General features: G+C 69.1%; 37 protein-coding genes and 2 pseudogenes. 21 read left to right on the forward strand and 18 right to left on the reverse strand.

Annotated features, from left to right (window positions below):
* The first annotated feature begins 10 nt into the window (after positions 1–10).
* A complete protein-coding gene (locus tag RJ05_RS17650; protein WP_036538648.1) occupies positions 11–1,567 on the forward strand; it encodes a multicopper oxidase family protein in 1,557 nt (518 codons plus the stop codon).
* A 119-nt stretch (positions 1,568–1,686) separates the two neighbouring features.
* Here the strand turns inward: RJ05_RS17650 and RJ05_RS30055 are convergent, their stop codons facing one another.
* The gene (locus tag RJ05_RS30055) at positions 1,687–2,748 is read right to left on the reverse strand and encodes an AraC family transcriptional regulator ligand-binding domain-containing protein (RefSeq protein ID WP_081505459.1); all 1,062 of its coding nucleotides are present in this window, start codon (positions 2,746–2,748) and stop codon (positions 1,687–1,689) included.
* Between the two features lie 88 nt (positions 2,749–2,836).
* Between RJ05_RS30055 and RJ05_RS30970 the strand changes: the two genes are divergently transcribed.
* The gene (locus RJ05_RS30970; protein WP_130917371.1) at positions 2,837–3,217 is read left to right on the forward strand and encodes a hypothetical protein; all 381 of its coding nucleotides are present in this window, start codon (positions 2,837–2,839) and stop codon (positions 3,215–3,217) included.
* A 63-nt stretch (positions 3,218–3,280) separates the two neighbouring features.
* Here the strand turns inward: RJ05_RS30970 and lpqS are convergent, their stop codons facing one another.
* On the reverse strand, positions 3,281–3,646 hold the full coding sequence (gene lpqS / locus RJ05_RS33100) for a putative copper homeostasis (lipo)protein LpqS (protein WP_483244215.1): 366 nt from the start codon (positions 3,644–3,646) through the stop codon (positions 3,281–3,283).
* An 818-nt stretch (positions 3,647–4,464) separates the two neighbouring features.
* Between lpqS and RJ05_RS17665 the strand changes: the two genes are divergently transcribed.
* The 3 genes from RJ05_RS17665 to RJ05_RS17675 all read left to right on the forward strand — a co-directional run bounded on the left by RJ05_RS17665 (position 4,465) and on the right by RJ05_RS17675 (position 6,660).
* Positions 4,465–4,812 carry a hypothetical protein gene (locus RJ05_RS17665; protein WP_036538594.1) on the forward strand — a complete coding sequence of 116 codons (348 nt, stop codon included), beginning with the start codon at positions 4,465–4,467 and terminating at the stop codon, positions 4,810–4,812.
* An 85-nt stretch (positions 4,813–4,897) separates the two neighbouring features.
* Positions 4,898–5,482, forward strand: a complete 585-nt coding sequence (locus RJ05_RS17670) for a TetR/AcrR family transcriptional regulator (protein ID WP_036538596.1) — start codon at positions 4,898–4,900, stop codon at positions 5,480–5,482.
* Positions 5,479–6,660, forward strand: a complete 1,182-nt coding sequence (locus RJ05_RS17675) for an NADH:flavin oxidoreductase (RefSeq protein ID WP_036538651.1) — start codon at positions 5,479–5,481, stop codon at positions 6,658–6,660. Before RJ05_RS17670 ends, RJ05_RS17675 begins: the two co-directional genes overlap by 4 nt.
* A gap of 252 nt (positions 6,661–6,912) precedes the next feature.
* On the opposite strand, the gene RJ05_RS17680 is transcribed toward RJ05_RS17675, so the two are convergent.
* From RJ05_RS17680 to RJ05_RS17690, 3 genes are all read right to left on the reverse strand, one after another.
* Positions 6,913–7,839 (reverse strand): lysophospholipid acyltransferase family protein, encoded by a 927-nt coding sequence (locus RJ05_RS17680; protein ID WP_036538597.1) that lies wholly within the window; start codon positions 7,837–7,839, stop codon positions 6,913–6,915.
* Between the two features lie 6 nt (positions 7,840–7,845).
* On the reverse strand, positions 7,846–8,673 hold the full coding sequence (locus RJ05_RS17685; protein WP_036538599.1) for a GNAT family N-acetyltransferase: 828 nt from the start codon (positions 8,671–8,673) through the stop codon (positions 7,846–7,848).
* Positions 8,674–8,872: 199 nt separating this feature from the next.
* A complete protein-coding gene (locus RJ05_RS17690; RefSeq protein ID WP_036538600.1) occupies positions 8,873–10,177 on the reverse strand; it encodes an NAD(P)/FAD-dependent oxidoreductase in 1,305 nt (434 codons plus the stop codon).
* Positions 10,178–10,298: 121 nt separating this feature from the next.
* Between RJ05_RS17690 and RJ05_RS17695 the strand changes: the two are divergent.
* Positions 10,299–11,144, forward strand: a pseudogene (locus RJ05_RS17695) (LysR family transcriptional regulator); the annotation flags it as partial.
* Positions 11,135–11,179, forward strand: a pseudogene (locus RJ05_RS32900) (hypothetical protein); the annotation flags it as partial. The pseudogenes RJ05_RS17695 and RJ05_RS32900, both read left to right, overlap by 10 nt.
* Here the strand turns inward: RJ05_RS32900 and RJ05_RS17700 are convergent.
* The 3 genes from RJ05_RS17700 to RJ05_RS17710 form a co-directional block, all read right to left on the reverse strand.
* A complete protein-coding gene (locus tag RJ05_RS17700) occupies positions 11,165–12,106 on the reverse strand; it encodes an aminoglycoside phosphotransferase family protein (RefSeq protein WP_036538604.1) in 942 nt (313 codons plus the stop codon). The pseudogene RJ05_RS32900 and the gene RJ05_RS17700 sit on opposite strands and share 15 nt — an antisense overlap.
* 155 nt (positions 12,107–12,261) lie before the next feature.
* On the reverse strand, positions 12,262–13,218 hold the full coding sequence (locus RJ05_RS17705; protein WP_036538605.1) for an electron transfer flavoprotein subunit alpha/FixB family protein: 957 nt from the start codon (positions 13,216–13,218) through the stop codon (positions 12,262–12,264).
* A 108-nt stretch (positions 13,219–13,326) separates the two neighbouring features.
* Complete coding sequence (locus RJ05_RS17710; RefSeq protein ID WP_036538608.1) at positions 13,327–14,112, reverse strand: electron transfer flavoprotein subunit beta/FixA family protein; 786 nt, start codon at positions 14,110–14,112, stop codon at positions 13,327–13,329.
* A 244-nt stretch (positions 14,113–14,356) separates the two neighbouring features.
* Here RJ05_RS17710 and RJ05_RS17715 point away from each other — a divergent pair, with 244 nt between their 5' ends.
* From RJ05_RS17715 to RJ05_RS17725, 3 genes are read left to right on the forward strand one after another with little or no spacing between them, the layout of a single operon-like run.
* Positions 14,357–15,121 (forward strand): class I SAM-dependent methyltransferase, encoded by a 765-nt coding sequence (locus RJ05_RS17715; protein WP_051016670.1) that lies wholly within the window; start codon positions 14,357–14,359, stop codon positions 15,119–15,121.
* Complete coding sequence (locus tag RJ05_RS17720) at positions 15,118–16,656, forward strand: 1,4-alpha-glucan branching protein domain-containing protein (protein ID WP_036538612.1); 1,539 nt, start codon at positions 15,118–15,120, stop codon at positions 16,654–16,656. Before RJ05_RS17715 ends, RJ05_RS17720 begins: the two co-directional genes overlap by 4 nt.
* A complete protein-coding gene (locus tag RJ05_RS17725; protein WP_036538614.1) occupies positions 16,653–17,915 on the forward strand; it encodes a glycosyltransferase family 4 protein in 1,263 nt (420 codons plus the stop codon). Before RJ05_RS17720 ends, RJ05_RS17725 begins: the two co-directional genes overlap by 4 nt.
* A gap of 9 nt (positions 17,916–17,924) precedes the next feature.
* Here RJ05_RS17725 and RJ05_RS17730 read toward each other — a convergent pair whose 3' ends face one another.
* The gene (locus RJ05_RS17730) at positions 17,925–19,259 is read right to left on the reverse strand and encodes an outer membrane protein assembly factor BamB family protein (RefSeq protein ID WP_306306396.1); all 1,335 of its coding nucleotides are present in this window, start codon (positions 19,257–19,259) and stop codon (positions 17,925–17,927) included.
* A gap of 152 nt (positions 19,260–19,411) precedes the next feature.
* Here RJ05_RS17730 and RJ05_RS17735 point away from each other — a divergent pair, with 152 nt between their 5' ends.
* Positions 19,412–20,161 (forward strand): acyltransferase, encoded by a 750-nt coding sequence (locus tag RJ05_RS17735; protein ID WP_036538654.1) that lies wholly within the window; start codon positions 19,412–19,414, stop codon positions 20,159–20,161.
* A gap of 81 nt (positions 20,162–20,242) precedes the next feature.
* A complete protein-coding gene (locus tag RJ05_RS17740; RefSeq protein ID WP_036538618.1) occupies positions 20,243–20,791 on the forward strand; it encodes a DUF1697 domain-containing protein in 549 nt (182 codons plus the stop codon).
* A gap of 123 nt (positions 20,792–20,914) precedes the next feature.
* On the opposite strand, the gene RJ05_RS17745 is transcribed toward RJ05_RS17740, so the two are convergent.
* From RJ05_RS17745 to ctaD, 8 genes are all read right to left on the reverse strand, one after another.
* Entirely contained in the window at positions 20,915–22,165 is a 1,251-nt protein-coding gene (locus RJ05_RS17745; protein ID WP_036538620.1) for a class I SAM-dependent methyltransferase, read from the reverse strand.
* Positions 22,165–23,142, reverse strand: a complete 978-nt coding sequence (locus RJ05_RS17750; RefSeq protein ID WP_014352264.1) for a class I SAM-dependent methyltransferase — start codon at positions 23,140–23,142, stop codon at positions 22,165–22,167. Before RJ05_RS17750 ends, RJ05_RS17745 begins: the two co-directional genes overlap by 1 nt.
* Positions 23,143–23,213: 71 nt before the next feature.
* Complete coding sequence (locus RJ05_RS17755) at positions 23,214–23,990, reverse strand: enoyl-CoA hydratase-related protein (protein WP_036538622.1); 777 nt, start codon at positions 23,988–23,990, stop codon at positions 23,214–23,216.
* Between the two features lie 33 nt (positions 23,991–24,023).
* On the reverse strand, positions 24,024–24,833 hold the full coding sequence (locus RJ05_RS17760) for an NUDIX hydrolase (RefSeq protein ID WP_036538623.1): 810 nt from the start codon (positions 24,831–24,833) through the stop codon (positions 24,024–24,026).
* A 78-nt stretch (positions 24,834–24,911) separates the two neighbouring features.
* Positions 24,912–25,745 carry an ABC transporter ATP-binding protein gene (locus tag RJ05_RS17765; protein WP_014352267.1) on the reverse strand — a complete coding sequence of 278 codons (834 nt, stop codon included), beginning with the start codon at positions 25,743–25,745 and terminating at the stop codon, positions 24,912–24,914.
* Between the two features lie 66 nt (positions 25,746–25,811).
* The gene (locus tag RJ05_RS17770) at positions 25,812–26,621 is read right to left on the reverse strand and encodes a peptidyl-tRNA hydrolase (protein ID WP_036538625.1); all 810 of its coding nucleotides are present in this window, start codon (positions 26,619–26,621) and stop codon (positions 25,812–25,814) included.
* A gap of 9 nt (positions 26,622–26,630) precedes the next feature.
* Positions 26,631–27,848, reverse strand: a complete 1,218-nt coding sequence (serB, locus tag RJ05_RS17775) for a phosphoserine phosphatase SerB (protein WP_036538627.1) — start codon at positions 27,846–27,848, stop codon at positions 26,631–26,633.
* Between the two features lie 151 nt (positions 27,849–27,999).
* A complete protein-coding gene (gene ctaD / locus RJ05_RS17780) occupies positions 28,000–29,742 on the reverse strand; it encodes an aa3-type cytochrome oxidase subunit I (RefSeq protein WP_081505462.1) in 1,743 nt (580 codons plus the stop codon).
* 296 nt (positions 29,743–30,038) lie between these two features.
* Between ctaD and RJ05_RS17785 the strand changes: the two genes are divergently transcribed.
* From RJ05_RS17785 to RJ05_RS17825, 9 genes are all read left to right on the forward strand, one after another.
* Positions 30,039–30,842, forward strand: coding sequence for a VOC family protein (locus RJ05_RS17785; protein ID WP_036538629.1), 804 nt, complete (start codon positions 30,039–30,041; stop codon positions 30,840–30,842).
* A 54-nt stretch (positions 30,843–30,896) separates the two neighbouring features.
* Positions 30,897–31,958: an ABC transporter substrate-binding protein gene (locus RJ05_RS17790; RefSeq protein WP_036538631.1), complete on the forward strand. Its 1,062-nt coding sequence runs from the start codon at positions 30,897–30,899 to the stop codon at positions 31,956–31,958.
* Between the two features lie 147 nt (positions 31,959–32,105).
* Positions 32,106–32,564: an AMP-binding protein gene (locus RJ05_RS17795; RefSeq protein ID WP_036538633.1), complete on the forward strand. Its 459-nt coding sequence runs from the start codon at positions 32,106–32,108 to the stop codon at positions 32,562–32,564.
* A gap of 204 nt (positions 32,565–32,768) precedes the next feature.
* Positions 32,769–45,920: a non-ribosomal peptide synthetase gene (locus RJ05_RS17800; protein WP_036538635.1), complete on the forward strand. Its 13,152-nt coding sequence runs from the start codon at positions 32,769–32,771 to the stop codon at positions 45,918–45,920.
* Positions 45,917–46,918: an ATP-binding cassette domain-containing protein gene (locus RJ05_RS17805; RefSeq protein WP_036538638.1), complete on the forward strand. Its 1,002-nt coding sequence runs from the start codon at positions 45,917–45,919 to the stop codon at positions 46,916–46,918. Before RJ05_RS17800 ends, RJ05_RS17805 begins: the two co-directional genes overlap by 4 nt.
* Positions 46,915–47,733, forward strand: a complete 819-nt coding sequence (locus RJ05_RS17810) for an ABC transporter permease (protein WP_036538640.1) — start codon at positions 46,915–46,917, stop codon at positions 47,731–47,733. The genes RJ05_RS17805 and RJ05_RS17810 overlap by 4 nt, the downstream gene beginning before the upstream one ends.
* Complete coding sequence (locus RJ05_RS17815) at positions 47,730–48,551, forward strand: ABC transporter permease (RefSeq protein ID WP_036538642.1); 822 nt, start codon at positions 47,730–47,732, stop codon at positions 48,549–48,551. The genes RJ05_RS17810 and RJ05_RS17815 overlap by 4 nt, the downstream gene beginning before the upstream one ends.
* A 364-nt stretch (positions 48,552–48,915) precedes the next feature.
* Positions 48,916–49,878: a class 1b ribonucleoside-diphosphate reductase subunit beta gene (gene nrdF / locus RJ05_RS17820; RefSeq protein ID WP_014352279.1), complete on the forward strand. Its 963-nt coding sequence runs from the start codon at positions 48,916–48,918 to the stop codon at positions 49,876–49,878.
* Positions 49,879–49,998: 120 nt separating this feature from the next.
* Positions 49,999–50,916: a hypothetical protein gene (locus tag RJ05_RS17825; protein ID WP_138445671.1), complete on the forward strand. Its 918-nt coding sequence runs from the start codon at positions 49,999–50,001 to the stop codon at positions 50,914–50,916.
* Positions 50,917–50,924: 8 nt separating this feature from the next.
* On the opposite strand, the gene mgtE is transcribed toward RJ05_RS17825, so the two are convergent.
* Positions 50,925–52,027 (reverse strand): magnesium transporter (gene mgtE, locus RJ05_RS17830; protein ID WP_036538646.1); only part of this gene is annotated, 1,103 nt, incomplete at its 5' end.

The raw sequence follows: 52,027 nt of genomic DNA on the forward strand, positions 1-52,027 counted from the left end.
GGAGACCCAGATGTCCCGGTCCTGGCAGTCCCCACTTTCCCTGCCGATGAACAGGCGCGGTTTCCTGGCGGCCGGCGGGGCGACCGCTGCAGCCATCGTGTTGGGCGCGTGTTCGCGGGAGGAACCCGGTGCACGGACAGAAATCGGCCCAGGCTCCGATGCCGTCCGCGCGGCTGAAGACAGCCGCAGAGCCGCCGGCTCGGTGGTTCGTGCGGTGCGCTTGCGAGCCGAGCCGACAACAGTCGACCTCGGCGGTGTCACTGCGCGGACTTGGACCTACGGCGGACGGCTACCGGGCCAGGAGATCCGCCTGGCCCGGGGCGAGGTGTTGCGGGCAGAGATCGCGAACGCACTTCCGGCACCCACGACGATCCACTGGCACGGAGTAGCGCTGCGTAACGACATGGACGGCGTTCCGGACCTTACCCAGTCGCCCATCGCGTCCGGTACGACCTTCCAGTACGAGTTCACGGTCCCCGATGCAGGGACGTACTGGTTTCACCCGCATGTCGGTGTGCAGTTGGATCGGGGTCTTTACGCACCTCTGATCGTCGAGGACCCCGCCGACGGCAGCGACTACGATCTAGAAGCGGTCGTCGTGCTCGACGATTGGCTCGACGGCATCGATGGCCGTGATCCGGACCAACAGCTCAAACAGCTGCTCGACCAGGGAATGGCGGGCATGGATATGGGCGGCATGGGGCACGGTGAAATGGGTTCCGGTGCGTCTGCGCCGATGCAGATGCCAGCGGACCCGAATGCGCCGCTCGGCACAGACACAGGCGACGTCGAGTATCCGTACTTCCTGATCAACGGAAGGCTCGGTACCGACCCGGTCACTCTGACCGGTCGGCCAGGTCAGCGGATTCGACTGCGCATCATCAACGCGGCCTCCGACACCGCGTTCCGGGTCGCGGTCGGCGGACATCAACTGCGCGTCACCCATAGCGACGGATTTCCGGTCGAACCGGTCACGGGCGAATGCCTGCTCATCGGCATGGGTGAACGCTACGACGCCATCGTCGAGCTCGGTGATGGCGTCTTCCCGCTGGTCGCCGCAGCCGAAGGAAAAGCCGGCCAGGGTGTCGCGCTCATCCGTACCTCCGCGGGCGCACCACCGCCGGCCAACGCGCGCCCAGCCGAGCTCACCACCGCACCCATCACTGCCGGCCGCCTCACCGCCGACGAATCGGTGCGCCTGCCGAAGCGCACCCCGGACAGGACGCTCGACCTCACCCTCGGCGCGGACATGACCGAATACAAATGGACTATCAACGGGAAGGCTCACCCGCAGCACACACCGCTGGATGTCACCGAGGCACAGCGGGTCCGCCTGCGTTTCATCAACAAGACGATGATGTTCCATCCCATGCACCTGCATGGCCACACCTACCAAGTCGTCACACCCGCGGGAACCGGGCCCAGAAAAGACACCTCCGTCGTCCTGCCGATGCAGACCGTCGAAGTGGATCTCGACACCAACAATCCGGGCCAGTGGCTGGTTCACTGTCACAACGTCTATCACGGCGAGGCCGGGATGATGAGTGTGCTGTCCTACATCCGGTGACGTGGCCACGGCGCCCACCGTGGTGGTGGGCTATCCACTTCGCGGACCTTATGCGGATTCTCCCGCGTGGCACGGCGTTCCGGACTCTCAGGCGATCGTGATGGTGGACAGCTCTTCCATCAGAATCTGCAAGAGACGGCAGGACCAGCGAAAGAACTCGCCCACCGTAGCTGGGCCCGGCGCAAGCTGCGTTCATCACGGTATCCCAGACGAGCAGCGACAGCCCGCTGCGGCAGTGCCCGCTCCATCAGCCGAGCCTGTTCAGCACGCACGAGATCGACCTCGGCGCGCCAGCTTGTGCCTGCCTCGTCGAGACGACGTTGCAGCGTGCGTGGACTTATATGTAGTCGTGCGGCCACCTCTGTCAACCTCGGCGGACCCGCCGGCAAGCTCGCCGCGATCGTCGCCCTTAGTAGTGCCCGCCAGTCGCCGACCACCTGCGCGCCGCCAAGGAGCAGGTCGGCATGGCTACGCAGGATTTGCGGCAATCCCGGCCGCGGATGAGCCACTGGCGCCAAGGCGTCCGCGGCAAAAAACGTGATCGCGTTGTCGGGCTGCTCGTAATCGATCCTGGTTGTGCCGAGCAAGTCGGCAACTTCCCGATAGGCCGCGCCTCGGGGCGCTCGATGGGCGAAGCCGACTCGGACCGGAACGACTGTCCGCCCCGCCGCCTCGACGACACGCCGAGTCAACACACCAGCGGCGAATTCACCTACCGCTCCGGCCAGTTCGGGCTCCAGATCGCGAGACCGGTGCCGGACGACAACCAAATCTCCGTCCACGCGAACCTCGAGGCTTTCCCGGTCGGCATCGGCGAGAACTGCGAGATAGGTTGCGGCGTCGCGCAGTCCATCGAAGACCGTAAGGCCAGCGGTCAAGAGCTGATCCCACACGCCCAGCTCCCCAGGGACAGCACGGCTCGCCAGCTCGAGGCCCGCCCTCCCCCGCCCGCTGGCCTGGACCAGATATTCCCAGAGCAGCGTCGCGGATGCGGTTGCGACTCGGTTTCGGTCGTCACGGAGAGCCTCCGCGCTGGTCCCTGGGACGATGGCGCGACCGCTACCCGTGAGACCAGCGTCGCGAACCGCAGCGACCAGCAGCCTCATGATGGCGGTGGACACAGTTCCACTCGGCGGCTGCGGCGGCAGGCCTCTTGACGTGTTATGTCCGGTTTCTGGCATGTTCACGCGCCTCCGACGCGTACAGCGGCCTCTACGGTGAAATCCCAGCCCGATGAGGGTGCACGATTTTCACGGAGGACCTGCTGCAATGGAGATCAGCTATTCGACGTCAGTCGGCGAATACGCGATTGCGCTGAGCGTGGAAAGGGAACGTACAGGCTCAGTCCTGGAAGTCACGGTCACGCGAGCAAGTAGACCGGTCACCGACTTCGAGGGGCCGGTGCGGCTGTCGGTTCACCACGGAAATGTTGTAGTGCCCACAGAGCCATTGCTGATGACTGTGCGGCGGGATCTGCCACCACGCATACGCTTTCGCCTCAGCACTCGTTTTCCGGCCGGGTGTCGATTCCAGCTGACGTTCACACACGACGGGCGTACGTACATCGCCGAACTCACCGCGCCGGCCGGCCAGCGCCCACAACACCGCGGCTGGCGCAGCAGTTCGTGTTTCACGGTACCGGCGGGCTGAGACGTCGGCATACCGACTCCAGGTCACCGGCCTGGGCGCAGTTCCGTTCGGCGCGCCTGGCCGTCAGCGCCGATCGATACAGCAGTACAGAAGAATGTCTCGGCCGAAGCCGGACGGAGCTCGCGTGGGAGGGCCACGAACCGAACTCGCAGTGGAGGTGACCTCGATAGGATCGAGCGCACCGGCCAGGGCGATACCCACCACATGTGGTACGGGCACCAGCCGACGATCACCAGCGGTAGGCAGCACTGCGACCTGATCACACAGTGGGGATTCAGACGCGCAGTGAGGGTGCAGGGGGTCGATGGCCTGGACAGCCACGGCCTGCGCATGCTCGAGGCTGTTGTCGTGCGGATGGTGCGGCGGTGGTCCGACTTCGACGAAGGCGCCCGCAATAAGTAGAACGACAAGCACGGTCTGCGTCCACATCACAGAAATCCGACCGCCCAGTCTCACCGCGACAACATAGCAAGCCGAGCGGCCAGGTGCCCTAATGCCAGCTGAATGAGGCTTCGTCCGATTACATAGCTTGCGTTCGGCTTCGATCACCAAAAGGCCGCCGACGGACACCGAGGGGATGTCCGAGTACGAATGGCAGGTTGCCCATCAGCTGGGCTTCAACGGGACGAAACTGCGACACGCACGGTCAGGCAGCACGCTCGGTCGTCGAAGTCATGAGATCGGACACGAATCCACAATGGTTGAGGCGTAGCCTGTAGCCCCCCGAGGGTGCGTACCCCTTCCCAGTCCCGATTCCAGCGATGAACGACCGCCAAGTTGCTCAACTAGTCCGGCCCGCGTGGACAGCATGGCCCGGGGATCCCGCCTGGTTCGTCCTGTTGACCAGGGCCTGGTTTTACGATTTTTCTACGATTTTCACGCGGGACAGCATAGGAGGTTGCGGGAACACCGAAGCAGCATCGGGATCCAGATATAGCCGTCTACCTGCGCGAATAGGGAAATAACGGGAATCGGTGAGCAATGTTGGCGACCTGCGGAAACGCTGTGCCGACTTCATGACCAGTAAAGGATAGCCGTCGGCGGCATACGGTTATTCCCGGCCGCTCGTCGCTCTCCATGGGAGAGCCGGGCCACCCAGCCGGATCGGGATTGCATACCCATTGATCGTGCCGTTGTTTAGCGGTACATTACTCATCGATAGATGGTTGCGGCTCGGCCGATCGGGCCGGCGATCACCACCGCCGGGCCGTTCGCGCTCGGCGACCACATCGAATGAGGTATTTCCGATGAGCCGAAACAAGCACCTGCACAGCCGCACCCGGCGCACGCTCGCTCGCGTCGCGGTGGCCTCTGCCCTTGCCCTCGCGCCGGTCACCGCGCTCGCGGTGCCCGCCTTCGCGACGCCTGTCGCGCTGGAGTCGGCCGATGGTCTCGACGCCGTCGAACGGCCCGGTCATGGGCGTCATGGTCACGGACACGGCCATGGGCACGGGCGAGGCCACGGGCATGGCGGACACGGGAGCTGGAATCGCGACCACGACTGGAACCCGGGCCGGCACGGCAGGCACGACTGGGATCGCGGCCACCACGGGCGCGGATACTTCCCGCTGCCGTCCACCGGCAGCGCGTTCTGATCCAGCCTTTCGCCATCCGTCCCGCCGGAGCGCAACGTTCAATCACTGCTTGAATCACTGATTGAACCGTGCTCTACTCGGTGTCATGAGTCGAGTCGACACCGACACCCGAGAGCGATTGCTCTCGGCCGCCGAGCGCCTGCTGCTCGAGTCGGGCTATGAGCGGGTATCCATTCGTGCGGTGTGCGCCGCGGCCGAGGTGAATCCGGCCGCGGTGCACTACCACTTCGGATCGAAACAAGCGCTGGTAGCGGCGCTGTTGCAGAGCAGGCTCGGGCCGCTGTGGCAGACGTCGCTGGACGATCTGGCCGGGCGTGCAGCCACCGTGGCCGAATGCGTGGACGCGGTGATCGACCCGCTGGTGCGACTGGCCGATGATCCGATCGGCCGGCTGCACATCCGACTGCTGGCCCGGCTGGTGCTCGGTCGCCAGGACATCGGCTGGACCGCGCGCTGGTTCACTCTCGACCCCTTCGCCGACCTGCTGCGGCAGCAGTATCCGGCGCTGTCCACCCAGGAGGCCCGGGCGCGCTGGATGCTCGCCTTCGATCTTGTCCTCGGTCAGTTCGGTTCGCCGCTGGCCGAGGATCGTGATCTGTCCCCGCAGGCGGTCGCTACGCTGCGGGCGTTCGTGACCGCGGGCCTGTGCGCACCGGTGGTGCCACGATGACCACGGTGTTCTCCCCCGCCCGGCTCGGTCCGATCACCCTGCGCAACAGGGTGATCAAGGCGGCGACGTTCGAAGGCCGCACACCCGACGCGCTCGTCACCGATGATCTGATCGCATACCACCGCGCACCCGCCGCCGGCGGCGTCGGGATGACGACGGTCGCCTACTGTGCGGTCTCCCCCGAGGGCCGCACCGACCGGCACCAGATCTGGATGCGCCCGGAGGCTGTACCGGGCCTGCGCAGGCTCACCGAGGCCATCCACGCCGAAGGCGCCGCCGCGAGCGCGCAGATCGGGCATGCGGGGCCGGTGGCCAATGCCGCGTCCAATCGCTTGCCCGCGCTCGCGCCGGGGCGGATGTTCAGTCCGCTGGGCATGGCGCGCACCGTGCGCCCGGACGCCGCCGAATTGCAGCGGGTGGTGCGCGCCTTCGCCGACGCCGCCCGCACCGCCGAAGAGTCCGGATTCGACGCTGTCGAACTGCATTTCGGGCACAACTATCTGATCAGTTCGTTCTTCAGCCCGTTGCTCAACCGCCGCCGTGACGACTACGGCGGCAGCCTGGCCAACCGTGCCCGGCTGGCTCGTGAGGTCGCCGAGGCAGTGCGGGAGGCCGTCGGCGGACGGATCGCGGTGCTGGCGAAATTGAATATGGACGACGGCGTGGTCGGTGGGCTGCGGCTGGAGGAGAGTTTGCAGATCGGGCGCTGGCTGGAACAGGACGGCGCCCTCGACGCCCTGGAGCTCACCATCGGCAGCTCGCTGCTCAACCCCATGTACCTGTTCCACGGCGAGGCCCCGCGCAAGGACTTCGCCAAGGCCTTCCCCGGCGTGATGAGCTGGGGCATGCGGTTGGGTGGACGATTCTTCCTGCGCGAATACCCCTACCGCGAGGCCTACATGCTCGATCTGGCCCGCCAGTTCCGGTACGAGCTGAAGATGCCGCTGGTCCTGCTCGGCGGTATCACCACCGCCGAGACGATGCAGCGGGCGATGGATGAGGGATTCGAGTTCGTCGCCATGGCGCGGGCGTTGCTGCGTCAACCGGATCTGCTGCTACGGATTCAGCAGGACGCGAACACCCCGTCGCTGTGCACGCACTGCAACAAGTGCATGCCGTCGATCTTCAGCCGGACGACGTGTGTGCTGGCCGGGCCGGATCAGCTGGTGGCGCGGTGAATCCATCGTCGATCGACAGCCGCTGACCGGATAGGCGGCCGTGGCGCACTTCTCGGTGACACGGGATCCAGCGCGGGGCGCGGGCTTGCGGCGAGCCCGCTGTGCGCGGGCGACAGCCGCGCGTGCTGCGACGGTTTCCCGGTGTGCGCTCGCTGCGTGCTCACCCTCGCACAGCCGTCACTTGCTCGGCCGTCGCCGCGAGCGCCGACCGGCACGACGCGCGCCGGGCCGGCCCACGGCGACGGACGGTCGCTACACCCCCGTGACAGCGTGCACCTGCTCCGTCCGCGCGACCGCATCGGCCAGGTGCGAGGTCGCCGCCGCGAGCGCCGAGCGCGCGCCATCCGACAACTCCGGAGCGCGCATCAACTCTTCGCACCGCCGCGCCAGCTCGCGCCGGTCGGTGCCGGGCTGCTGGATCGGTTCGAGCACGACCTCGGCGACGATGCCGCGCGAGCGCAGGATACGCCGGGCCGAGGTGGCGAACGTATCGTCACCGACGAATCCTGTTGCGGTGCACGGTTCTCCGTGCGCGTCGAGGTAACGCAACCGGATCGGCTGGACCGGAGTGCCGGTGTCGACGGCCGCCTGGAACAGCGCCGGGCGCAGCTTCCCGTAGGCGCGCCCACACCAGGTGGTGCCCTCCGGGAAGGCCGCGACCCGCTCACCGGCGGCGAGTCGCTCGGCGATCTGCGCGACGACCCCCGGCAGCGCCCGCAACCGCTCCCGCTCGATCGGGATGATCCGCATCAGCTCGGCGAGCCGGCCGAGCATCGGCCAGTCGATCAGATCCGCCCGCGCGACAAAGCCGAGCGGCTGCACCGCGGCCAGCACCACCACATCGGACCAGCCGATATGCCCGGCGACCACCAGCACACCCGCGCCGGGCGCGGCGTAGCGTGCCGGCCCCTCGATGCCGCGGTTGTCGATCACGCGCAGTCGGATACCACAGCTACGCAGAACCGCGCGTGCGTACTCGCGCTGCAACCACTCTCGCCGGCGCGCCGGGGTGAGCACGTGGGCAGCCGGGTAGCTGGCCAGCAGCCCGGCCAACCGCACCGCACGGCCGGCCACCCGTGCCGAACCAGCGGTATCGACGGCCTGCACACATCCGGGGCCGCAGGGACTGATCGGCATCCAGGAATGGGCGGCGGTCGCGGGCGGGGCGTCGAACACCATGACCGCTCACCGCCCGCTGTCGAATCCGGCGGCGGCGCCCTGCAAGCGCTCCAGATACCGGGTGTTGATGGTGTCCAAGCCGAGCAGGGCGACGAAGTCGGCGACCGCGAAGTCGGGATCGTGGGCCGGTTCACCGCAGATCTCGGCGCCCAGCCGCAGGTAACCGCGCAGCAGCGGCGGCAGCTTGGGGCGCGCGGGCGGGGTGAGCTCGTCGAGCGTCTTGCCGTCGACCACGACCGGCCGATACGGATCCACCCGGCGCTCGGGGTCGCAGGCGTGGCGGCCGAGCAGCAGATCGCGCACGCCGCGCACGTTCACCCCGGCCGGATCGTCCGGGTTGTCGCGCATCGGCACCGATACGCAGCCCATCACCCACTCATAACCGGTGAGCTGGATGTAGTGCAGGATGCCTGCCCACATGAGGGTCAGCACCGAGCCGTTGCGGTGCTCGGGCACCACACAGGCGCGGCCCATCTCCACGATCCGATGGCCGGTGGGATCGAGGCGGGTGAGGTCGAATTCGGTGGCGGTGTAGTACCCGCCGGCGGCGGTGACCTTGTCCGGCGGCAGCATCCGGTAGCAGCCGACGAACTGTTCGGTCAGCTCGTCGCGGACCAGCAGGTGATCGCAGTGCTCGTCGAAGCGGTCGGCGTCGAGTCCGGTTCCGTCGTCGGGGATCTCGAAGCCGGGTTCGGCGGCGAAGACGTCGTAACGCAGGCGCTGTGCGGCCGTGCGGTGCTCGGTATCGGAGGAGACGACCAGTGAATACCGAGACCGTTCCACCCCGGTGTCCGTCGGTCGAGCCGGGGCTGTCAACACGGACGTAATAGTCATATCCGTTATGAGGCCAGCCGCAGACTGCGCCGGAGCGTCCGCCGAGTGTCGCGTGTATGCCCGTTCGGTGAACGAGACGCCCGTCACACCCGGCGTTCACCGCGACGTCGACGAGCGTTCCCTGCGCCGTCGGCCGGACACAACCGATCGCGCTGTCCCGGTGCGGGACAACGCGATCGTGATGGGGTATCGAGCCTGGTCAGGCCGCTATGGGCGGCTGGTGGCCGACCGCGGGCCGGTCCTTGTCGATCTCGGCGAAGCCGGGACGGCCGTTGCCGGTGAAGGCGACCAGCCAGCCCATCACCGCCATGAACCGGTTACGGAAGCCGACCAGATAGAACAGGTGCACCGCCAGCCACATGTACCAGGCGATCAGCCCTTTGAACTTGATCTTGTCGCTGACCTTCGCGATGGCGCTGCGCCGGCGGATCACCGCCATGCTGCCCTTGTCCCAGTACTCGAACTCGGTGCCGGGCAGCTTCTTGCGGCGAATGATGTCGGCGGCGTGCCTGCCTTCCTGCATGGCGACCGGCGACTGGCCCGGGTAGCCCTTCAGCGAGGTCATATCGCCGATGGCGTAGATGTCGGCGTAGCCGCCGACGGTCAGGTCCGGGTTGATCAGCAGCCGTCCGGCGCGGTCGGTCTCGGCGCCGGTGGCTTCGGCCAGGATCTTGGTGAAACCGCTGGCCTGCACACCGGCCGACCAGACGACGGTCTCGGCGGCGATGCGGTGTTCGACGCCCTGCTTGTCCTTGACGGTCACCTTGCCGGGTTCGATATCGGTGACGAACGTGCCGAGCAACACCTCCACCCCGCCCTTGGTGAGCGACTGCTTGGCGTATTCCGACAGCCCGCCACCGAACGGCGGCAGCACCTCACCGGCACCTTCGACCAGGGTGACCGACACGTCCTGGTGGTAGTAGCGCTTGGCGAGCTCGGCCAGCTGGCCCGCCACCTCGACACCGGTCGCACCGGCGCCGACGACCACGAAGCTGAGCAGCCGCTCGCGGGTCTCCTTATCGGCGTGCTTCGCCTGCGTGAAGACGTGGTCGATCTGCGCGCGTAGCCGCTTGGCGTCGTCGATGGTCTTGAGCGCGAAGGTCTTCTCGGCGAAATCGTCACGACCGAAATACGACTGATTGGCACCGGTCGCGGCGATCAGCGAGCCGTAGCGGATGCGGCGCGGCCCGTCGGCGGTCTCGTAGACGAGTTCGGCCGCGTCGGGATCGATCGCGGTGACCTTGCCCAGCCGGACATCGGCCTTCTCGTGCCTGCGCAGAATCGAGGCGATGGGCGGCGCGATCTCATCGGCGGCCAACACGCCGGTGGCGACCTGGTACAGCAGCGGCTGGAACAGATGTTCCGGCGTGCTCGAGATCAGGACATAGGGCACGCCCGATTTGGCCAACTGCTTGGCCGCGGCCAGGCCACCGAAGCCCGAACCGACGATGACGACTTCGACGAACTCCGGTTCCGCAGCCTGTACGGCTTTTGTATTACGCATCCTCACAACACCCCTGTTGATCATGACAGCCTGTTCATCATGAAGAACCGTTATCAGGAGTCGAGATATTTCACCCGTCAGGGCGCATAATTGAGATGACTCTTATCTGAATCGCTAATTAATGGAGGTAACGGTGGAGCTGCGCCAGCTCACCTACTTCGTCGCGGTGTGCGAGGAGCTCAGCTTCAGCAGGGCCGCGAGCCGATGCTTCATCTCGCAGTCGGCGATCAGTCATCAGATCGCCCGGCTCGAACACGACCTCGGCGTGCAGCTCTTCGAGCGATCCACCCGATCGGTCGTCCCGACCGACGCGAGCACCAGGCTACTTCCGCTGGCCAAGCAGATGCTCAGTCTGGAGTCTGCCATCCGCGCGGCCGTGCGCACGTCGCGCCCGCGCATCCGGCTGGCGGCGAACATGTCGTTCGCGACGCGCTCGCTCTCGGCGATCGCCGGCGCCCGCGACGCGCATCCCGGCGCCGAGATCGAGTTCGTCATCAAACCCTTCCGCCAGCGTATCGCCGCCGTCGCCGACGGTGACTGCGACCTCGCGCTGATCCGCGGCAGCGTGGACCAACCCGGGCTGACGGTGGAACAACTCTGGGTGGAGGACCTGATGATCGCCACCGCGCCGTCGCATCCGCTGGCCGGCCGCACCGACGTGACACTGACCGAACTCAGCTCCTACCCCTTGCTGTTGCCGCCGGAATCCGAACAGGTCCTGCTGCACAACGTGGTGCGCGCCGCCTTCGCCGACCAGCCCGCCGGCCCGACCTATGGCCCGCCCATCCCGCCGGACCATACGGCGACCATGGAGCTGATCAACCATCCGGACGCGTGGACGATCCTGTACGCCAACAGCCCCACCGAAGGCATCGCGACGCTGGAGTTGGCGGGTCATCCGTTGCGCGTGCCGGTCAGCGCCGTGCTGCGGACCGGAGCCCGCCGCTCCGCCATCCTCACCACGCTGCTCGCGGCTCTGCACTGCGCCTAGGTTGCGGACAACACGAACGCGACGGCGAGGTGACGCTCGAGCACCGCGCGCTCGTCCTCGTCCTCGATCGCCCACACCACCTGTTCCATCGCGCGCAGCAAGGCCCAGCCGCGAGCACGCTCACGGTCGACGCCGAGCGCATCGGCGGTCCGGGCGACCATCTGCCGCGCGTCGGCACGGTTCGGGTCGCTCTGCACCTGTTTGAGGATCAAGAATCCGGCGTCGAAGGCCGCCTCGCCCAGATACGGTTTCGGATCGATGAGCAGCCACGGCTCACGTTCGGCGGCAACGATATTGCCCAGGTGGGTGTCGCGGTTGACGATCAGCAGCGGGCCATCGCGTTCGGCGAGCTCGGCGCACCAGCGGGCGGCCTGGTCGAGCAGTGGCGCCGGGAGCGCCGCGGCGATCTGCGGATCCTCGGGCCACCGCGCCCATTCGGCCACCAGGCCGGCGGCCGACGGCGGCGTCGGATATCCGGGAGGTAGCTCGCCGGGTTCGCGGCGCAGACGCCGGTACAACTCCGCGGCGATCAGCACCTTTCTCGCGTTCTCTGGCTCACCTTCCAGCGGCGGAGTCGGCTGGCACAGCAAGGGATCACCCGGCCGTGCCCACTCGAGGAGCATGGCACCGCTGCCGGGATCGAAGTTGTAGAGCCGGATCGCGCCATCACCGTCGTACCAGTGCAGGCCGGCGGGCTCACCGGCGTTCTCCTCGTCGACGAAGGGAACCTTCAGCACCGCGACGGAATCATCGCCGCACCGCACCGGCGCGACGAACGAATGAGTGCCGCCGCCGAACGGTGCGCCGATCAGCTCGAGGTCCCAGTCGCGGCATCGGGCCGTCACGAGTTCCGGCAGGGCCGCGAGCCAGCGCTCGCCCTCCTCGTCGAAGAAATCGCGGACCGATTCGGCCACATCCGGCGGCAGTGCGATCGTCACGCTGTCAGCCTGCGGTGCGGTTGTGCACCAGGCAAGCGAATTCCGCGCGCTCGATCCGAGCCAGGGACATGCGGCCATGACAGCCCGGAAAACACCCGTGGCCCCGGCTGTTTCCAGCCGAGGCCACGGGTGGCATTCGCTCAGCGCACAGGCATTCAGCCCTTGTGCGACTTGACCGCTTCGGTCAACTGCGGCGCGACATTGAACAGGTCGCCGACGATGCCGTAGTCCGCGATCTCGAAGATCGGAGCCTCTTCGTCCTTGTTGACCGCGACGATGGTCTTCGAGGTCTGCATACCGGCGCGGTGCTGGATGGCGCCGGAGATGCCGAGGGCGATGTAGAGCTGCGGGGAGACCGTCTTACCGGTCTGGCCGACCTGGAACTGGCCCGGGTAGTAGCCGGAGTCGACGGCGGCACGCGAGGCACCGACGGCGGCGCCGAGCGAGTCGGCCAGCTCCTCGACGACCGAGAAGTTGTCGGCCGAACCGACACCACGGCCACCGGAGACCACGATGGCGGCCTCGGTGAGCTCCGGCCGGTCACCGGCGACGACGGGCTCGCGCGAGGTCACCTTGACCACGCCCTCTTCCTGCGCCGGAACCTCGACGGTCACCTTCTCGCCGGCACCGGCCTGCGGGGCGGCCTCGATGGCACCGGGGCGCACCGAGATCACCGGCACGTCGCCGGTGGCCTTGGCGTCCACGGTGAAGGCGCCACCGAAGATGGAGTGCACGGCCGAGCCGTCGGCATTGATGCCGATGACGTCGACGAGCAGACCGGAGCCGATGCGCGCGGCGAGGCGGCCCGACACCTCCTTGCCCTCGGCGGAGGCGGCGACGATGACGGCGGCGGGCGAAGCGGCCTCGACCAGGCCGGCCAGCACGTCGACCTTCGGGGTCACCAGGTAGTTGTCGACATCGTCGGACTCGGCGATGTAGATCTTCTCGGCGCCGGCCGCGGCGAGCGCGTCGGCCAGCTTCTCACCGGTACCGGCGGTGCCGAGCACCACGGCGGACGGCGAGCCCAGGGTCCGGGCGGCGGTGATCAGTTCGGTGCTGACCTTCTTGACCGCACCGTCGGCGTGCTCGACGAGCACAAGTACTTCTGCCATTTGTTCTCTCCTGTGTCTATTGGCAGTGTTCGTACGCCCTGCGTGGTTACGCTCCGCGACCTCCCGCGGGCGCTGAACTCACACTGCGGCAGCCTCGTACGAGCGGGATCAGATGATCTTCTGGCCGATGAGGTACTGGGCGATCTTGGTGCCGCCGTCGCCCTCGTCGGCGATCTTCTCGCCCGCGGTGCGCGGGGGCTTCGGGGTCGAGGCGGTGACCGCGGTGCCGGCGTTGGCCACACCCACGGTGTCCGGGTCGATACCCAGGTCGGCCAGGGTGAAGGTCTGCACTTCCTTCTTCTTGGCGGCCATGATGCCCTTGAAGGACGGGAAGCGCGGCTCGTTGATCTTCTCGGTGACCGAGACGATGGCCGGGAGGGTGGCCTCGAGCTTGAACACACCCTCGTCGGTCTCGCGCTCGCCGGTGATCTTGTCGCCGTCGACGGTCAGCTTGCGCAGGTGGGTGAGCTGCGGGATGCCCAGGTACTCGGCGATGATCGCGGGCACGGCACCGGCGCGGCCGTCGGTGGCCTCGTTACCGGCGATGACCAGCTCCACGCCTTCGACCTGGCCGAGCGCGCCGGCCAGCACCCACGCGGTCTGCACGGCGTCGGAGCCGTGGATCGCCGGGTCGTTGATGTGGATGGCCTTGTCGGCGCCCATGGACAGCGCCTTGCGGATGGCCTCGGTGGCGCGGTCGGGTCCGGCCGACAGCACGGTGACCTCGCCGCCCTGCGCCTCCTTGATCAGCAGCGCTTCCTCGACGGCGCGCTCGTTGATCTCGTCGAGCACCGCGTCGGCGGCCTCGCGGTCGAGGGTGAAATCACCATCGGAGAGCTTGCGCTCGGACCAGGTGTCGGGAACCTGCTTGATGAGTACGACGATGTTCGGCATCGGTCTTCGTCGACCTCCTGTTCTGGGTACACGGGTATGGGCGGTCGGTCGCACGATCCGGCGGGCCGTACGTCCATGTGAGTCGCTCAGGGCGTGACACTACCCTACGTTAAGTTACTCGTGGGTAACTTACTCCGCGAGGGTCCTGAACACCAGACCGGAAACAAGTTCACCCAGCCGTACCAGTAACGTCGGACCGATGAGTGAGGCTGTGATTCCTGCCGCAGTAGGCGAACCGGCACCCATGACCGCCGCGACGCCGGGCGCACTCGACCCGCTGCCGCTGACCGGCGAGCGCACCGTGCCTGGAATCGCCGAGGAGAACTACTGGTTCCGCAGGCACGAGATCGTCTACGCGCGGCTGCTGGACCGCTGCGCCGGCAAGGTGGTGCTCGAGGCGGGTTCGGGCGAGGGCTACGGCGCCGACATGATCGCCGGAGTCGCCACCCGGGTGATCGGGCTCGACTACGACGCGAGCGCGGTCGAGCACGTACGCGCGCGCTACCCGCGCGTGGAGATGATCCAGGGCAATCTCGCCGACCTGCCACTGGAGGACTCTTCGGTCGACGTAGTGGTGAATTTCCAAGTGATCGAACACCTTTGGGATCAGTCGCAGTTCCTGCGCGAATGCCTGCGGGTGCTGCGGCCCGGCGGCGAACTGCTGATCAGCACCCCGAACCGGATCACCTTCTCCCCCGGTCGCGACACCCCGCTCAACCCGTTCCACACCAGGGAGCTCAATGCCGCCGAACTCACCGAACTGCTGGTGCAGGCGGGTTTCGAGGTGTCGGTGATGACCGGTGTGCATCACGGCGAAACGCTGAAAGCGCTGGACGCCAAGCACGGTGGCTCGTTCATCGACGCGCAGATCGAGCGCGCGCTGGCCGGTCAGCCCTGGCCCGCCGAACTCACCGCCGACGTCGCCGCGGTGACCATCGACGATTTCGCCCTGACCACCGACGACATCGATGCGAGCCTGGATCTGGTGGCCATCGCGGTGAAGCCTTGACCGGCACCGCCGCCGCCGTACCGGGCCAGTTCACCCTGGTCCTGCATTCACACCTGCCCTGGCTGGCCCATCACGGACGCTGGCCCGTCGGCGAGGAATGGCTGTACCAGTCCTGGGCCGCGTCCTACCTTCCGGTCGTCGAGGTCTTGAGAACCCTTGCCGCCGAAGGACGTTCACACCTGCTGACGCTCGGCATCACGCCGGTGCTCGCCGCCCAGCTCGACGATTCGCACTGCCTGGCCGGGATGCATCACTGGCTGGGCAATTGGCAGTTGCGCGCCGACGAGGCCGCGATGGCGGGCAATCTCGCCCTCGGCCGCCATGAGCACCGGCTGGCCGCGGCCGCGCTGGCGGAGTTCGAACAGCACTGGCGCCACGGTGCCGCACCGGTGTGGCGGCAGCTGATCGACGCCGAGGCGATCGAGCTGCTCGGCGGCCCGCTGGCGCATCCGTTCCAGCCGCTGCTCGATCCCCGACTGCGCGAATTCCAGCTCACCGAAGGGCTCGCCGACGCCCGGTTGCGCTGGGGCCACACCCCGTCCGGAATCTGGGCGCCCGAATGCGGTTACACGCCCGGCATGGAGGTCGGCTACGACGCCGCGGGTGTGACGCATTTCATGGTGGATGGGCCCGCCCTGCGCGGCGATTCCAGCCTCGGGCGGCCCGTTCGCGAGTCCGACGTGGTGGCGTTCGGCCGCGATCTCCAGGTCAGCTATCGGGTCTGGTCGCCCAAGTCGGGCTATCCGGGCCACAGCGCCTACCGCGATTTCCATCACTACGACCACGCCACCGGCCTCAAACCGGCCAGGGTGACCGGCAAATCGGTCGCCGGGCCGGACAAGGCGCCCTACGACCCCGATCTGGCTGCCGCCGCGGTGCGCGCCGACGTCGACGATTTCGTCGCCACCGTGCGCGAACGACTGATCGGCGAATCCGAGCGGATCGGCCGGCCCGCGCTTGTAGTGGCAGCCTTCGACACCGAGCTGTTCGGGCACTGGTGGCACGAGGGTCCACAGTGGCTGGCGCAGGTGCTGCGGGCGCTGCCCGAGGCGGGCGTCACCGTCGGCACGCTGGCCGACGCGCGCGCCGGTGGGTATGTCGGCGAGCCGGTGCAGTTGACCGATTCGTCGTGGGGCTCGGGCAAGGACTGGCGGGTCTGGGCCGGCGATCAGGTGCGTGACCTGGTGGAACTCAACGACGATATCGTCGCGCTCGCACTGGACACGGTGGACAAGATGCGCGCGCAATCCTCGGCGACCGGCCGCGACCAGGTGGCCGATCAACTACTGCGCGAAGCCATCCTGACCGTGTCCAGCGACTGGGCGTTCATGGTCAGCAAGGACTCCGCCGCCGGGTACGCCCGGGAACGCGCACATCAGCACGCGCACGCCGTTCGCGAAATCGCGGCGGCCGTCGGGGCCGGTCAGCTCGCCAAAGCACGGCAGTTGGCGGCAGGATGGGGGGCGGCCGACGGATTCTTCCCGGCCCTGGACGCGCGCCGATTGCGCGCTGCCACCTCAGAAGGACATACATGAAGATCTTGATGGTGTCGTGGGAGTACCCGCCGGTCGTCGTCGGCGGGCTGGGCAGACACGTCCATCATCTGGCCACCGAGCTCGCCGCGGCGGGCCACGAGGTGGTCGTACTGGCGCGCCGTCCCACCGGCACCGATCCGTCGACCCATCCCACGCACTCCTACATCGCCGACGGCGTGCTGGTGGTCGCGGTCGCCGAGGACCCGCCGTTCTTCGATTTCGGCGAGGACATGCTGGCGTGGACGCTGGCGATGGGCCACGCCATGGTGCGCGCGGGCGTCGCGCTGAACAAACCGGGCATCGGCGAGGGCTGGACACCCGATGTGGTGCACGCCCACGACTGGCTGGTCGCGCATCCGGCCATCGCGCTGGCCGAGTACTACGACGTGCCGCTGGTCTCGACCATCCACGCCACCGAGGCCGGACGCCACAGCGGCTGGGTCTCGGGCCGGGTGAACCGCCAGGTGCACTCGGTGGAGTGGTGGCTGGCCAACGAATCCGACGCCCTGATCACCTGTTCGGCCTCCATGCAGGACGAGGTGGAACGGCTCTACAACCCCGACCGCATCCCGCTCACCGTTATCCGCAACGGCATCGACGTCGGCGCCTGGACCTTCCGCCCGCGGCCGCCGCGCACCGGCCCGCCGCGGCTGCTGTATGTGGGCAGGCTCGAATACGAGAAGGGCGTGCAGGACGCGATCGCGGCGCTGCCGCGGATCCGGCGCGCTCATCCGGGCACCACACTCACCATCGCCGGGGTCGGCACACAGTTCGAATGGCTGCGCGAGCGGGCGCGGGTGCATCGAGTGGCCCGGGCGGTCACCTTCGCAGGCCAGCTCGATCACACCGAACTGCTCGGCTGGCTACACGGCGCCGACGCCATCGTGCTGCCGAGTCGCTACGAACCCTTCGGGATCGTCGCACTGGAAGCGGCCGCGGCGGGCACCCCGCTGGTCACCTCCACCGCCGGCGGGCTCGGTGAAGCGGTGATCGACGGTGTGACCGGAGCGTCCTTCGAACCGGCCGACGTGGACGGACTCGTGCAGGCGGTGCGCGCGGTGCTCGACGACCCGGCCGCCGCGCAGGAACGCGCCTACGCCGCCCGCGAACGCCTGACCGCCGATTTCTCCTGGGATGTGGTGGCGGCCGAGACCGCGCAGGTGTACCAGTCCGCCAAGCGGCGGGTCCGGACGCCGCTCGGACGCCCGGTGATCACCATGCGTCCGCTGCCGGAACGGGATCCGAACCAGCCGGTCTGACCGGTCGGCTCACCGCTGCGGCGCGAAAACGAAGATCTCGCCGATCTGCGTGGCCACGACCACCTCGCCGTCGGCGCTGACCGAAGTGCCGGTCGTGGTGCCACTCGCACCGGGCAGCACGTCGGAGTCGAGGGTCCGTCCGGTCTCGGTGTCGAAGGTGATCAGGTTGAGGCCTTCGCCGATGGCCGCCACCGTGTAGCCGGTGTGGCCCGCGGTCTGGGCGGGCGTGCCGCGGTGGGCGAGATCCTTACGCTCCCAGGCCTGTTCGACAGTGTCGCCATGGTCGCGCAGGGCCAGCAGGTAGCCGTCGTCGCCGGCCGGGATGATCAGTCCGTCGCCGGAGACGGAGATGCCGCGACGCGGGGTCCACTCCAGCTGATGCACCCATTTGGTGCTGCCCTCGACGGCGTCGACGGCGATCAGCCGGTCGCTGTTGTCGCCGACGTAGACCGTGCTGCCGTCCGCCGACAAGGCCGGGCTGGTGGCGCTGCCGCCCTCGAGCATCTCGGCGCTCCACAGTTGCTCGATCTCGCCGTCGATGTAGCGCAACGCCACCAGGGAGGCCCTGGCATCACCCGGACGCCACACGGTCGCGTAGAAGCGCCCGGAGTCGGTGTCGATGGGCGAGACGTTGGCCACCGCGCAGTGCGGACCACCGGTCGGGCAGTCGGCCAGGCCCTCACCCGACGGCGGCCAGCTGAGAGCGGGAAGTTCGAGATGATCGGGCTGGCCGAGCAGCTGCGTGGTCGGGACAAGCCGCTGACCGGTCTGGCGCGACAGCACATCGATCTGGCCGGCCTGGGTGATGGTCAGCAGATTGCTGTCGCCGGTGAACTGCAACGAGACCGGCACGCCGGCCACCGCGGTGCGCCAGCGCGGCTGGCCCAGGTAGTTCATCGACGTCACGCCGCTGTCGTCACCGACATAGACATTGGTGAGGCCGTCGATCAGCGGCGGCGACGAGACGGCGTTCGGCCCCAGGGGGTTACAGAACCGTTTGCGACCGGTGGGCATCTGGAAGGAGAAGATATTGCAGCCCGACGGCGTACGGGTGGTGACGAACATCTGGCCCTCGGCCGCGACGCTCACCGGGGTCGCGATCGGCCCGCCCACCGGGCGTGACCACGTCAGCTCGAGCGCGTGCGCACCGGTGACGGGGCTGGTACCGCTGTTGCGGGCGTCGTGATGGGCGCCGGGCCAGCCGAGGCCGGGGCCGACGGTGATGTCGTCGACATCGGTGCCGCAGCCGGTGAGCACCACCGTGCCCACCGCCAGTAGCGCCGCCGCCGTATTCATCCGCAGCCGTGGCCGCCCGGATACAGCTCGTACGCTGCCGATTCGCACCTGCTGCTCTCCTTCACACGCGATCTGACGTGATCATCTCCCCGCGCGCCCGCGCGTGCCAGTGAGGTTAGCCGACGGGTATCGATCCGCTCGGGGCAGCACGTCAGTAGGCTGTGTGCGCGATAGGCGGACACACGACGGGAGAACAGTTCGTGACGAGCATGTGGGGCGCACCGTTGCGTTCACGGTGGCGGGGATCGCGGCGCCGCGATCCGCAGCAGGCACGCTTTCTCACCCTGGCCTCGCTGCGCTGGGTGATCGCCAACCGCGCCTACACGCCCTGGTACCTGGTGCGCTACTACCGGCTGTTCAAGTTCCGGCTGACCAACCCGCATATCGTGTTGCGCGGCATGGTGTTCCTCGGCCGGCGGGTGGAGATCCACGCGACCCCGGAACTGGGCCGGATGGAGATCGGCCGCTGGGTGCACATCGGCGACGGCAACGCCATCCGCTGCCACGAGGGTTCGCTGCGCATCGGCGACAAGGTGGTCTTCGGCAAGGACAACGTCGTCAACACCTACCTCGATATCGAGATCGGCGAATCGACCCTGGTCGCGGACTGGTGCTACATCTGCGACTTCGACCACAAGATGGACGACATCACCATGCCGATCAAGGATCAGGGCATCGTGAAGAGCCCGGTCCGCATCGGCCCGGACACCTGGATCGCGGCCAAGGTGACGGTGCTGCGCGAGACCCGCGTCGGACGCGGCTGCGTGCTCGGCGCGCACGCGGTGGTCAAGGGCGAGATCCCCGATTACTCCATTGCCGTCGGCGCCCCGGCGAAGGTGGTCAAGAACCGCAAGGCGGCCTGGGAGTCCGGTGCCGAACAGCGCGCGGCCTATCTGGCGGCGCTCGAAGACATCGAACGCAAGAAGAACGGCGCCCCGGCTCAGGCCTGAGCATCCGGGTCCGCCACCTGAGCGCCTGTTCCCGGCTGCGGGAGCGCACCGTTGTCGGTCCGATCCGTTACGGTCTGCCCCATGACGAGGTACGCGGCGCTGTTGCGCGGGATCGCCCCGATGAATCCGAACATGACCAACGACAAGCTCCGCGGCGTGTTCACCGGGCTCGGCTTCGAGGCGGTCGCCTCGGTGGTGTCGAGCGGCAATATCGTCTTCCGCACCGAGGAGTCCGACCCGGTCGAGCTCGAGGACCGGATCCAGCAGGCGCTCAACCAGGAGCTCGGCATTCCCGGCGGCACCATCATCCGCGATTACGACGAGCTGCGCACCCTGCTGGACTCCGATCCGTTCGAGGGCCTCACCCACGGCCGCGGCTCCTACCTGACCGCGACCTTCCGCAAGAGCACCAGCACGGAGCCGATCGAACTGCCCGACGCGCCCGATCCACTCACCCGCGTGGTCGGCTACGACCCCGCGGCACGGGTCTTCCTGTTCGTCGTCGACAACAGCACGCCGCGCACCGTCGATTTCATGGCGTGGCTGGAACGCACCTACGGCAAGGACATCACCACTCGCACCTGGCTGACGGTGCAGCGGGTGGTGAAGAAGATGGAAGCGATCGGCTGAGAACCCGGGCTGCGCGGCGATCATGCACGGGGCGTAACCCGGGGAGCTCACGAGAGCAGACGGGGTCGCGCGTCCGGGGTCGATCTCGCGCATGCCGTCCTCGGATGCGGTCGGCGCAGGTTCCTATCCGGTGCCGGGCCGAGCAGCAGACAGAGCGGCACACAGGAACACGGTGGCGTGGCGGCCGATGCGCGTGATCACGAGCGTATAGGGCTGGGAGCCGGTCGGTTTCAGGCGGCGGCGCAGCTGGTCCGGGTCGACATCGACGCCGCGCACCAGGATTTCCACTGCGCCGCAGTCCCGGCGGCGCAGCTCGGAGCGCAACGATTTCTCCCGGAAGTCCAGTTGGTCGAGCACCCGGAAGCCGCGCACGCCGTCGGGCACCCGGTCGCCGGTGAGGTAGGCGATACGCGGGTCGAGCTGCCAGAGACCATGTTTCGCCGCGTACTGGCGGACCAGGCCGGCACGGACGATGGCGCCGTCAGGGTCGATGATCCATTCGCCGGGGGCGCGTTCGGGGATGTCGTCGGTTTCGGCGTCGGTGAGGGTGGTGGTGTGGCCGGTCGACGACAGCACGGTCGCGCGGCGGGTGACGCCGGAGTCGGTCAGTCCCGGCGACCACAGGCAGGCTTCCCGGACCGAACCGTCGAGGGACACGACCTCGATCTCTCCGGGCCAGTCGAGGCTGTCGAAATCCAGTCCGGGGGCGCATTTCACGGCCAGATCACGACAGGGATAAGCGGCGAGAAGGTTCGGTAGCGGTGGTTGCAGTTTCGCCGGATCGTGCATTCGCCTGCCGTCGGCTCGGCGCGCTGGATCGGCGATGATCACAGTGTCTCGCGTACACGGCGACAACGCGTCCGCCTTGACCAGCAGCACATGTCGGGGGGTTAACGCGTCGTCGCCGGGCCGCCCGGCGGGTGCCGCCGACCGCGCGACGGACAACGCCGATCGGCCGAGATTGTGCCGCGCCATCGCGAGGCGAACCTCGTCCAGGTCACTGCCGATCACGGCCGGGCACACTCGCGCCAGCTCGGCCAGTTCCGCACCGATCGAGCAGGTCACATCGTGGACGGCGCGACCGGCGAGCCGGGCCGCCCGGTGCCGCGCCACCACCGTCGGCGTTGCCTGTTGCAGTGCGTCGTCGGTGAACAGCCAGTCCCCCGCATCGGCGAGTTTGGCGGCGGCCCGGCGGCGCAACCGCACGGTCTCGATCAGTGCCGCCGCCCGGTCGCCGTGGTCGCGGCGCACCCGCGCGAGATCCCGCAGGTGCGTCGCCGGGGTCAGCTCCAGCCGGTCCACGTCGGCCAGCGCGGCGGCGCCCGCCGCACCGGCCAGGAAGACGATGTCCTCGTGGCTGAAGCCGTAGCCCACTACTGGCCCGGGGCGCCCGGCTTCACGCCGGTGATCATGGCGTTGTAGAAGAACTGGCGCGGCACGACCCGGCGCATGACGTTCTCGTCCACCCAGCTCAGGCCCAGCCACGCCTTGTACATGGCCATCCGATAGCGCCAGGTGAGTTTTTCGGCGGGCACGGCGGCCTCGAAGGTGCGCACCGGCCAGCCCCACAGCGCCGCGGCGAACTCCTCGGTGTGCGCGGCGACCTCGACCGCGCCGGCCGAGCGGGCCATCGCCTCGAGCTGGTCGGGGGTGAAGGTGTGCAGGTCGACGACGGCCTCGAGGGCGGCGGCGCGGGAGGACTCGTCCAGTTCCTCCTGCGGACGGCGCCAGCTCGCCAGACCGGGCAGTTTGGTGAGGTTGGTGGTGGCGCCCCAGGTGATGCGGCCGAGCCAGCGCGCGTAGAAGTTGCCCGCGGTGGTGGGCTCGCCGGCGAAGACCAGGCGCCCGCCCGGCTTGAGCACGCGCAGGCATTCCTTCAGCGCGAGTTCGACATCGGGGATGTGGTGCAGCACGGCGTGGCCGACGACCAGGTCGAAGGTGTTGTCCTCGTAGGGAATGGTTTCGGCGTCGGCGACGCGGCCGTCCACGTCCAGCCCGAGGTTCTGCGCGTTGCGCAGCGCGACCTTCACCATGCCCGGCGACAGGTCGGTCACCGAACCGCTCTTGGCCACCCCGGCCTGCATCAGGTTCAGCAGGAAGAACCCGGTGCCGCAGCCGAGTTCCAGCGCCCGGCCGTAGGGCAGCGCCACCGGCCCGACCGCGGCGTCGAAGCGGCCGCGCGCGTACTCGATACACCGTTCGTCATAGGAGATCGACCATTTGTCGTCGTAGGTCTCGGCTTCCCAGTCGTGGTAGAGGACCTGGGCGAGTTTGGTGTCCTTGAGCGCGGCTTCGACCTCGGCCTCGGTGGCATGCGGGTTCGGCGCGGGGTCGTCGTGGCGTACCGTCATGGTGGCCTAGCCTAAACCCTCGCTATAGGGGCGTTCATACCAGTGGGTGGGATCGCGCGCGAGTCGGCTTATCAGCGTCCGACGAACTCCGCCGAGCCGGGTCCGTCGGCCAAATAAGAACGTGTTCCTATCAGGCGATCTTCGGTGCCGAACAGCTCCGACCATGCGATTCGGGCCCGATCGTGGCCGTGCGGGCCGGCCTCGAAGACCGCTTTCGCCGCCGCCAAGGCGCGGGCCGGGCCGTCCAGGAAACCGCGCGCCCACCCCACGGCGGCGGTGTAGACGTCGTCGGGTGCCACGACCTCGTCGACCAGTCCGAGGGCGCGCGCTTCGTCCGGTTCCACGAAGCGTCCGGTGTACACCAGATCCTTGGCCGCGCCTGGTCCGATGAGCGCGGTGAGCCTGCGAATACCGGCCAGCGGGATCAGGCCCGCCTTGATCTGCGGCAGCCCGAGCTTGACGTTGTCGCCGATGACGCGACGATCGGCGCCGAGTGCGAGCTCCAGACCCGAGCCGAGCGCATAACCACTGATCGCGGCCACCGTCGGCTGCGGCAGCCGGGCCAGGCAACCGAGGGCGTGCTGGAGGTCGGCGGCGACGGCGGCGGCCTGCTCGGCCGAGAGCGCGGCCAGCTCGGCGAGGTCGTCGCCGGCGCAGAAGACGCGCTCGTCGCCGTAGACGACCACCGCCCCGATCCCCGGATCCTCGCCGATGTCGTGGGCCGCGGTGGCCAGCTCCCGTACCACCTGAATGTTCAGCAGGTTCATCGGCGCACGGGCGATACGCAGCACCGCCACCCGGCGTCCGGTATCGCCGTCCAGCTCGTCCACGGTCACGAATTCGGCCATGGCTGGCAACCTACCGGGTGCGCGCCGGATCTCTCATTCGCGTGTGGAGCCTTGCAGTTTGCGCTGATCGGGGAGGTCGTCGAAGTAGCGGGCGCAGTCGGGGAAGCTGAGCGCCTTCCTGCCCTCGGCGGCGCTGAACACCGGTTCGATCGGATCGATATCGCGTTCGGCGGCCAGGATCTCGGCAGTGGAGGCGTAGCCGGCCAGCGCGTCCAGTTGGGCCCAGGTGGGCGGCAGCAGGATGTCGGATCCGGCCCGCCAGCGGTCCAGCGCGTCGGCCGGGGTGCGCCACTGGACCTCGTCGGCCTCGGAGGTGGCGCCGTCGGCGCGCTGGCCGTCCGGCAGCACCGCGACGAAGAAGCGGGTGTCGTAGCGGCGCTTCTCCACCTCGGGGGTGATCCAGTTGGCCCACGGGCGCAGCAGATCGGCGCGCAACACCAGGTTCTCCTCGACCAGGAACTGCGCCAGCGACAGCTCACGCCGCTCCAGCTTGCCCCTGGCCGCGCGATAGCCGGTGGTATCGGCGACGACCTGATCGGCGGCCGGACCGGCCAGCAGCACTCCGCACTCTTCGAAGGTTTCCCGCACCGCGGCACAGACCAAAGCCTGCGCGCGCGGCTCGGTGGTGCGGAAACGTTCGGCCCACCACGCGGGTTCCGGTCCGGCCCAGGCGATGTCGGCGGTCGCGTCGGAGGGGTCGACGCCGCCGCCGGGGAATACGGTCATGCCCGCGGCGAAGGCCATGGCTCCCACGCGGCGCTGGAGGAACACCTCGGGGCCGGTGGCCCCGTCACGCACCAGCATCACCGTCGAAGCGTCCTTGGGCAGCACCACATCACTCATTCCTGCACCCTAACGCCCGCTTGGGGAGCGGCGGTGCGACGGCGTCGGTTCACCACCGGCCGAGGACGCGCACCGAGCTCAGCGCGAGCGATGCTTGCCGAAGCGGCGGGCCCGGCGGGCGAAGTAGCGTCCGTCGACGCGGTCGAGCGCGATGGACTGGCTGAACGCTTCGCTGAGGTTCTCGGCCGTCAGGACATCCGACAGCAGCCCCTGCGCGACCACCGAGCCCTCGTTGAGGAGCAGACCATGGGTGAACCCCGGCGGAATCTCCTCCACGTGGTGGGTGACGAGCACGATCGCCGGTGCGTCCGGGTCGGCGGCCAGGTCGCCCAGGCGCTCCACCAGTTCCTCGCGCCCGCCGAGATCCAGGCCGGCGGCCGGCTCGTCGAGCAGCAGCAGTTCCGGGTCGGTCATCAGCGCACGGGCGATCAGCACGCGTTTGCGTTCCCCCTCGGAGAGGGTGCCGTAGGTGCGGTCGGCCAGGTGCTCGGCGCCGAGGCTTTCCAGCATGTCGATGGCGCGGTCGGTGTCGACGTCGTCGTAGCGTTCACGCCAGCGGCCGAGCACCGCGTATCCGGCCGAGACCACCAGATCGCTGACTTTCTCCTCGCGCGGCACGCGGCCCGCTACCGCGGCCGAGGACAATCCGATGCGCGGCCGCAGTTCGCTGACGTCGACCTTGCCGAGCACCTCGCCGAGCAGATGCGCGATGCCCGAGGTGGGGTGCACCTCCGCAGCGGCCATCCGCAGCAGTGAGGTCTTGCCCGCGCCGTTGGGGCCGAGCACGACCCAGCGTTCGTCGAGCTCGACCTGCCAGGTGACCGGGCCGACGAGGGTGTGGCCCGAGCGGCGGATGGTGACGTCGGTGAAATCGATGAGCAGATCGGGATCCGGTTGCGGCACGCGCTCCATCTTGGCCCAAAACCCAGACGGCCGTACGACCGGCCCGCGTACCCGCGGTGACAGATACCGGCCGATTCAGTGGGTGAGCAGGCCGGGTGTGGCGATCACCGTCATCGAACCGGGTGCCACCTCGGTGAACCCGGCATCGCGAACCGCCACCGCCGTGCCGTCGGCCACCGCGCGGCTCAACTCGGCCCAGTGTTCGGGTCCGGATTCGCGCACCGCGCACGCGAACTCGCGCTCGGCCCAGACTCGCGCGGCCGATTCCGGCAGCGCACCGGCCAGCAGCATGCTCGCGTGCCCCACCTGGGCGGCGGCTTTGCCGAGGGTCATGTCCAGGGCCGAATTCACCCACAACACGGGCAGTTCGGGGTCCGGCGGCCCGGGGTCGTCGTGCTCGATATCGGTGCCGCCGATCTGCAACTTCCGGATCCGCGGATCGATCTGCCCGACCGGTCCCGGCACCAGCGCACGGGCCAGGGCGCCGGCCGACTCCACGGTGACGCCGTCGACCTCGTTCGCCGCGGCCCACTGCGCTCCCCGCGCCCGGCGGGCGACCTTGCGGATCCGCGACCGTTTCCAGGCCAGATACCGATCGGCCCATTCCCCGCCGGGGCCGACCCGTGGGTCCAGGCACAAGGCCACCGCGGCCGCCGCCGCGGCCGCCAGCAGCGCACTGCGGGGCGGCGGCTCGGCCTTGGGCAGGTACAGCACCATCTGCATGGCCTGCACCATGGCCGGATCGCCGGGGTCGCCCGAACCGCCGTATCCGGTGGCGAGCTCGGCATGTCTGGCGGCGAAATCGCCATCGGTCGCCCGTGGTTCGGCGGGCACGGTACCGGCGACCGCCTCTACCGAGGCGGCCGACTCCGGGATGTCGGTCATACCCGCGCCTCAGCCCAGCGGAACTCGCCGCAGCAGCCCGTCCATGGCGTCGGCCGCCTCGACCTCGTCCCGGGTGACGCCGAGAATGAACAGCACTGCGTCCAGGTAGGGATGCGAGAGCGCGGCATCGGCGATCTCACGCAACGCCGGCTTGGCATTGAAGGCGACACCGAGGCCAGCGGCATTGAGCATGTCGATATCGTTGGCGCCGTCGCCCACCGCGACGGTCTGCTCCATCGGCACGCCGGCTTCGGCGGCGAACTTACGCAGGGCGGTGGCCTTGGCGGCGCGGTCGACGATATCGCCGACCACCCGCCCGGTGAGTTTGCCGTCGACGATCTCGAGGGTGTTGGCCTGCACGAAGTCCAGTTCCAGATCGTGCGCCAGCGGTTCGATCACCTGACGGAAGCCGCCGGAGACCACGCCGCAGCGGAAACCGAGCCTGCGCAGGGTGCGGATGGTGGTGCGGGCGCCCGGCGTGAGCTCGATCCGTTCGGCGACCTCCTCGATCACCGATTCGTCGAGTCCCTCCAGGGTCGCCACCCGCTGGCGCAGCGATTCGCCGAAGTCGATCTCGCCGCGCATGGCCGATTCGGTGACCCGGCGGACCTCGTCCTCGACACCGGCGTGCGCGGCCAGCATCTCGATGACCTCACCCTGGATCAGCGTGGAGTCGACGTCGAAGACGATGAGCCGCTTGGCCCGGCGCGCCAGTCCGGCCCGCTCCACCGCGACGTCGACCTGCTCGGCCACCGCGACGTCGGCCAGCGCGGTGCGCAGCCGGGAATCGGTGTCATCGCCGGTGTCGGCGGCGGAGACCATCAGCTCCATGCCGGTCACCGGGTAGTCGGCGACACCGCGGATGGCGTCGATATTGGCGCCGAGTGTGGCGAGCTGGCGGGAGACGGCGCTGAAGGCGCGGGCCGTCACGGGTGCGCCGAGGATCACCACAGCGTGGGTGGGCACCGGCGCACGGGCGGGCTCGGCGTCGATGTCCACGTCGACGTGCATGCCGACGGTGTTCATCGCCTCTTCGAGCTCGTCTTGCAGTTCTTCGGGATCGTTCGGGCAGGTCACCAGAACACCGAGGGTCAGCCGGCCCCGGATGACGACCTGCTCCACGTCCAGCAGGCTGACCTGATGTCGCGACATCGCGGTGAGTAGCACCGAGGTCACACCGGGCCGGTCGGGCCCGGTGACGGTGACGAGAACTGTGGTGTCTGCCAACCCTGCGCTCCAGTCTGTGCTAACGCAGAAGCGGCGTACAACGGATACCCCGAGGGGGCCGCCGACGCCGCGACTACGAATGGTCCGCTGCGCATGCACCCGCTGGTCACCCCAGCAGGTGCACACTCATCCGGAATGGTGTCTTCCGCCGTTACTTGGTCAGGGCCGCGCCTTCATGCACCTCGGTGGCATGCTTGCCCGAACCCCAGCCGACGTGGGCCTCGGCCCGCATCCGCTCGACCATGTGCGGGTAGTGCAGCTCGAAGGCCGGACGCTCGGACCGGATGCGCGGCAGCTCGTAGAAGTTGTGCCGCGGCGGCGGGCAGGTGGTGGCCCACTCCAGCGAGTTGCCGTAGCCCCACGGATCGTCGACGGTGACGACCTCGCCGTAACGGTAGCTCTTGAACACGTTCCACAGGAACGGCAGCATCGAGGCGCCCAGCACGAACGCGCCGATGGTCGACACCGTGTTCAGCGTGGTGAAACCGTCGCTGGGCAGGTAGTCGGCGTAGCGACGCGGCATGCCCTCGGCACCCAGCCAGTGCTGCACCAGGAAGGTGGTGTGGAAGCCGATGAAAGTGGTCCAGAAGTGCCACTTGGCCAGGCGCTCGTCCATCATCCGGCCGGTCATCTTCGGGAACCAGAAGTAGATGCCGGCGTAGGTGGCGAACACGATGGTGCCGAAGAGCACGTAGTGGAAGTGCGCGACCACGAAGTAGGAGTCGGTGACGTGGAAGTCCAGCGGCGGGCTGGCCAGGATGACGCCGGACAGACCACCGAAGAGGAAGGTGACGATGAAGCCGATGGAGAACAACATCGGCGATTCGAACGTCAACTGGCCCTTCCACATGGTGCCGATCCAGTTGAAGAACTTCACACCGGTCGGGACCGCGATCAGGAAGGTCATGAACGAGAAGTACGGCAGCAGCACCGCGCCGGTGGCGTACATGTGGTGCGCCCACACCGCGATGGACAGCGCGGCGATACCGAGGGTCGCGTAGACCAGGGTGGTGTAACCGAAGATCGGCTTACGGCTGAAGACCGGGAAGATCTCGGAGACGATGCCGAAGAACGGCAGCGCGATGATGTACACCTCGGGGTGGCCGAAGAACCAGAACAGGTGCTGGTAGAGCAGGATGCCGCCGGTGGCCGGATCGTAGATGTGGCCGCCCAGGTGGCGGTCGTAGGCCAGGCCGAACAGGGCGGCGGTCAGCAGCGGGAAGGCCAGCAGGACCAGGACGCTGGTGACGGCGATGTTCCAGGTGAAGATCGGCATCCGGAACATGGTCATACCGGGGGCGCGCAGGCAGACGACGGTGGTGAGCATGTTGACGCCACCGAGGATGGTGCCAAGACCCGAGACGGCGAGGCCGAGGATCCACAGGTCGGTGCCGACGCCCGGCGAGTGCAGGATGTCGGTCAGCGGGACGTAGGCCGTCCAGCCGAAGTCAGCGGCGCCGCCGGGGGTGATGAAGCCCGCGGTCGCCATGGTGGCGCCGAACGCGTACAGCCAGTAGCTGAAGGCGTTCAGTCGCGGGAAGGCGACGTCGGGGGCGCCGATCTGCAGCGGCAGGATGATGTTGGCGAAGCCGAACACGATCGCGGTCGCATAGAACAGCAGCATGATCGTGCCGTGCATGGTGAACAGCTGGTTGAACTGTTCGGGCGAGAGGAACTGCAGACCCGGGCGCGCCAGCTCGCCACGCATCATCAGCGCCATCAGGCCGCCGATGAGGAAGAAGACCATCGACGTCGTCAGGTACATGACGCCGAGGACCTTCGGGTCGGTCGTGGTGACCATCTTGTAGATGAACGACCCCTTGGGACCGGTCCGCGCCGGAAAAGGCCGAGTCGCTTCTAATTGAGGGACTGGCTGGGGCTCTACGGCAGTCACTGATCCTCCTGAAGGTGCCTTTAGGTCGCTCCGCAGGCTCCACTGTCAGCATGTGTCCGGTGGCGCCCGGGCACACGACGGTTAGCTTGCGCTCTTCGAATCGTAAACCGTGCTGCCGCAGGCGACCGAGCGGGTCCTACTCTGTGTCGTATTCGCGGCCCGCCGATGCCTGTTTCCGCTGCCCCGCCATGGTGTGTCGACCCGGCGCGGACCGATGAGTCCGGCTCGCCCGCATCGTCTCTATCGATGGACATCGCCGCTGATCCCGGCGGCACACACATCGAGGAGAGGCACCGATGGCACCGAACGCAGCGCACCGGCCCGGCGATCCCTGTTGGGTCGACGTCTACAGCTCCGACCCCGAGCGCACGATCGACTTCTACGGCGAACTGTTCGGCTGGACCGCCGAACGCGACGACGACTTCGGCGGCTACATCACCTTCCGCTCCGGCGGTAAGGCCGTCGGCGGCGGGATGGGCCGCATGCCCGATGACCCCGACAGCCCGGACCAGTGGACGGTCTACCTGGCCGTCGAGAACGCCGAGGCGACCGCTGAGGCCGCCGTCGCGCACGGCGGGCAGGTCGTGGTGGCGCCGATGGCGGTCGGCGATCTCGGGTCGATGGCGATCCTGGGCGACGCCGCGGGCGCTGGGGTCGGCATCTGGCAGGCCGGCACCTTCGGCGGATTCGAGACCGCCGGGCTGGTCGAGGGCGGACAGTGGCGCGACCATCACGGCGCGCCGTCCTGGTTCGAACTCACCACCGGCGATTTCAGCGGCTCGGTCGAGTTCTATCGGGCCGTCTTCGGCTGGGACGACCTGTTCCCGATCTCCGACGCCCCGGAGTTCCGCTACAGCACGCTGCATTCCACCAGCCCGATGCTCGGTGGGGTGATGGACGGCTCGACTTTCCTGCCGCCGGGTTCCCCGGGCGGGTGGTCGGTGTATTTCGGCGCCGACGACGTCGACGCCACCGTCGCGAAGGCGGTGCGGCTGGGCGCGACGGTGACCGCGCCCGCCGAGGACACCCCCTACGGGCGGCTGGCCACCCTCGTCGACCCGAACGGCGCGCGATTCAGTCTCGGCGGCGACAAGGGCTGAGCACCGGCCGACCTCACCTGCGGATCGGGGGTGCGCGCATGTACCCTCACCGGCATGCCGGTGAGCGCGATGGGTCATGGACGCACCCGAATCCGCACGATCATGGGTGCCGTCGTCGTCGGCTGCGCCGCGGTGCTCGGCGCGGGTTGCGCGACGCCCGCCGATGATTCGGCCTCGATCATCCGCACCACCACCAATATCGCCGGTGCGGGCGTGGTCGGGCTCGAGCGCGACACCGCGCACGCGTGCAGCCTGCCCACCGCGCCCGATCCGTCCGCCGGCGCCACCCGCACCGTCACCCATCCGTTCGGCGTCACCGAGGTGCCCGCCGACCCGCAGCGCATCGTGGTGCTGAGCACCGCGGCGCTGGACGCGGTGTGCGCGGTCGGGCTGTGGGAGCGGGTGGTCGGTGCCGCCACCGTGGAGGGCCCGAGCCCGCAGCCGAGCTACCTCGGCACGGGCATCTCCGAGATCCCGGGCGTCGGCACGGTGGCCCACCCCGATCCGAACCTGATCGCGGCCCTGCACCCCGATCTCATCATCGGTGACCTGCCCGCGGCGGGCGCCGATTTCGGTGCGCTGTCGGGGATCGCGCCGACGGTGCTGATCGGCGACAAGAGCGACTGGCAGGACCAGTTCAGCACCCTCGCGGCGGCGCTGGGGCGCTCCGATGCCGCGGAGACGGCGCTGGCGAACTTCCGCACCGAGGCGGCCGACGCCGGAAACGCCGTGGCCGCCAACCTCACTCAGGCCTCCATCGTCCGATTCACCGCCGACGGCACCAGGGTGCTCGGCAGCGAGACCATGCCCGCGCAGGTGCTCGCCGCCACCGGCGCCCATCGGCCGACCGCGCAGCGCGGCAGCTCGTTCGACGTCGACGAGTCCGATCTGACGCCGGTGGAAGGCGACCTGATCTATGTCATGTTCGCCGGCCAGGACGGCCGCGAGCACGGCGAGTCGGTGCTGCGTTCGGACGAGTGGAAGGCGCTCGGCGCCGCCACCGACCGCCGGGTGTTCGCGGTGGACGACACCATCTGGCACACCCAGGGCCTCACCGCGGCCCGCGCCGTCCTCACCGATCTGCGCAACACCCTCAACGCCTACGTCAACGACTGACCTCGGCTCGCCGACGCCACCCTTGGTGGGCAAACCGCCACCCTGAGAGGGTGCGCGCCCGCGCCTTGGGGTGCTGCCGCCACGGCCTCCCGGCGGCGAGAGTGGAAGACAACGAACAGCGCCTTCCATTTCTCCGAGGGGAACACCATGCACACTCCAGTCGCATCGCACACCGGCAACGTCACCGTGCTGCCGACAGCCCGGACCGCCGCGGTCGACCCGGAGGCGGTCGTGGTGTCCGCCGCGGATGTCTCGCTGTCCTACGCCGAGCTGGACAGCTGGTCGAACCGACTGGCCCGGCTGCTGCTCGAGATCGGGGCGGGACCGGGGATCCGCGTCGCGATCGCCGTCGACGAGCCGGTGGAGGCCGTGGTCGCCGAACGCGCCGTCGTCAAGATCGGGGCGATCCCGATGGCGATGGGCGAGGGCGAGTCCACTGCCTTCGGCACCGGTCTCGGTGTCACCACCAAGCAGGAGCGTCCGCAACTGGACGACCGGATCAGCTGGCTGGTGCTCGATGACCGGTCGACCTTGCAGCGCTATCTGGCAGGCTCCGACCAGCCGCTGACCGAGGCGGATTTCGCGGTCGTCGCGCGCTCGGCCTGATCGGCGTTTTCTCCTCGGCGCGCGGCGCGGCCCGGTCCGGAAATTCGTGGGCGCGCAGTGTGGCCGATCCGCCCACGGCGCGCCGCGCGCCGGTTCACACTGGACTTGCCGTGTTGTTGCTGCGCGGCGAGTACTACCACCACCGCGGTAGCTCGGGGGCGACTGCCTCGGTCGGCTACAGCGCGGTCGGAACGTAGGACTTCCATGACACAGCTATCCTCCGCACCCACCGACTCCGCACCCGCTCTCCCGGCGGGCGCGTTCCCGCTCTCTGCCGCCCAGCGCGGGATCTGGTTCGCCCAGCACGTCGCGGGCGATACCCCGATTTCGATCGCCCAGTACATCGAGCTGGCCGGGCCGATCGACGCGAAGACCTTGGCGGGGGCGGCACGGCAAGCCGGACGCGAGTTCGGCACGGGGTACCTGCGGCTGATCGAGGTCGACGGACATCCGTTCCAGGTCGTCGATTCCACCCTGGACGACAGCATCCTCGAACTGGACCTGCGCGGGGAGCCGGACCCGGAGGCCGCAGCACACACCTGGATGCGCGCCGAATATTCCGCACCACTGGAACTGACCAGGGACCGGCTGGTGCGGATGGCACTGCTGCGGCTGGCCGACGAACGCTGGTACTGGTACTCACGCATCCACCACATCGTGCTCGACGGCATGGGCGCGCTGGCCATGGTGCAACGCACCGCCGAGGTCTACAACGCGGCCGTCGACGGTGCGCAGGCGCCGCCGTGCAAGGCCGAGGATCTGCGCCGCATCGTCGACGCCGACCTGGCCTATCGCAGCTCCGAGCGGTTCGCCGCCGACCGTGAATACTGGCGTGAGCATCTGGCCGGGATGGCCGATCCGGTGAGCCTGGCCGGGCGCACCGCCGAGGTGGACGCGCATCCGGCCCGCGTGGCGGGTGCGCTGCCGGCCGAGACGGCGGCGCTGCTGGACGAGGTTGCCGAGGCGGCGGGTTCCGGTATGGCGCCGACGGTGGTGGCCGCGTTCGCCGCCTACCTGTCGGCGCTGACCGGCGCCGCCGAAGTGGTGCTCAGCCTGCCGGTATCGGCGCGGATCACCGCCACGCTGCGGCGTTCGGGCGGGATGATCGCCAATGTGGTCCCGCTGCGGCTGAGCCTGTCGCCGGCCATGACGGTGGGTGCGACGATCCTTGCCGCGCAGAGCGAGCTGACCGGCGCGCTGCGGCGCCAGCGATACCGGCAGGAAGACATCGTCCGCGATCTGGGCTGGTCCATGGACGAGGCCGCGTCCTTCGGCCCGACGGTGAATCTGATGATGGCCGACACCAGGATCACGCTGGGCTCGGTCGTCGGCCGGCTCCATGTGCTCACCTCCGGATTGATCGACGATCTGTTCGTCAACCTGTATCCCGGTGTCGGCGGGGAGAGCACCCACATCGATTTCCAGGCCAACGCCAACCTCTACAGCGACACCGAGCTGGCGGCCCACCACGAACGGTTCCTGCTGTTCCTGCACCGATTCCTGGCGGCAGGGGTCGACGCACCGCTGGCCGCCATCGAGCCGCTGACCTACGCCGAGCAGGGCGAGCTGGTGCCCGCGCACGGCCCGGCCGGCGGCAGCAAGCGCACTTTGCCCGATCTCCTCGCCGCGGTGCGCGACCCGGCGGCGGTGGTACTGGTGGGTGGCGCGGCGCGGATGACCTACCGGGAGGTCGACGAGTACACCAACCGGCTGGCCCGAGTGCTGATCGCGGCCGGGGCCGGACCCGAACGCGGTATCGCCACGGCCATCCCGCGTTCGGTGGAATCGGTGCTGGCGATGTTCGCGATCGCGAAGACCGGCGCGGCGTTCGTGCCCATCGACCCCACCTATCCGGTGGACCGTATCGAGCACATGCTCGATGACAGCGGGGTGGTCGCCGGCGTCACGGTGGCCGACGCACGCCAAGCACTACCGCAGCACGTGGACTGGCTGGTGCTCGACGACTTGGCCACCGCCGAATCGGTGGCCGCGCAGGATCCGGCGCCGGTCCGGGACGCCGACCGGCGCGCACCGGTGCACCTGGATCAGGTCGCCTACATCATCTACACCTCCGGTTCCACCGGTCTGCCCAAAGGTGTGCTGGTCACCCATCGCGGTCTGGCCGATCTGGCCGCGGGCTCGGGTGCGGGCTTCGGCGTGGACTCCGATGCTGTTGTCGCCCATGCCGTCTCGCCCAGCTTCGACATCTCGGTGGAGGAGATTCTGATCGCCTACACCGCCGGTGCGACGCTGGTGGTCGTGCCGCCCGCCGCGTTCGCGGGCGAGGGGCTGGCCGAGGTGCTGCGCACCTTCGAGGTCACCCATCTCAATGTGACGCCGACGGTGGTGGGATCGCTGGATCCGGCGACGCTGCCGCGGCTGCGGACGGTGGTCGTCGGCGGTGACGCCTGCCCGCCGGAGCTGGTGACCACCTGGGCGGGCCGCGCGCTCATCAACGGGTACGGGCCGACCGAGACCACCGTCACCGCCACCCTCACCGCGCCGATGACACCCGGCGCCCCGGTCACCATCGGCAGCCCGGCCCGTGCGGTGCGTGCGGTGGTACTCGACCCGTGGCTGCGTCCGGTGGCGCCCGGCGCCGTCGGTGAGCTGTATCTCGCGGGCCCCGGGGTGGCGCGCGGCTATCACCGGCGGACCGGACTGACGGCGAGCAGGTTCGTCGCCGACCCCTACTCCCCCGGCGAGCGCATGTATCGCACCGGCGATCTGGTGCGCTGGATCGCGGCGCATGGGCGGCACGAGCTGGAATATCAGGGCCGCAGCGATTTCCAGGTCAAAATCCGTGGGTTCCGGATCGAACTCGGCGAAATCGATGATGCGCTGCAACGGCAACCGGGCGTGGAGTTCGCCTTGACCGTCGGAGCCGAAACACCCGCGGGCGCACCTGCTCTGGTGTCGTATGTGCTGGCCGCCGATGATGTGCATCCGGAGGCCCTGCGGGCGGCGGCGGGCCGGATCCTGCCCGCCTACATGGTGCCCGCGGTGGTCATGATGCTCGACCACGTCCCGCTCACGCCGCTCGGCAAGGTGGACCGGAAAGCACTGCCCGCGCCCGATTTCACCGTGAAGCAGACCACCGGCCGACCACCGTCCACTCCCGCCGAGCACACGCTCGCCGCCCTGTTCGCCGAGGTGCTCGGCCTGGACGCGGTCGGCGTCGACGACAGCTTCTTCGCCCTCGGCGGCGACAGCATCGTCTCCATCCAGCTGGTGTCGCGAGCCAAGGCGGCCGGGCTCGGGTTCAGCGCACGCGATGTGTTCGAGCGCAAGACGGTGGCCGCGTTGGCCGCTGTCGCCACCGAGGTGGCATCGGAGCGGGTGGACGAGTTGCCCGGTGGCGGGGTGGGAGCGGTGGATCTCACGCCGATCGTGTGGGCGATGGTGGAGCATGGGCGCCCGTGGCATCGGTTCGCCCAAGCGGTGCTGATCGGGCTGCCGGACGGGTTCACGAGGGATCGGTTGAGTGCGGCGCTGCGGACTGTCGTCGACCGTCACGATGTGATGCGGTCGACGTTGCGGCGGGTCGGCGATGAGTGGGAATGGGTTGTCGCCGAACCGGGTTCGGTGGATATCGACGCGTTGGTCGACGTCATCGAGGCCGGGCCGGAGCCCGCGACCACCTGCGAGCGCGCGCTCCAGGACGCCGCCGACCGGCTCGATCCCGAGGCCGGGGTTGTCGGGCGCTTTGTCATCATCGAGCACGGCGACGCCGAACCGCTGTGCTGGCTGGTGCTGCATCACCTGGTCACCGACGGCATCTCGTGGCGGATCCTGCTGCCGGATCTGGCCATCGCGGCCGCGGGTGGCGAGCTCGCGCCGGTGGGCACCTCGTTCCGGCGCTGGGCGCACGCCCAGACCGAGCAGGTCGCCGCCCGCGCGGCCGAACTTCCGGTGTGGCAACGCATCCTGTCGACCGACGATCCCGCGATCGGCCGCCGCGTCCTGGATCCCGCCGTCGACGTCGTCGCCACCATGGGCCGCCATCAGATGACGATCCCGGCCGACGTCGCCGATGCCGCGGTGACCACGGTGCCCGATCGTTTCCATTGCGGCGCCGACGATGTGCTGCTCGCCGCACTGACGCTGGCGCTGTGCCGATGGCGCAACCGCACCGGCGCGCTGATCACCCTCGAGGGGCACGGGCGGGCCGAGGAGATCCTGCCCGGCGCCGATGTCGCGCGCACCGTCGGCTGGTTCACCAGCGTGTACCCGGTGGCGATCGACTTGGCCGGTATCGACCTCGACGACGCGTTCGCCGGTGGGGCCGCCGCGGGCGCCGCGGTGAAGGCGACCAAGGAACAGTTGCGCGCGGTCCCGGACAAGGGCGTCGGCTACGGCATGCTGCGCTACCTCGACCCGCAAACCGCTGCCGCACTGTCGGATACACCGCAACCGCAGCTCGGATTCAACTACCTCGGCCGTGCCGGGACCGCCACCTCCGGCGCGTGGCTGCCGCGCCGCTTCGCCGCCACCCAGGACGAGCACGCACCGCTGCCCGCCGTGGTCGATATCAATGCCGTGCTGACCGCGGGCGGATTGGAGGTGACCTGGGACTACGCGAGCCACCTGCTCGATGCCGGCGAAGTGGCCGAACTCGCCGAGCTGTGGAGCGCGGCCCTGCGCGCGCTGGTCGCGCAGGCCCGGACACCGGGCGCCGGTGGGCGCTCGCCGTCGGACTTCGACCTCGTCACCCTCACCCAATCCCAGATCGACGACTGGGAGCGGCACTACCCCGGCCTGGTGGATGTGTGGCCGCTGTCGCCGTTGCAGTACGGGCTGCTGTTCCATGCCCGCTACGACTCCGATACCGCCGACGGCTACACGGTGCAGTCGCTGCTCACCCTCGCCGGCGTCGTCGACGCCGACCGGCTGCGCAGCGCCGCGCAGGCGCTGGTGGACCGGCACGAGAACCTGCGGGTGGCGTTCACCGAAACCGCGGACGGTCCACGTCAGTTGGTGCTCGGCGCGGCGGAGGTGGGCTGGCAGGAGATCGACCTCACCCATACCGCCGATGACGCCGAACGCGAGCGGGAACTGAGCAGGCTGATCGCCCTGGACGCGAACACCCGCTTCGATCTCACCCGTCCGCCGCTGCTGCGGTTCACCCTGATCCATCTCGCGCCGGACATCTACCGGTTGATCATGACCAACCACCACCTGGTGCTGGATGGCTGGTCGACGCCGCTGCTGGTGCGCGAGCTGCTGACGCTCTACGTCACCGCGGGCGACACCACCGCGTTCGCACCCGCCCGGTCCTACCGCGAATTCCTGGCCTGGCTGGCCGAACAGGATCAGGACGCCTCGATCCAGGCGTGGTCGCGCTACCTCGCGGGCGTCGACACCCCCACCCGGGTGGTCGCGTCGCTGGCCGATATCGAATCCCCGCGGACCGCCGAGATCTCCGCCGAACTCACCGCGCAAACCCTCGCCCGGCTCGAATCGGCGGCGCGCGACTGCGGGGCGACGGTCAACACGATGGTGCAGGCGGCGTGGGCCATGCTGCTGGCCATGCTCACCGGCCGCACCGACGTGGTGTTCGGCGGCACGGTGTCGGGCAGGCCGCCCGAACTCGCCGGCGTGGAGGACATGGTCGGGCTGTTCATCAACACCCTGCCCGTGCGGGTGCGGTTCGCGCCGGGCGAGTCGGTCGCGGACCTGCTCGCTCGCATCCAGGCCGATCAGGCCCGGCTGCTCGACCATCAGCATGTCGGGCTCGCCGCCATCCATCAGGCCGTCGGACTGCCCGAGCTGTTCGACACGCTGGCGGTATTCGAGTCGTATCCGATCGATCGGGAAGCACTATCGCAGGCCCTCGACATCGCCGGGATGCGGGTGCTCGATGTGGCGGGCACCGATGCCACGCCGTATCCGCTGAACCTCATGGTGATTCCGCTGCGCGGGCTCGACGGCCGCGATTCGCTGCGGATCACCCTGAAATACCTCGCCGACCACTTCGACGCGAGTGAGGCGGGCCCGCTGCTGGATCGTTTCGTCCGCCTGCTCATCCAGCTCGCCGACGATCCCCGGCGTCCGGTGGCGCGGTTGCGCTACTGCGACGACGTCGAACTCGCCGCGCTCGCACCGGTGCAGGGCCCGCCGTCGGCGCCGCAGCGGCCGCTGCCCGACATCCTCGCCGACGGCGCCCGCATCGACAGCGCCGCCATCGCGGTGGACGCGGGCGAGCTCACCATGAGCTACGGCGATCTCGATGCCTGGTCGAACCGGTTCGCCCGGGTGCTGCTGCGGCGCGGCGTCGGCCGCGAGGTGTTCGTGGTGCTGGCCTTGACCCGTTCGCTGGAGTCGGTGGTGGCGGTGTGGGCGCTGGCCAAGACGGGCGCGGCGTTCGTGCCGCTGGATCCGAGTCATCCGGTGGAGCGGATCGAGCACATGCTCACCGATTCGAAGGCACCGATCGGCGTCACCGTCACCGAGATCGGCGAGACCCTGCCCGGCACCATCGACTGGCTGCTGCTCGACGACCTGCCCACCATGCGCCGCGCCATGACCGTCTCGGCCGACCCGATCACCGACGACGAGCGCGGCGGCCCGATCGACCTGGACCAGACGGCGTACCTGATCTACACCTCCGGCTCGACCGGGAAGCCGAAGGCCGTCCTGGTGAGCCACCGCGGTATCGCGAATCTCGCTGCGGGCAAACGCGAATCGCTCGGTATCGACCCGTCGGCGGCGGTATTGCAGGTGGCCTCGCCGAGTTTCGACGCGTCGGTGTCGGAGCTGGTGATGGCCCACAGCGCGGGCGCGCGGCTGGTGGTCGCGCCGCCGCAGGTGTACGGCGGCAACGAACTCCAGCGCCTGCTGCGCACCCGGCGGGTCAGCCACGCGGTGATCACGCCGTCGGCGTTGGCCACCATGGAACCGACGGACCTGCCGCAACTACGGGTGCTGGCCGTCGCCGGAGAGGCCGCGACCCCGGAACTGATCGCGCGCTGGGCCCCGGACCGGCGCATGGTGAACGTCTACGGCCCCACCGAGTTCAGCGTGTGGGCGACCGGTCCCGCCGAACTCACCGCGGGAGCGCCGATCACCATCGGCGGGCCCATCCGTGGCGCGTCGGCGCTGGTGCTCGACACCTGGTTGCGTCCGGTGCCGGTCGGTGTCGCGGGCGAGCTGTACCTGGCCGGACCGGCGCTGGCCCGCGGCTACTTCAACCGGCCCGCCTTGACCGCGGGGCGGTTCGTCGCCTATCCGTCGGGCGATCCGGGCGAGCGGATGTACCGCACCGGCGACATGGTGCGGTGGGTGCGCGACGGCGACTCCGAGGTTGCGCTGGAGTATTTGGGGCGCAGCGATTTCCAGGTGAAGATCCGTGGTCTACGCATCGAACTCGGCGAGATCGACGCGGTGCTGTCGGCGGTCGAGGACGTCGAGTACGCGGTCACCATCGGCCGGGCCGGACCGGCCGGGGCGACGGTGCTGGTGTCGTATGTGCTGCCCGTGACCGGTACGACGCTGGACCCGGAACAGCTGCGTGCCCGGGTCGCCGCCGAACTGCCCGGCTACATGGTGCCCGCCTATCTGGTGGTGCTGGACGAGATCCCGTTGACGCCGGTCGGCAAGCTGGATCGCGCCGCCCTGCCGGTGCCGGATTTCGCCGCGGCCCGCCGGCCCTACCTCGCGCCGCACGGGCCGGTGGAGCAGGCCGTCGCCGAGGTCTTCGCCGACGTGCTCGGCAGCGAACGGGTCGGTGCCGACGAGTCGTTCTTCGAACTCGGCGGCAATTCCCTCAGCGCGACCAGGGTGGTGGCGCGGGTCAACGCGGCGCTCGGCTCGACCATCGCGCTACGTGACCTGTTCGACGCGCCGACCGTCGCCCAGCTGTCGGCCCGGATCGTGCCCGCCACCGACGGCGCGCGCGGCCGGTTCGTGCTCGCGCCACGGGTGCGCCCGGACCGGGTGCCGCTCTCGCCCGCCCAGCAGCGCATGTGGGTGCTCAACCGGATGGATCCGGCGTCGGCGGCCTACACCATCGCCGTCGCGCTGCGCCTGAGCGGCGACCTCGATCTCGCCGCCCTGCGCCGGGCACTCGGCGATGTGGTGGCTCGGCACGAGAGCCTGCGCACGATCTATCCCGCCGACGCCGAAGGCCCGCGTCAGGTCGTGATCGGCGCCGAGATCGCCACACCTGCGCTCGAGATCACCAATACCGATGACGGTGCCGCGCTGCGGGTCCGCATCGCGGAGCTGACCGGGGCCGGGTTCGACATCACCGAACAGCCGCCGCTGCGGCTCGGCCTGTTCCGCCTGATCGGCACGGCCGAACCGACGCATGTGCTGGTGCTGGTGGTGCATCACATCAGCGCCGACGGGTTCTCCATGGCGCCACTCGCCACCGATCTGATGGCCGCCTACGCCCGTCATCGGTCGGTTCCGGTGGGTGCGCCGTCGACGGAGACCGCCGCCGAAGAGGCGCCACTGCCGGTGCAATACGCCGACTTCGCCCTGTGGCACCGCGAGCTGCTCGGCGACGAATCCGATCCGGAATCGCTGGCGGCCCAGCAGATCCGGTACTGGACCGACACCCTCGCCGGCGCACCCGATGTGCTCGATCTGCCCACCGACCGGCCGCGTCCTGCGGTGCAGTCGATGCGCAGTGCGGATGTGCCGCTCACCATCGACGCCGCGCTGCATCGCCGGCTCACCGAACTCGCCGCGACCACCGAGACCAGCGTGTTCATGGTGTTGCACGCGACACTGGCGGCCGTCCTCGCCCGGCTCGGCAACACCGGCGACATCGTCATCGGCACGCCTGTGGCCGGTCGTGGCGATCAAGCGCTGGACCGGCTGGTCGGCATGTTCGTCAATACGCTGGCGCTGCGCACACCGGTGGATCAACGGCTCGGTTTCGCCGAGTTCCTCGCCTCGGTGCGTGGGCGGGACTTGGACGCGTTCGCCGCGGCCGATGTGCCCTTCGAGCGGCTGGTGCAGATTCTGGATCCGCCACGCTCGACGGCGCATCACCCGATCTTCCAGGTGTCGCTGTCGCTGCAGAACTTCGTCGAACCGGTGCTCGAGCTGCCGGGCCTGCGGGTGGAGGTGCAGGACTTCCAGCGCGACACCGCGCAATTCGACCTCATCCTCGATCTGCGCGAACGCTTCGGTCCCGGCGGGCCCGAGGGTGTGCAGGGGCTGCTGACCTACGCCACCGACCTGTTCGAACCCGACACCGCCGCGACGCTGGCCCGGCGGTGGGTGCGGCTGCTCGCCGCCGTCGTCGACGACCCCGAAGTCGTGCTGGCCGAGGTCGAGCTGCTCGATGAGGCCGAACGCGCCGAGCTGGTGCCGGTGCACGGGCCCGTCAGCGCGGGGACCAGCACCCTCGCGCAGATCCTGGCCCGCTCGGCGCAGCGATATCCGGACCGTCCGGCGGTCGTCGCCGACGGAAAGGTCAGGACCTACCGCGAACTCGATGCCGACTCCGACCGGCTCGCCGCCGAGCTTATGGCCGCCGGGGCGGGGCCGGAAACTGTGGTGGCCCTGGGTATGCCACGATCTGCCGCACTGCTCACGGCGCTCTGGGCCACCGCGAAAACCGGGGCCGCGTTCCTTCCGGTCGACCCGAAACATCCCGTGGACCGGATCGAGCACATGCTCGGCGATTCCCGGGCCCGGCTCGGCGTCACGGTCGCCGCCCACCGGCACGCCCTGCCCGACAGCACGCACTGGATCGTCCTGGACGACCTGCCCGCATCGGATGCGGCGCCGGGTCCCCTCGTCGAGTCGCACCCGGATCAGCCCGCCTGGCTGATCTACACCTCCGGCTCGACCGGCACGCCGAAGGGCGTCACCGTCACTCATCGTGGGCTCGCCGATCTCGTTGCCACGCAAGCCGAACTGCTCGGGCTGGACGAGCGGGCCCGCGTCCTCCAGGTGGCCTCGCCGAGCTTCGATGCCTCGATCTTCGAGGCGTTGATGGCGTTCGGATCGGGGGCGGCCGCGGTCGTCGCGCCGCCGGAGGTCTACGGCGGCAGCCCGCTGGCCGAGCTGATCGACACCGCGCAGGTCACCCATTTGGTGATCACGCCCTCGGCACTGGCCACCGTCGACGCCGACGCCGTCTCGAGCGTCCGGATGCTGGCGGTGGCGGGCGAGGCCGTGGGCGCCGAGCTGGTCGAGCGCTGGTGCAGCGGACCGCATCGGCGAATGCTGAACCTCTACGGTCCCGCCGAATTCACCATCTGGGCGAGCGCGTCGCGGCCGCTGCTGCCCAACGCGCCCGTCACCATCGGCACACCCATTCGCGGGGCGGCGGTGCTGGTGCTCGACGATCACCTGCGCCCGGTCCCGGTGGGTGTCGCGGGCGAGCTGTACCTGACCGGTCCCGCGGTGGCGCGCGGCTATCACAACCGCCCCGGCCTCACCGCCGCGCGCTTCGTCGCCGATCCGTTCGGCGCGCCCGGCACTCGCCTGTACCGCACCGGCGACCTCGCGCGCTGGGTGCGTACCAGCACGGGCCCGGTGGAGCTGGAATACCTGGGCCGCACCGACTTCCAGATCAAAGTACGCGGCCAGCGGGTCGAGCTCGGCGAGATCGATGCGGTGCTCGGCCGCGCCGATGGCGTCGACTTGGCCGTCACTCTCGGCGTCCCCGGTCCCACCGGATCCACGGCACTCGCGGCCTACCTGGTGCGCGCGCCGGGCGCCGAGATCGACGTGGCCGCGGTGCAGGCGTTCGCCGCCGACATCCTGCCCTCGTACATGGTGCCCGCGGCATTCGTCGTGCTGAACGAGATACCGCGCACCGCCGTTGGCAAATTGGATCGCGACGCGCTGCCCGCGCCGGACTTCGCCACCGAGCAGACCGCCTACCGGCCGCCGCGCACCCCGACCGAGCAGGCCCTTGCCGAGATCTTCGCCGAACTGCTCGGCCGGGAACGGGTGGGCGCCGACGATTCGTTCTTCGCGCTCGGCGGCGACAGCATCCTGGCCATCCAGCTGGTGTCGCGGGCGAAACTACGCGGCATCGCCTGCACGCCGTTGCAGGTATTCGAACATCGCACCGTCGCGGCGCTGGCCGCGGCCGCCGATGCGGCAGGGCCCGCGGTCACGCTGGCGGAGCTGCCCGGCGGCGGTGTCGGCGAGCTGCCGCTCACACCGATCGTGCGTTACATGATCGAACGTGGCGGCGACTTCGGCCGGTTCGCCCAGACCGCGGTGCTCGAGCTGCCCCCGGGCATCGACCGCGATCAGCTGGTCGCGACACTCACCGCCGTCGTCGACCGGCACGACATGCTGCGCTCACGGCTGCGCCATCACGGTACGGACTGGCAGTGGAGTGTCGCGGCCCCCGGCGGGGTCGACGTCGGCGCGCTCCTACACCGGATCACCTTCGACGCCGGGGCGGACACTGTCGAGTTGCACGAATTCGCGGTGACCGAACTGGATTCGGCGCTGCACCGGCTCGACCCGGCCGAGGGCGTCATCGCACAGTTCCTCTGGCTGGATCCGGTGGGCGCGGCCGGTGCCAGGACCGCATCGGGCCGGTTGATCGTCATCCTGCATCACCTCGCCGTCGACGCGGTGTCCTGGCGCATCCTGGTGCCCGACCTGATCGCGGCATGGGCGCAGGTCAGCACCGCAGCCACCCCGGTGCTCGCCGAGACCGGCACCTCCATGCGCCGCTGGTCGTACGCGCTGACCGAGCAGGCCGGCACCGAGCACCGGATGGCCGAACTCGACTACTGGCGTGCGGTCGTCGACGGCCCCGACCCGCTGCTCGGCCCGCGCGCGCTGGATCCGGCGATCGACCTGTCCGACACCTTGCGCACCATCGAGGTGGACGTTTCCGCCGAAATCACCGCCGCCCTGCTCACGAATCTGCCGCGGCTGTCGGGCGGCGGCGTCAACGACGGTCTACTCGCCGCGCTCGCCCTGGCCCTGGTGCGCTGGCGGTCTCGTCGCGGCGTCACCGAACCCACCGCGCTGATCCGGCTCGAAGGCCACGGCCGGCAAGAGGAAGTCGTTGCGGGGGCGGACCTGTCGCGGACCGTCGGCTGGTTCACCAGCCTGTATCCGGTGCGCTTGGCGCTGACCGGCGTCGACGTCGACGAGGCGTTCGCCGGTGGTCACGCGATGGGCGCCGCGCTGCGGGCGGTCGAACGCACGCTGCGCGCGGCGCCGGACAAGGGCATCGGCTTCGGTCTGCTGCGCTACCTGAATCCCGAGACCGCGCAGCGTCTTCCGCGCGAGCTGCCCGGACAGATCGCGTTCAACTATCTCGGCCGGTACTCCACCGGCGACATCCCGGCCGGCCTGGAGGGCCTGGGCTGGCTGCCGACCGACGATCTCGGCGAGCTGCCCGCCCCCGAGCATCCCGATGTCCCGCTGATGTCGGCGCTCGCGGTGGATTCGGTGGTCATCGGCGACCGGTTGCACGCGACATTCGGCTATCCACGCACTCTGCTCGACGGCGCCGTCGTCACCGAACTGGCGCAACTGTGGATCGACGCGCTCGGCGCCCTCGCGACCTACGCGGCGTCACCGGAGGCCCAGCTCACCGAAGCCGCACCGCAGGCGCCCGCCCAGGCGTCGGGTCTCGGCCTGGACGTGCTGCTGCCGATCCGCCCCGACGGCAACGAACCCGCGCTGTTCTGCGTCCACCCATCGTCCGGGATGGCCTGGAGTTACCTCGGTTTCGCCGAACGGCTGCGGCCGGGCCGTCCGATCTACGGGCTCCAGGCGCCCGATCTGTCCGGTCGCGAACCCTCGGCGCGCTCCATCGACGAATTCGCCGACCGCTATATCCGCGAGATCCGCACCATTCAGCCCGATGGGCCCTACCACCTGCTCGGCTGGTCCTTCGGCGGACTCATCGCCCACAATATGGCGGCGAAACTGCGCGCCCAAGGCGCACAGGTGGGCGTGGTAGCGCTGCTGGACGCCGACACCGCCGATATCGACGGCGACAGCATCGAGCAACTCACTCCCGGCGGCTTCGTCAACAGTTTCGGCGCCGTCTTCGGCATCGACAACGTCCCGGCCGAGGCCACCGCGCAGGAAGCGGCCGCACTGATCCGGGAACGCTTCGGCGGCGTCTCGATCATCGATGCCACCACCATCGAACGCATGGCGGCCTCCTACAACGCCTCCGCGCGCACCCGCACCGGCTACCGCCGTCCGCGCTACGACGGCGACCTGGTGTATTTCAGCGCCACCGTCGACAGCTCCGGCATCTTCGGACCCGAGGGCTGGCGGCCGCATGTGGCCGGGACCATCACCAACCACGACGTCGACGTCACCCATGACGAAATGACCACCCCCTACGCGCTGTCGATCATCGCGCAGGTGCTCGATACCCATCTGGGAGGCCAGCAATGAGTTCCGACCAAGGCGTCCTCGTCGAAGGCCTCGAGAAATCCTTCGGCGCCGTCCACGCCCTGCGCGGCGTCGACTTCCACGCCGCACCCGGCGAGGTACTCGGCATCCTCGGCCCCAATGGCGCGGGCAAGACGACGACGGTGAACATCCTGTCCACCCTGATCCCGCCGGATCGCGGACGCGCGGTGGTCGCCGGCCACGATGTGGTCGCCGACCCGGCCGCGGTGCGCCGATCCATCATGCTGACGGGCCAGTACGCCGCCCTCGACGACATGCTCAGCGGCTATGAGAACCTGGTCATGTTCGGCAGGCTGATGGGCTTGCGCAAACGCGCCGCCCGCGCCCGCGCCGACGAACTGATCGCCGCTTTCGACCTGGTCGCCGCGGCGGGCCGGCGGGTCGGCACCTATTCCGGCGGTATGCGCCGCCGCATCGATATCGCCTGCGGGCTGGTGGTGCGCCCGGATGTGGTGTTCCTGGACGAACCGACCACCGGCCTCGATCCGCGCAGCCGGCAGGGAGTCTGGGATCTGGTCGGCGGTTTCCAGCGGGCCGGCATCACCACCCTGCTCACCACTCAGTACCTGGAAGAGGCCGACGCGCTCAGCGACCGGATCATCGTCATCGATCACGGCGTGGTGATCGCCGCCGGCACCGCCGACGAACTCAAGGCCCGCACCGGCGGCAGCTACTGCGAGGTCGTGCCGCTGGATCTCGGTGATCTGCCGGCCATCGCCGACGCGCTCGGTTCGCTGCTGCCGGAAGTCAATCGGGCGATGTTCACCACCGAATCCGATCGCATCGCGATCCCCGCCCCCGAGGGTGCGAAAACGCTGGCGGAGGCGCTGCGGCGGCTGGACGCGGCCGGGGTCGAACTGGTCGATATCGCGCTGCGCCGCCCGTCGCTCGACGATGTGTTCCTCCAGCTCACCGGCCACCTCGCCGGCACCGAATCCGAGCCGGAACCCGAACCCGCTGCCGCACAGGCATTGCCATGACGTCCGCCGTCTGGTTGACGGGTGCGCGGGCCCGGCCGGTCACCACCGCCCAGTGGTGGGTGCTCACCGCCCGTTTCGTCGTGCCATCGGTGAAGTCCGGAGAAGTGCTCTCCTCGATACTCGCCCCGGCGGCCTTCACCGCCAGCTTCTATCTACCGCTGAAAACCGTGATGATGTTCGCAGGCACCGGATTCAGCAGCTACGCCCAGTTCATGATGCCGATCGTGATCCTGCAGGCGGCCGCGTTCACCGCCATCTCGGCGGCGTTCCGGTCGGCCACCGACGCCGTCGCCGGACTCAACCGGCGCTTCGGCGCCATGCCGATCAACCCGTTCGTCCCGGTCGCGGCGCGCATGTCGGGCAACATCTTCCGGTTGGTGATCGCGCTCACCACAGCGCTGGTGTGCGGGTACGTCATCGGGTTCCGGTTCCGCCTCGATGCCGTGCATACGCTGGGGTTCGTGGTGTTCGCGCTGCTGGTCGGCATCGCGCTGACCCTGGCGGCCGACGTCATCGGCACGCTGTCGAAAAGCCCGGAAGCCACCACGCAGGCGCTGGTGCTGCCGCCGTTGATCCTCGGCATGCTCTCCACCGGACTCGCACCCGCGGCCCAGTTCCCGGAATGGGTGCAGCCGTTCGTGCGCAATCAGCCGGTCTCCCAGTTCGTCATCGCGTTGCGCGCCCTGGCCGGCGACACCCTCGGCAACGCCGGCGAGGTGTCGTGGTCGCTGATGGCGCCGCCGCTGGCCTGGGTCGTCGGCATCCTCGCGGTCTGCGCGCCGGTGGCGGTGCGGCTGAGTGCGCGGAGGCGATGATGACCCTGCCCGCCGCCCGCCCCGCCGACCTGCGCGCCGCACCGGAAACCTCGGCCGCCGCGCTGGTCCGGCACACCGTCATCCAGACCCAGCGGCTGCTGCTGCGCTGGGCCCGCAACCCGATCACCCTGCTGGAAACCCTGCTCATCCCCTGTCTGCTGCTGCTCATGCTCGACATCGTGGTGGGCGGGCAGATCCAGAAGTTCACCGGTCAGGACGCGCTCTACGGTTCGGTGCCGATGGTCGCCGTCGTCGGGGCGCTGTCCGGCGCGGTGGCCGGCGGCGTGCTGCTCGGTCGCGAGCGTGACGCCGGATTGCTCGCCCGGTTCTGGGTGCTGCCGGTGCATCGCGCCTCGGGTCTGGCGTCGCGGATCCTGGCCGAGGGCTGCCGGATCTTCGCCGGGACCGTCATCGTCGTGCTCGTCGGCTACCTGCTGGGTTTCCGCTTCCAGCAGGGCTTGGCCGCGACGGTCGCGTTCCTGCTCGTGCCCACACTGTTCGGCCTGGCCTTCGCCACGGTGGTCACCGCCGTCGCCGTCTACACCGCCAAAGCCACCCTGGTGGAGGCCATTACGATCCTCACCTCGCTGATGATGTTCTTCAGCACCGGCTTCGTCCCGCTGGCCGCCTACCCGCAATGGCTGCAACCGATCGTGCACAACCAGCCCATGTCGACCGCCGTGGATACGATGCGCGCCCTCGCCCAGGGCGGTGAACTGGCCCGGCCGCTCACCCTGACCCTGATGTGGTCGGCCGCCGCGATCGTGCTGTTCGCGGTACCGGCCACCATCGGATACCGGCGCGCCAGCAGGCGGTGACGCTGCCGACCGAACAGGTGGCCGGCCGCCGGGAACCCAAAGGTGGTACCCATCGCAGCCGGATAATGGAGCACCCCGCGCCGGCCGGGGCACATCCGATACACCCCAACCTGCGGGTCCGGCAAATCCTCCGCGATCGCGCGCGACGCACCAGGCACCGATGCACGCCCCGGTCCGGCGATGGCGGACAATGGGGCGCACGGCAGCGGCCGCCACAGCTCCCCATCGGCTCGGTGAGGATGGCCGCTCGACACAAGGTGTTGTGTTGTCCGGAGTTGTCACACACAAGGAGTAGTGTTCCGAGTGTAGGGAATTCCGTGACAGCAGCGTGCTCGGATGTGCGCGGGAAAGGCGTGGAGGCAGGATGAAACTGATCGATCGGGTGTCGGCCATCAACTGGAATCGGGTGCCCGACGAGAAGGATGCCGAGGTCTGGGACCGGCTGACCGGCAACTTCTGGCTGCCGGAGAAGGTGCCGGTGTCCAACGACATCCCGTCGTGGAACACCTTGACCGCCGACGAGAAGCAGCTGACCATGCGGGTCTTCACCGGCCTCACCCTGCTCGACACCATTCAGGGCACGGTCGGCGCGGTGAGCCTGATCCCCGATGCGCTCACCCCGCACGAGGAGGCGGTGCTCACCAACATCGCGTTCATGGAATCGGTGCACGCGAAGAGCTACAGCTCGATCTTCTCCACGCTGTGCTCCACCCGCGAGATCGACGATGCCTTCCGCTGGTCGGAGGAGAACCGCAACCTCCAGCGCAAGGCCGAGATCGTGCTCGACTACTACCGCGGCGATGAGCCGCTCAAGCGCAAGGTCGCCTCCACCCTGCTGGAGAGCTTCCTGTTCTACTCCGGCTTCTACCTGCCGATGCACTGGTCCTCGCGGGCCAAGCTCACCAACACCGCCGACATGATCCGGCTGATCATCCGCGACGAGGCGGTGCACGGCTACTACATCGGCTACAAGTACCAGAAGGGCCTCGAGCAGGTCACCCAGGCCGAACGCGACGAGCTCAAGAACTACACCTTCGAGCTGCTGTTCGAGCTCTACGACAACGAGGTCGAATACACCCAGGACCTCTACGACGAGGTCGGCCTCACCGAAGACGTCAAGAAGTTCCTGCGCTACAACGCCAACAAGGCGCTGATGAACCTCGGCTACGAAGGCCTGTTCCCCAAGGACGAAACCGAAGTCAACCCGGCCATCCTGTCGGCGCTCTCGCCGAACGCCGACGAGAACCACGACTTCTTCTCCGGTTCCGGTTCCAGCTACGTCATCGGCAAGGCCGTCAATACCGAAGACGAAGACTGGGAGTTCTAGAACCGGCGGTCTGCTCGAGCCCGGCGTCCACGATTCGATCGTGGCGTCGGGCTCGAGTTATTTTGTCCGAAAGACCGGTCCCCCTCGGTGGGTCGGCGTCCACCCGAGGGAGTTTCGTTGTTGCGTCGCCTGGCAATCGTTGCCGCAGTAGTGATCGGCGGCGCGGGCTGTCAGCAGCAGAGCGCGTCGAGCCCGGTCGATGAGATCTGGTTCACCCCCGCCGTCTCCGAGGCGCAGGTTTCCGAAGTGTTCCAGCGTATTCGCACGGTCGATCCGTGTGCGCTGGTGCCGCGTTCGGCGCTGGAAGAACAGGGCACGGTCGACGACGTGCAGGTCGGCGGGCAGACGATCCATGGCTGCCGGGCAAACCTCGATGCCGCCGGATCGCCGGTCGAGGCCACCTGGTCGCTGGCGTGGGCGCCGGCCTCCAGCTCGGTGCGAGAGACCAGGCTGGTGGGTGAGGTCAAGGTCGAGGTGCTCTCACCGGAGGATCTCGGGTCCACCGCGGAGCCGAAACAGTGCTGGGTGACCGCGGAATTCCCGTCGATGGCACAGATCGTGCTGACGGTGCAGGCACCGACTCCGGCCGACCCCTGCGCGATCGCCAACGCGCTGATCGACACGGCGATCGAGCAGCTGCCGGACAGCCCCGGTTACGGCACCTCACCGGATTCGGTGCGCACCGTGCTCACCGGCGCCGACCCGTGCGAGGCGCTGCCCAAGCTCGCCGCCACCCCGCTGCCGGTGCACGACTATCAGACCGCCCAGACCTGCCGGTTCGGCACCGCGGACGCGCCGACCGCCATCGAATACGGCTACCAGGCCGAAGACGAGATCCGCCGCGACCAGACCATCACGGTCGACAACCGCACCGTCTACGTCGCCCGCGTCGGCGGTGGTCAATTCGTCGGCTACACCTTCGCGGTGGGCCCGGAGTTGCCCGGCGGCGCGCTGCCCGTCATCACCGTGCTCGGCAAGAACCAGCCGGAGGTCGAGCGGGCCCGCGACCAGCTGATGACCATGTATCCGCTGCCCTGAGCGCGGCTCTAGATTCCGAGCACCAGCTTCGCGGTGGTGAAGTAGATGATCAGGCCGGTCGCGTCGACCAGCGTGGTCACCATCGGCGCCGACACCACGGCCGGGTCGATCCGCAACCGCTTGGCCAGCAGCGGCATGGTGCCGCCGATCGTCGCCGCCCACCCGCAGATGATGATGAGCGTGACGCCGACGACCACCGCGATGCGCGGGCCGACGAAGAAGGCGCCGATCACCACACCCGCCCCGGCCAGCATGGCGCCGAGCACCAGCCCCACCCGGCATTCCCGCCAGATCACCTTCAGCAGGTCGCTGCCACGCACTTCGCCGACCGCGAGCGCGCGCACGCATGCCGTCGCGGCCTGCGCGCCGGCATTGCCGCCCGCTCCGATCAGTAGCGGGATGAACAGCGCGAGCTGCGCGGCCTGTTCGAGGGTGCCCTCGAAGAAATCGGTCACGCTGACGGTCAAGGTCGCCGCCAGCAGCAACAGCAGCAGCCACAGCGCCCGGTAACGCGCGAGCTGGAAGACGCCCGCGGCCATGTAGTGGCCTTCCCAAGGCGAGGAACCGGACTGCTTGGCGACGTCCTCGGTATCGGCGGCCTCGATGACCTCCACCGCGTCGTCGAAGGTCAGCAGCCCGACGAGACGGTCCTCACTGTCGACGACGGGCAGGTTGAGGTCGTTGGTCTCGCGCATCAACCGGGCGGCCTTCTCCGCGGAGTCGGTGGCGCGCACGAACGCCGGCTCGGTGACGACGAGATCGGCCACCATCGTCTCCGGGCTGCTGAGCACCAGCTCCCGCAGTTCCACGATGCCGCGCAACCGGCGTCCGGTATCGACCACGGGCAGGGTGTAGACGGTTTCGGCGCCCGCACCCTTGAGCTGCACGGTGCGCAACGCTTCGGCAACGGTCAGATTCCCCGGCAGCGCAACGACTTCCGGCGTCATGTACCGGCCGACCGAGCCCTCCGGGTAGCCGAGCAGCGCGGCGGTCATCCGGCGCTCGCGCGGGCTCAGGCCGGCCAGCGCCTTCTTGGCGACCTTGGCCGGCGCCTCGCGCAGCATCCGCGCGCGGTCGTCGGGTGCCATGGCCTCGACCAGCTCCCGGAAAC

It is taken from the genome of Nocardia cyriacigeorgica NBRC 100375 (assembly GCF_000308555.1).
Classification (GTDB): domain Bacteria; phylum Actinomycetota; class Actinomycetes; order Mycobacteriales; family Mycobacteriaceae; genus Nocardia; species Nocardia cyriacigeorgica.

Excerpts from the sequence above, each read along its gene's own strand:
- RJ05_RS17650 (WP_036538648.1), top strand. The coding sequence starts at position 11 with ATGTCCCGGTCCTGGCAGTCCCCACTTTCCCTGCCGATGAACAGGCGC.
- RJ05_RS30055 (WP_081505459.1), bottom strand. The coding sequence starts at position 2,748 with ATGCCAGAAACCGGACATAACACGTCAAGAGGCCTGCCGCCGCAGCCG.
- RJ05_RS30970 (WP_130917371.1), top strand. The coding sequence starts at position 2,837 with ATGGAGATCAGCTATTCGACGTCAGTCGGCGAATACGCGATTGCGCTG.
- lpqS (WP_483244215.1), bottom strand. The coding sequence starts at position 3,646 with ATGTGGACGCAGACCGTGCTTGTCGTTCTACTTATTGCGGGCGCCTTC.
- RJ05_RS17665 (WP_036538594.1), top strand. The coding sequence starts at position 4,465 with ATGAGCCGAAACAAGCACCTGCACAGCCGCACCCGGCGCACGCTCGCT.
- RJ05_RS17670 (WP_036538596.1), top strand. The coding sequence starts at position 4,898 with ATGAGTCGAGTCGACACCGACACCCGAGAGCGATTGCTCTCGGCCGCC.
- RJ05_RS17675 (WP_036538651.1), top strand. The coding sequence starts at position 5,479 with ATGACCACGGTGTTCTCCCCCGCCCGGCTCGGTCCGATCACCCTGCGC.
- RJ05_RS17680 (WP_036538597.1), bottom strand. The coding sequence starts at position 7,839 with ATGGTGTTCGACGCCCCGCCCGCGACCGCCGCCCATTCCTGGATGCCG.
- RJ05_RS17685 (WP_036538599.1), bottom strand. The coding sequence starts at position 8,673 with ATGACTATTACGTCCGTGTTGACAGCCCCGGCTCGACCGACGGACACC.
- RJ05_RS17690 (WP_036538600.1), bottom strand. The coding sequence starts at position 10,177 with ATGCGTAATACAAAAGCCGTACAGGCTGCGGAACCGGAGTTCGTCGAA.
- RJ05_RS17705 (WP_036538605.1), bottom strand. The coding sequence starts at position 13,218 with ATGGCAGAAGTACTTGTGCTCGTCGAGCACGCCGACGGTGCGGTCAAG.
- RJ05_RS17710 (WP_036538608.1), bottom strand. The coding sequence starts at position 14,112 with ATGCCGAACATCGTCGTACTCATCAAGCAGGTTCCCGACACCTGGTCC.
- RJ05_RS17715 (WP_051016670.1), top strand. The coding sequence starts at position 14,357 with ATGACCGCCGCGACGCCGGGCGCACTCGACCCGCTGCCGCTGACCGGC.
- RJ05_RS17725 (WP_036538614.1), top strand. The coding sequence starts at position 16,653 with ATGAAGATCTTGATGGTGTCGTGGGAGTACCCGCCGGTCGTCGTCGGC.
- RJ05_RS17740 (WP_036538618.1), top strand. The coding sequence starts at position 20,243 with ATGACGAGGTACGCGGCGCTGTTGCGCGGGATCGCCCCGATGAATCCG.
- RJ05_RS17750 (WP_014352264.1), bottom strand. The coding sequence starts at position 23,142 with ATGACGGTACGCCACGACGACCCCGCGCCGAACCCGCATGCCACCGAG.
- RJ05_RS17755 (WP_036538622.1), bottom strand. The coding sequence starts at position 23,990 with ATGGCCGAATTCGTGACCGTGGACGAGCTGGACGGCGATACCGGACGC.
- RJ05_RS17760 (WP_036538623.1), bottom strand. The coding sequence starts at position 24,833 with ATGAGTGATGTGGTGCTGCCCAAGGACGCTTCGACGGTGATGCTGGTG.
- RJ05_RS17765 (WP_014352267.1), bottom strand. The coding sequence starts at position 25,745 with ATGGAGCGCGTGCCGCAACCGGATCCCGATCTGCTCATCGATTTCACC.
- RJ05_RS17770 (WP_036538625.1), bottom strand. The coding sequence starts at position 26,621 with ATGACCGACATCCCGGAGTCGGCCGCCTCGGTAGAGGCGGTCGCCGGT.
- RJ05_RS17785 (WP_036538629.1), top strand. The coding sequence starts at position 30,039 with ATGGCACCGAACGCAGCGCACCGGCCCGGCGATCCCTGTTGGGTCGAC.
- RJ05_RS17790 (WP_036538631.1), top strand. The coding sequence starts at position 30,897 with ATGCCGGTGAGCGCGATGGGTCATGGACGCACCCGAATCCGCACGATC.
- RJ05_RS17795 (WP_036538633.1), top strand. The coding sequence starts at position 32,106 with ATGCACACTCCAGTCGCATCGCACACCGGCAACGTCACCGTGCTGCCG.
- RJ05_RS17800 (WP_036538635.1), top strand. The coding sequence starts at position 32,769 with ATGACACAGCTATCCTCCGCACCCACCGACTCCGCACCCGCTCTCCCG.
- RJ05_RS17805 (WP_036538638.1), top strand. The coding sequence starts at position 45,917 with ATGAGTTCCGACCAAGGCGTCCTCGTCGAAGGCCTCGAGAAATCCTTC.
- RJ05_RS17810 (WP_036538640.1), top strand. The coding sequence starts at position 46,915 with ATGACGTCCGCCGTCTGGTTGACGGGTGCGCGGGCCCGGCCGGTCACC.
- RJ05_RS17815 (WP_036538642.1), top strand. The coding sequence starts at position 47,730 with ATGATGACCCTGCCCGCCGCCCGCCCCGCCGACCTGCGCGCCGCACCG.
- nrdF (WP_014352279.1), top strand. The coding sequence starts at position 48,916 with ATGAAACTGATCGATCGGGTGTCGGCCATCAACTGGAATCGGGTGCCC.